Source organism: Paenibacillus radicibacter, from assembly GCF_024721995.1.
Taxonomy (GTDB): domain Bacteria; phylum Bacillota; class Bacilli; order Paenibacillales; family NBRC-103111; genus Paenibacillus_AM; species Paenibacillus_AM radicibacter.
This window is the reverse complement of record NZ_JANQBC010000013.1, coordinates 57,672-115,342: the sequence shown is the minus strand read 5'-3', so window position 1 is coordinate 115,342 and position 57,671 is coordinate 57,672. Positions and strand designations below refer to the sequence as shown.

Here is a 57,671-nt window from a genome sequence, read left to right as displayed (position 1 = left end):
TCGTGCGCACGGAACTTGTCTCTGCGGTGAATCAGTGTCACTTGCTCAGCGATTGGCTCAAGCATTAACGCCCAGTCCACTGCGGAGTCGCCGCCACCAGAGATTAATACTTTTTTACCTGCATAAGCATTCAGATCACTAATGAAGTACTGCAAGTTCTTCTTCTCATACTGCGAAGCTTCTGTAAGCTCTAGACGACGTGGTTCAAACGCGCCTACGCCACCGGATATAATAATGGAGCGGCTGAAGTGAACGCCTTTATCTGTTGTTACTTCAAATAAACGCTCTTCTTTTTTGGAAACGGAAACCACTTTTTCTTCTAAGCTAATTTGTAGATCAGGGAAAAGCTTCATTTGCTCTTTCAAGTTGTCTACCAAATTTTGCGCTGTCACCTTAGGGAAACCTGCAACATCATAGATGTATTTTTCAGGATAAAGGGCCGCAAGCTGTCCGCCTAGTTGTGGCATACTCTCGATGATTCGGACGGAAGCTTGTCTCATTCCACCATAAAACGCCGCGAACATACCAGCGGGTCCACCACCGATAATGATAATATCTACGATTTGATTGTCGTCGCTTTGAATGACTGTCAATAGAAACACCTCCGAAGGGAATAGCACATCAGTTATTCATTATAAATCTTCCGAAGAAGAAAATAAAATACAATTTCTAGATTTCATGAAAACGAATGTGAAAATAATAATTAGAATTTTTACAATACGCGCAAAAAAAGCCTTGATATTTAGAAAAGGAAATTATATGATACACTTTGGACTTTATCTAATCCATGGAATAATTTACCCTTTTCGCTTGCTTTAAAAAATTGCTATGATAAATATCACAAAGAACATATTACCTTAGGCAACAATGTGTAAATTTTCACAATAATAAAAAATACGATAAATTGGAGAGTTGTGGAACATGAGTAGAATACCTAAGATTGTTATTTTAGGAGCAGGTTACGGCGGAGTCGTAACGGCATTACGTTTGCAAAAAACGTTAAATTATAATGAAGCAGATGTGACGTTGGTTAACAAACACGACTATCACTATATTACAACATCTTTACACATTCCTGCAGCGGGTACTGGTAATCCAGAAGATTCGCGCGTAAATATTACGAAATTAATTGATGAATTCAAGATTGACTTCGTGAAGTCAACTGTTACACATATCAACTTGGAAGATAAGAAAGTAACGCTTGAAGATGGCACACTTTCCTACGACTACCTTGTAGTAGGTCTAGGTGGAGAGCCTGAAACTTTCGGTATTCCAGGTCTTAAAGAACATGCAATGAACATTCGCAGTATTAACTCGGTTCGTCACATTCGTGAGCATATCGAGTATCAATTCGCGAAGTATAAGCGTGAGCCAGAACATCCAGAACTACTAACAATCGTTGTCGGCGGTGCTGGATTTACAGGAATCGAGTTCCTTGGTGAGCTTGCTGACCGTGTTCCAGAACTTTGTAAAGAGTTCGACGTTGATCCAGGTCTTGTTCAGATCATTAACATTGAAGCAGCACCGACTGCACTTCCAGGCTTTGACCCTGAACTTGTTGAGTATGCAATGCGCGTTCTTGGCGATAAAGGCGTGACATTCAAGATTGCGACTGCGATTCAAGAATGTACACCAGAAGGCGTACTAATTGCTGGTGATGAGTTCATCAAAGCAGGTACTGTCATCTGGACAGGTGGTATCCGTGGTAATCACTTGCTAGACGAAGCAGGCTTCGAGACGATGCGTGGACGTATTAAAGTCGACGAGTTCTTGCGTGCACCAAGCTACGATAATATCTTCGTTCTAGGTGATTCTTCTCTAGTAATTAGCCCTGAGAATCGTCCTTACCCGCCAACGGCACAAATCGCTTGCCAACAAGGTGTTGTCGTTGCGCAAAACTTGATCGGTTCGATTCGTGGTTCTGAACTAAAATCATTCACGTTCGTAAATAAAGGTGTTGTTGCATCTTTAGGTAAAGGTGAAGCAGTAGGTGTAGTCGGAACTCGCAAGATCAAAGGTAACGTTGCAGCTCTTATGAAGAAGGTTATCGATAACCGTTACTTGTTCATTATTGGCGGCGTGCCACTTGTGATTAAGAAAGGTAAAATTATTTAATTATGCGCCATTGTAGTGTGCAAGTTAGAGGACTACTGACTCGAGATGAACTTGATCGATATAACGCGTTATTCGATGTAGGGCACTATCTTGAAGAGCAGAATCGTTATGATCTTGTCGCCACTGTGCAAAAAGAGATCGACATTCTTATTCTTCCCGCGATTGAACGCTTGAAGGAGAAGGGTCGGCAGCGTGATCGGGATACCGAAGAGTATCTCGCACGCAAAGCAGAGATGGAAGCTCAGCTTCGAGCGATTGCAGATGAAGACGATGAATAACCGCATACGAAGATAAAGAAAGTCTTACCGGAGGTCATGTGCCAAAGGTAAGACTTTTTTGTATCCAAGAAGTCTGTAAGAGTGTGTTCAAAAAGTTAAGCGGAAGAGAAAGATGCACTGTAGGAACGAAGTGTTCGCCTTTGAAATCGTGAAAATACAATTAAATAAATTCAAAATTCACGATTGAGACTCACAGGCTTTCCTTGGAAAGCCACTTCGTAAGCATTAAGTGCTTTTTTCTCTGTAGTGACCAAACTTTTTGAACACGCGCTTCTCAAGTTAAATGTCTAGCATCTTCGCAAGTTTCGCTTCATCTAAGCGGTTACCCACATAGAAGTCACCGAATTCACCGAAGCGCGCACTTACTTCATCGAAGCGCATTTCATACACAAGCTTCTTGAATTGAAGTGCATCGTCCGCAAATAGCGTTACGCCCCACTCCCAGTTGTCAAAACCGACAGAGCCTGTAATGATTTGTTTCACTTTACCTGCATAGTTGCGTCCGATCATGCCATGAGAGCGCATGAATTTCGAACGATCTGCCATATCAAGCATGTACCAGTTATCTTCGCCGTCACGACGCTTGTTCATTGGGTAGAAGCAGATGTGGTTGGCCTGTGGCAATGTTGGCTTTAGACGAGCCAAAATGTCTGGGTCTTGCATTGGATCTGTACCTGGTTTAGCTAGGTATGCACTAAGTTCAACGATAGACACGTAAGAATACGTTGGGATCGTGAATTGTGCGATCAATGATTTATTGAAACGTGTTTCAAGCTCATTTAATTCTTCAAGCGTTTCACGCAAATGCATGAATACGAAGTCAGCCTTTTGTCCAACGATACTGTAGAACGCTGTGGAACCAAGCTTATCATTCTCAATCGCTTTGCAATCCGCAAGGAACGAAGTTAATTCATCCGCAGCAGCTTTGCGTTCTTTTGGTGTAGCGGCATTCCAAGAGATCCAATCAATCATTCTGAAATCGTGCAGGGCATACCATCCTTCTAACGTTTGGGCAGGTTCACTCATAGGTAAAAAGCCTCCTTGTATATTGAGAGTCATTATCAATTAGTTATTAACCATTACCATTGTACCCGAAATAAGTGGGCTGTTTCAATGGACGTGCTGTGAACAAAACAATGTTCAAATTGTAGACACTTTACCTTGTTGGTGGCGTGTTTTACAATAAAGAGTAGGTCTTATTGCGGGAGGTTTTATACATATGATTCAAACCTTTATTGTTATCGTACTTATGTTTGTTTTGTTCTTCGGATTAGGTTTTATCCTGAACATGTTGATCAAGACGACTTGGCTGCCTATGTATATGTTCATTGCTCTGATTATTGGATTATTAATCTATCAAGGTTGGGGTGATTTCGCAGGGCAAATGAGTAAGTATGGTGCACCTGACTACTTAGCTGCGATTGGTGGACTTGCAGGTGCGTTTTTGAGTGGCAAAACGATAGATGTATTACGTATAAGAGGGTTCAAAATGTTCTAATTGTGTGAATAAGCTTCCGAGCAGGAAGCTTTTTTCTTTATCTTTCGGAAGGTACATATGATAGAATAAAAAGAATAGACTCGGAGTAAACAGGAGGTGTGACATGAGGATATCGAATATGTTGCAATTTACCGAGAAGCACCGATTTTGTGTGTATCGGGATTTTGCCATGAGCCCTTTGCAGCTCCGTATGCTTTCTAACGCCTACCAGCCTATCATAGGTGGGCTAGCCACAGCTCTTTTTCATACCTTATATGGACAAGTTCCGGCAGATAAAGCCGGTTATTCCGCGCTTGAGCTTCAACGAAAGTTATTCTTATATCTGGATTTGGAACAAGGTGAACGCGGACGCAAGAGCTTAATTGAATTAACATCGAAGCTTGAAGCAGTTGGGCTTCTTCAATCGGTACGTCGCTTTGATCATCCGGACGAAGATCCATTCTTCGAATATATATTAACGCCGCCACTATCACCGCAAGAGTTTTTCTATAGTGATCACTTGATGCTTGCGCTTCACGACAAAGTGGGGAAACATCTCGTACTTGCGCTTCGTGATGAGTTGCTTATGCCAAAACTCGATACGATTGGAAGTGCAGCGGGAGAAGATTTATCGGTATCGTTCTATGATCTGTTTCGTCCAAGTCCGCATGGTGTCGATGCTGAGCTGGAGAAAGCTCTGCAAGAAGCAGCGGCGACGAAATCAGTAGGTCAAGCAGCACGTAGTTTTTCCAGTGAGGTTGGGAATATTGATTATGCGGACATTATCGCATCATTCCCGTATTCGTCAGAGAACCGTGTATATGTGGAGCAATTAAACAAGCAGCCGGATCAGATGATATTAATTAATTTTGTCGCATCCAAGTACAATTTAGATATCGTCGATTTAAGGCGCTTGCTAGATAAACAGGATATTTTTAATAAACAAGGTGACTTGCAAAAAGAGATTTTGGAAGAAGAAGCGACATTATTATACTTGCAAGGTGAGAAGCGTAAGGATTCTGCTGTGATGCTAATGGGTAGGAAAGAAGAAATGAAGTCTAGTGTTGCTGCTTCCAGTTCAGGAGTGCCAACAGAGAAGACCGTTTCGTTAAATCATTGTCTGGATGTGCCAACATTCCTGCTTGATGACTGCAACGACATTCAGCAATATAATGTGTTCCTTCGTAATCAACCTTATACCAAGGTGCTGGAGACGTTTATCCCTAATGGTATTATCCCACCACAAATTCGCGAGACATTCTTGCGTATTCATAAAGTGTACGGCATGGCCGATGAAGTTCTTAATGTACTCATTCATTTTACCCATATCGACAATCGATCTTGGGAGAAATTTCGACTTGAGGACGTTGCATCTGATATGATTGGAAAAGGAGTCACGACGTTCGAAGCGGCTGTGAGCTATGTGAAAGCTCGAATTCGTACGCGCGAGCTTGCTGTTGCGAAAGCGATGGAAGCGAAGGAACGTGCGAATGCGAAGTCCAAAACAGGCGGCAGAGCAGGACGTCCAGTAGGCTCGGCGAATGCGAAATCGCAGAAGCCGCGGATTCCGATAGCAACAGGTAGTCAGTCACAGAAACCGACAGATGCCGAACTCGAAGCCATTTTGAATAAAGCACGGAAGTTAGATGCAAGAAATAAATGATCATTGAACAAATGTTAAGGGAGGTGGGACGAATTGGAATCATTGTCGCAGATTTTGAAACAATTTGCCGAAGGACCTTTCATGAAAAGCGGGGAAGAGCGCGCTCAGCAGATTTTGCAAGATCCGTTAATCTTGAAATTTCGTCAGAAACATCCTGAGCTGGACGAGCACACCTTACGTGTGAATATGAACCGCTTGTATCAATGTGTGAAAGAATATAAGAATTGTGCGAACTGTCCAGGTCTTGAACGTTGTCCGAATGATCTACAAGGGCATTATGCGGTACTTACGGTTGAACAGCAAGGTACGTATTCTTACATTCATGAGACGAAGGCAGCGTGTAAGAAGCAACTTGCTTACGCGGCTGAACAGACGCTTCGCTCTAGAATTCGTACGTATCATGTCGATGATAAAGCGATCTTGGAGAATCACTCTTTCGAGCAGATTATCGGTAAAGATCTGGAGCGTGCGAAAGCTGTTGATCAAATCCAAGACTATATCATTAAGACGATGGAAGAGGGACTCCAGAAGAAGGGTCTGTATCTGTATGGCTCATTCGGCACGGGTAAGACTTTCTTGATGTGTTACATGCTACACAAGCTGGCGAAGGAAGGCCATACAGGCGCGATTGTGTACATGCCGGACTTTGCTGAAGACTTGAAAGGGATGTTTGGAGATGCTGGTGCACTACGTGAGACGATTGAGGCGCTTAAGGATACGGACGTCCTGATCTTCGACGACATCGGTGCAGAGAACTTGAATCCGTGGCTGCGTGACCATGTACTCGGTGCGATCTTGAACTATCGGATGAATCGCAAACCGACCTTCTTTACGTCCAATTATGATCTAGATAGTCTTGAGAAGCATTTATCATTTACGAATAAAGATGGTGATGAGGAACATAAGGGACAGCGGATTATGGATCGGATTCGTCCTTTTGTCGACAAGGTTGAAGTGCTTGGAGAGAATAAGCGCGGACAATCATAAATGGGATCCATCGAAAAAAGACCTCTCTGCAATTAGCAGGAGGTCTTTTAGTTATGTAGGAAATTAACCGATCATTAATTTAATGACTACACCTACAAGGAAGATAAGGAAGAGAACACCGAAAAATCCGCCGAAACCAATCATCAAGTCCATGAAATCGTTACGAGGTTCTTCGTTAATGTGCTGCTCGGGGTTTCTTGTCTGGCTCATTGATAATCCTCCTGACACGTACATTTTGCTTTAAGTATACTCATACCAAGCAATGATTGTAAAGAAGAGGAAAGTGACAATTCTGTAAACGTCAATGACCCAAATCACAAGCCCAATTTTTAACGGGGAGCTGTTTGGTTGAAAATGAGGTGCTTTGTGGTATACTTTACATATTGACGACAAACCGTCGATTACTTTAAGTATTCATTTTTTCTTTATATTCAAGGAGGAGACATCCATGGCAATAGTAAATGTAACAGACCAAACTTTTAAAGCAGAAGTTGAATCGGAAGGTACAGTATTGGTTGATTTCTGGGCGCCTTGGTGCGGACCTTGCAAAATGATTGCTCCAATCTTGGACGAACTTTCCCAAGAAGTTAGCAACAAAATTGCAAAAGTAAACGTGGATGACAATGCAGAATCTGCTGCACGCTTTGGCGTAATGAGTATCCCGACTTTGATCGTATTTAAAGATGGTCAACCGGTTGATAAATTGGTTGGTTTGCAATCCAAAGACGCTCTTAAGAGTGTACTTGAGCGTCACGCTTAATTGCATCTTACAATAAAGTAAAACCCTTTTCCTAATCGTAGGTGAAGGGTTTTTTTTGTATGTAAAGGTTCGGATAAGTTGATATTAAGAGCATAATTGTCGTAAAATCTGTAATCTAAAGTTAAAACTATGAGATATGGAATCGAATGGATATTTAACTGTGTTAATTATTTGATTGGGAGGGTTTTAATTGCTTGGAATTGCCAGAAGAGAATTTCTTAAGTTATTCAAAAGTTTTCGTGCGATTGCTGTCATAGCCATTATGCTATTGGTCGCTTACAACGGAGCTAAATTAATGTCTAGCGTGATTTTGCTCGGTGAGTTAGGTGTTGGCAGCAGTAGTAACTCGCTGTACACGGGTATCATTTATATTCTAATGCTACTGCTTGGATTTCTGTTTGTGTTTTCGATTTCACACGATACGTTGAATAAGGAAATGGAACTGCAGACGATTCGTTATTTGGTGACCCGAACATCACGGCTATCTGTATTTCTCGGGAAGTGCATCGGAATCATTGTTTTTTGGATGTGTTGTATTTTACTTACATATGGCGTGTTATCTTATTTTGCCAAACAAATACTAGTTGTAGATTTCTTGGTACTTATGTCGTTCATTAGCTATATGATTGGGCTGAACATGCTCCTTAGCATGGTGATTCCGAAGAGTTCTCTGTCGATGTTTATCGCAATTGTGTTAGGAATCGCTATGCCTGTGCTCGGTCTAATGGCACTTGGTTCCGATAAATTATGGTTGCAAGTGACCGACTATATACTGCCTTATTATTATTTAAAGCAAGACGCAATGTGGTTTAAAAGTATTCCGTTTCTACAAGGTGTCGTTTTTGCCGGAGTAGCTTATATGCTCTTCAGAAGGAGGGATTTATAGTGCCGGTACTAACGGTTCAAGATCTACGTAAAAGTTTCGGGAAGAATGAGGTAGTTAAAGGTGTTTCGTTCCAAGTAAATGAAGGTGCTACTTTCGGTTTTCTGGGTAAGAATGGAGCGGGTAAATCAACGACGATTAATATTCTTACAGGTGTGATGTATGCGACGAGCGGCTCATTTACGATGCTCGGCAAGCCGCATACACAACTTGATGAAATTAAGCGAGAGATAGGGGTAATGCCAGACGCTGCTAACTTCTATACCGACATGACTGCGCTAGCGCATTTACGTTTTTTTGCACAAATAAAAGGAATCAAATCGAACACAGAGCAGCTGCGTAAGTTGTTAAACGAAGTTGGACTTACAGATCATGAGGGAAAGAAAGTAGCAAAGTTTTCTTTTGGCATGAAGAAAAAATTAGGCATTGCTCAGGCGCTAGTTGGAAGTCCTAAGCTGATTTTTCTAGATGAGCCAACTTCTGGTGTGGATGCAGAGTCCATTCTCAATATTCATGAGATTATATTACGATTGCGAAAGAAGGGAATTACCGTTCTCATGACATCGCACAACATGTCGGAAGTGGAGAAGTTGTGCACAGACATAGCGATTATGCAACAAGGCGTTATCGCTGCAAGTGGTACACTTAGTGAACTGCAAGCGGAATATGAATCCAGCGTAAATGTCATATTGGAAGTACCTGCATTCCCAGTGGAACTACTCGGTATACTAAAGTTTGATTTAGGGGAAACATGCATCCAAGTTTCTTATCATGAGGGATTGCTGGATTGTGAAATGACTGACAAGAGCCAGATACCCGATATTCATTATTGGCTCGCGGATCGAAGAATTGATACGTATCAAGTACGTTTGAAGCAAGCCACTTTGGAAGAGATTTTTATTAGTATCTAGTTTATATTGACGTGCTTCATAAGTGGGGCTCTTTTTGGTAATGATGCCAGGAAGAGTCTTTTTGTTGCTATTTTTAAAACGTGAGAACTGACTCTTTTTCTGTTAAAATAAAGGGAACATATGCTTGTAAGGGAGGGGACGGATTTGTCAGAGATGGATAACTCAGAAGACAATCAAATCGAGGATCAGTCCTATCAAGAAACGATTCGCCACAAATTATCACTCTTGCCAGATAAGCCTGGCTGTTATCTGATGAAGAACGAAGACGGCACCATTATCTATGTAGGAAAAGCCAAAGTGCTGAAAAATCGGGTTCGCTCCTATTTTACAGGTTCCCATAGCGCAAAGACGCAGCGGCTAGTCGTAGATATTCGTGATTTTGAATATATCGTTACTTCCAGTAATATGGAAGCTCTTATCTTGGAGTGCAACTTAATTAAGCAGCATCAACCTCGGTATAACGTACTCTTGAAAGACGACAAGACGTTTCCTTATATCAAAATAACGGGGCATACGCACCCGCGACTTGAAGTGACAAGACGTGTACTCAAGGATAAAGGGAAGTACTTCGGCCCTTATCCGAACGCTTTTGCAGCTCAGCAGACGAAGAAACTACTCGATCGCCTATATCCGCTGCGCAAATGTAATACAATGCCGGATAAAGTATGTCTATATTACCATCTGGGACAATGTCTGGCTCCATGTGAATATGAAGTGACGGCTCAGCAGAATGAGGCGATTGTTCAAGAGATCTCGCGATTCTTAAATGGCGGTTCGGATGCGGTTAAGAAGGATTTAACGGAGAAGATGATGCATGCGGCAGAAGAATTGCAATTTGAGCGGGCGAAAGAATATCGCGACTTGATTCAGAGCATTGATGCTGTTATGGAAAAGCAGAAGATTACGACACTCGATGCAACGGATCGGGACGTATTCGGTTATGTGGTGGATAAAGGCTGGATGAGTGTTCAAATTCAGTACATGCGTCAAGGTAAAATGATTGAGCGTCATGTGTCCTTATTCCCATTCTATGGGGAGGCTTACGATGACTTTATTACGTATGTGACTCAAGTGTACAGTGAGAATCCGGCTCTGCCGAAAGAAGTATTTTTGCCGCAGCCGCCAAGTGAAGAGGAGTCAGATATCAGGCAAGCTTTTGAAAGCTGGTTAAAAGTAAAAGTCATGTTCCCGCAGCGCGGACTGAAGAAGCAAATGGTGGATATGGCAACAGATAATGCGAAAGTAGCCTTAGAAGAAAAATTCCGGATGCTAGAGCGCGATGAAAAGAGAACGGTGAAGGCAGCAGCGAATCTGGGTGAATCGCTCGGTCTAAGTTCAGTGAATCGAATTGAAGCGTTCGATAACTCCAACATTGCGGGGACGAATGCGGTATCTGCAATGGTTGTATTTACGAATGGCAAACCTGACCGTAAAGAGTATCGGAAGTACAAGATCCGCACGGTAGAAGGTCCAGATGATTATGAATCCATGCGTGAAGTGATCCGTCGCCGCTATGAGCGTGTGCTCAAGGAAAATCTGACGATGCCTGATCTTATTATTGTCGATGGTGGTAAAGGTCATATGTCAGCGGCTTCTGACGTACTGGAGAATGAGCTGGGTCTTTACATCCCTGTATGTGGCTTGAAAAAAGATGACAAGCATAAGACATCAGAACTGCTTATTGGTAATCCACCAGAAGTAGTGCCACTGCCACGCGATTCGCAAGAATTCTATTTACTCCATCGGATTCAAGATGAAGTGCATCGATTCGCAATCACATTCCATCGTGAAGTGAGATCCAAGTCGATGATCGTGTCACAACTTGATTCAATTCCAGGTATTGGTGAGAAAAGACGGAAGGTTTTACTCACTCATTTTGGGTCATTGAAGAAAATAAAAGAAGCATCCGTGGAAGATTTCAAGGCCGCAGGGATCGGAGAAAAACTTGCACAAGAAATATTACAATCGTTAAATGTGAAAGAAGAAGCGCCAGAATCGTAGAGCGCTTCTTTTTTTGTGCTCATTTTCTCGTAATTGAAAGAAAAGCGGTGAAAATAGTAGATAATGAAGGGGAAATGAGGGTTTGTATCATACAATTCGACTACAAGCCTACAATTTTACCCAATTTCAGTCAAAAATGGCGTTGTGAACTGTTAGGTGAGGATATATAATTCAAATCAATTGAATACAAGCCGAATTTCTTATCGAAAACGGGGGAACCATTTTAAGGGGTGAATTTCACTGAGAATGCAAATTTTCTCAGCGAATAGGGCGAAGCTGACGTCCGAATCCGACAGCTAACTTCGTAGGCTTTGTGTCAGTTGTCTTTATGATGACACTATTGGAAGGTGTCTTTTTTTATGGATTCATATCGTTAGGCTTATTTTAGGGGGATGTATGAAGAACAAATCAAGACTCGCGAGATTATCGCCGCCGCAAGTATTATCTCTAGGATTCGCTCTGATTATCCTGATCGGTGCATCACTACTGACTCTGCCATTCGCTTCAACAAGCGGGGAGTCAATGCCATTCATTGATGCGCTATTCACAGCGACTTCAGCCACCTGCGTAACAGGTTTGGTCGTCGTGGATACAGGGAGTCATTTTACAGTGTTCGGGCAGATTGTCATTATCACGTTAATCCAGATTGGTGGACTCGGGTTTATGACTTTTGCGACATTGTATGCGTTCATGTTGCGCAAGCGAATTTCACTCAAAGAAAGATTGTTATTACAAGAAGCGTTAAACCAAGGTTCAATGGAAGGGATTGTTCGGTTGATTCGCCGAGTCATTATTTACTCACTTTCCATCGAAGCAATTGCGGCAATTATTTTTACGATTCGTTGGTCATTTGATTTTGGGTTCCAAAAAGGACTGTACTTCGGCATTTTCCATGCTATATCATTTTTCAACAATGCGGGATTTGACTTATTCGGTTCAGTTTATGGGAAATTCAGTTCCCTAACGGCATATGCAGATGATTTCGTCGTTAACTTTGTTTCCATGGCACTCATTGTGCTGGGGGGTATCGGCTTTTTCGTTATGGCAGATGTGCTGGATTTCAAACGAACGAAGAGGTTGTCTCTACACACAAAAGTCGTATTAAGTGCAACGACGGGACTGATTCTAGTAGGGGCAATCGTTATTTTCATTTTTGAATTCTCAAATGCACGTACACTAGGAACACTTGATTGGTTCGGTAAGGTGCTGTCGTCCTTCTTTCAATCGGTATCACCGCGAACAGCAGGTGCGAATACGATCGATATTGGTGCGATGAGACAAGCTTCTCAATTCTTCATCATCATCTTGATGTTTATTGGAGCTTCGCCGGGGTCAACAGGTGGAGGGATTAAGACGACGACATTCATGGTCATGGTTGGTGCAGTCATTGCGATGGTTCGGGGAAAAGAAGATATCGTACTATTTCGCTATCGCTTGGCGAAAGATCGTATCCTTAAAGCGATTACGCTTACGATCCTTGCACTAGCACTCGTCATATTCGTAGCGATGTTGTTATCCACGACTGAGGATCACTCGTTTATTATGATTTTGTTTGAGGTCACATCTGCGTTTGGTACGGTAGGACTGACGATGGGACTGACAACGGATTTGACGACCTTCGGTAAGATTCTGATCTTACTGATGATGTTTATTGGACGTCTGGGTCCGCTTACACTTGCCATTGCAGTCGGGCCAAAAGCAGAGAAAGAACTGTATCGTTACCCAGAAGGTAAAGTGACAATTGGTTAATGAACATATTTAGTAAAGATAGATAGGGGCGCACGCATACATGGAGAAACAATATGCTGTAATCGGACTTGGACGCTTTGGCTCGTCATTGTCGAAGGAGTTAATGAGACTAGGCTATGAAGTATTAGGTATCGACCGCAATGAAGAAAGAGCAGACGACATGAACGAATACCTGACGCATACCGTTGTTGCGGATTGCACGGATGAAGACGTACTTCGTTCGCTAGGCATTCGTAACTTTGACTGTGTAGTTGTAGCAATTGGTAACGATATTCAAGCTAGCATTATGACGGCAATCGTCCTCAAAGATTTCGGTGTGAAGTCGGTCGTAGCCAAGGCGATGACGGAACTGCACGGTAAAGTATTGCAAAAGATTGGTGTGGATCGCGTCATTTATCCGGAGCGGGATATGGGGATTCGTGTGGCGCATCAGCTTGCATCTCCTAACTTGCTCGATTATATCGAACTGTCCAAGGATTATACGATTGCAGAATTATCCGTACCTAAACATCTGTGTGGGCATTCACTGAGTGATCTCAATCCTCGCGGTAAATACGGCTGCTCCGTCGTTGCAATTAATAAGAAGCAGAATGAGCAAGTCATCATTGCTCCAAGTGCGCAGGACGTACTTGAAGAGGGCGATCTAATGGTTGTGATTGGAGTTAATGAGAACATTGAGCGTTTAGAGCAAGAGATGGTTAATTAGCATGAACGAACTTATTCATCATGTTCTCTTCTTAATTGTATTTATATGTGGAGTTGGAATGATATTCGGAAAGGTGGCGCGCTGGCTTCGTTTGCCGGACGTCGCCCTCTTCCTCATCGCAGGTATGATTGTTGGACAAGGGTTGCATCTTGTTAGTGAAGAAAGTGCCTCATTTACGAATCAGTTTATACTCGTACTTGGATCCGTGCTTATTCTGTTCGATGGTGGTCGCAATATTCAGTTGTCTGGACTTAAGAAAGTATGGGTAACCGTGACAATGCTCAGTATACCGGGTGTGTTCATTACATGTGCGGTTGTCGCAGTCTCTGCCCATTACTTACTCGGATTACCCTGGCTAATTGCCTTACTCTTAGGAACCGTTATTTGTTCAACAGATCCGGCTACACTCATTCCTGTATTTAAGCAAGTGAAGATTAAACCTAAAGTACGTGAGACCGTAGAGAGTGAATCCGCCTTTAATGATGCAACAGGTTCGATCCTAACGTTCTCTGTTCTTGCAATTGTGATGGGAACAGGTGATGTAACAATAGCATCTGGCGTGCTCAAGTTTCTCAAAACAGCGATAGGCGGCTTGCTTGTTGGCGGTGCAATTGGCTATGTCGTAACGTACATAACAGCACATCTGAAATTTGGTTTCTTGCGTGAATATGCAACTGTGGCAATGCTTGTAACCGCACTTGGCAGTTATTTAGTCGGTGAAACATTTGGATTTAGCGGATTTATGGCGACATTTACGGCAGGGCTTATTTGGGGGAATGCGAAGACGCTTGGTTTCCAAATGGAGGACAAGCTAACGGAGATGGGGCATTTTACAGAAAATATAACGTTCATCATGCGGATGCTCATATTCGTTCTTCTTGGCTCCCAAGTAAACTTTGGAGTAATCTTCGCTCACCTTTGGCCAAGTATTGGTGTTATTCTTGTGTTTATGTTTATCGCGCGTCCACTTACTGTGTTTATATCCGCATGGCCGGATCGTAAAGCGAAATGGACGTTTAAAGAACTTGCATTCATGAGCTGGGTAAGGGAGACCGGGGTCATTCCTGCCGCGCTATCGGGTATGGTGACGGGGATGGGTGTTCCACATGCGGACATCATCGCTTCTGTTACGTTCATTGCGATCTTGTTTACGATTGTGCTGCAAGCAAGTAGTACGGGCTACGTTGCTAAGAAGCTAGGGATTGCGTTAAAGGAGTAGCTGCTTCATTTGCAGCTACCCTTTTTTTCTTGATCCTTTCGTTGATTGTGTTTGATTTTCATAGAATGCTTTGGCTTTATTAATGAAAGGATGAACGGCTTCCTGATTGTACGCTTCCTTAGCGTAGATGAGTGAGGTCGTTCTTTTTGTTTGCAGAAGTTCGGGTAAATTTCTGACGACAAGCCCATTATTCTCCGCAAGTAGGGAGCGTACATAGGATTGGGGCAGCAGTGTCGCTGAATAGCAGGACGGAACCAGTCGAATAATCGCTTCGAATGAATCGATCTCCATCTTAATATCGGGATGAATACTGTACTGCTGGAATAGTTCATCGGTTAAGATACGATACCATGTACCACGTGAGAATAAGATCATGGATAAGCCTTCTAAGTGATTAATTGTAAGTTCCGCTTGATGCACATAGTCATGGTCAGGGGGCAGCACAAGGCAGAGGTGATCGTCGAAGAGTGGTTCGCACTGAATACCGCTAACATTGATCGTGGACGCAATAAGCCCAATATCGACTTTTTTCTCTTTGACCATGGTTACAATTTCATGCGTTTTCCCTGTGAGTACCTTAATATCGGTGTGCGGATGCTCATCAAGAAATGCAGCTAGAAGTTGTGGAAGTGTCGATTGCAAAGTCGTAAGAGAAGCGCCTACGGTAAGTGCGACATGTTTGTTTTCCACTTTAAATTGTTGCAATTGACGCATAAGCTTCACATCCATAGCATGCAACTGCTTGGCATGTTCGTAACAAATTTCACCTGCTCGTGTCAGTTCAAGTCGTTTTCCTTTACGTGTAAAAAGGGCAACGCCGAGCGTTTCCTCGAGTTTCATGATTTGTCTGGACAACGCAGGTTGCGAGAGATTGAGGTTACGTGAAGCCTGGTTTAAAGAAGAATGTTCAACAATACTTGCAAATGATCGCCAGTGTTCCATGTGAATACATCCTTTTCTATTGAAAATGTCACCTTATGCAAAAAAGGTATAAATGATTATAAAAAAACGGCACTTCCATTATAAGCTATCAAGGGTTAACATGTATATGTCATCGAAAATTCAAACTTATATGAGATTTATCGAAGGAAGCGCATTCAAATGCATTGACGCCCTATATGGGCGGGGTTACAATGAAGCGTAGTTTGTCTGAAATTGACGAAAGTAGTATGACAATGGGGAATTTTAATGAGGAGGGAATAGTAACAGATGGCAAAAAACTCGTATTTATTTCGAAAGGTGCACTCATTACTTGGAGTTATTCCAGTAGGCTTCTTTCTTATTGAGCATTTGCTAACGAACTATACGGCGACGAAAGGTCACGAGGAGTTTGTTAAGCAGATTGAATGGTTAAGCTCTCTACCACTTGTATTGTTTTTAGAAATTTTCGGTATTTGGCTTCCACTTCTTTACCATGCTGTATATGGTTTGTATGTAGCGTACACAGCAAGAAACAACGTGACGAATTATGGATACTTCCGTAATCACATGTTCTTATGGCAGCGTGTAACAGGTGTTATTACGTTCCTATTCGTAGCATGGCATTTCTTCGAAACACGTTTCCAAGTTGCAATCGGTGCTGCTGAGCATGGTGAACTCGGAACGCATATGAACGAAATCTTAACGAATCCAGTATACTTCTGGTTCTATGTAATCGGTGTACTTGCAGCGTCCTTCCATTTCTGTAATGGTATGTGGTCGTTCTTAGTATCATGGGGGATTACAGTCGGCCCTCGTGCTCAGAAATTTTCGACAGTTATTTGGTTAGTGATGTTCGTAATTATGGGAACGATGTTTATTCTATCTTTGACAGCGTTCCAAGGTTCAGAATTTCAACAGCTTCCAGTAGGGGCTAAAGGTTAGGGGAGGGTGAACGAGAATGGCAAAATCTAATGTAATTGTTGTAGGTGGCGGATTAGCAGGACTTATGGCAGCGATCAAAGCAGCAGAGGCCGGGGTTCACGTAGAACTTTTCTCATTGGTTCCGGTTAAACGTTCTCACTCTGTTTGTGCACAAGGCGGCATTAATGGAGCGGTGAATACGAAAGGGGAAGGCGATTCTCCTTGGGAGCACTTTGATGATACAGTTTATGGTGGAGACTTCTTAGCGAACCAACCACCTGTTAAAGCAATGTGTGAAGCAGCACCTGGTATTATTCACTTGATGGACCGTATGGGTGTTATGTTCAGCCGTACACCGGAAGGTTTGCTTGATTTCCGTCGTTTCGGGGGTACACAATACCATCGTACAGCGTTCGCAGGCGCAACAACAGGTCAACAGCTTCTATATGCTCTAGATGAGCAAGTACGTCGCTGGGAAACAGAAGGTCTTGTAACGAAGCACGAGCACTGGGAATTCCTTGGTGCGGTTCTTGATGATGACGGCGTATGCCGTGGTATCTCTGCTCAAGACTTGCGTACGATGCAAGTACATACCTTCCGCTCTGATGCAGTAATCTTGGCTACAGGCGGTCCTGGTATTATTTTTGGTAAAACAACGAACTCCGTTATTAATACAGGTACAGCAGCATCTGCTGTATATCAACAAGGTGTTCACTATGCGAATGGTGAGTTCATTCAAATTCACCCAACAGCGATTCCAGGTGACGATAAGCTTCGTCTAATGTCTGAATCTGCTCGTGGTGAAGGCGGACGTATCTGGACTTACAAAGATGGAAAACCTTGGTATTTCTTGGAAGAAAAATATCCGGCATACGGAAACCTTGTACCGCGTGATATCGCAACGCGTGAGATCTTCTCCGTGTGTGTGGATCAGAAGTTGGGTATTAATGGGGAGAACATGGTTTACCTTGACCTTTCCCACAAAGATCCGAAAGAGCTTGATGTTAAACTAGGCGGAATTATCGAAATCTACGAAAAGTTTATGGGCGACGATCCGCGTAAAATCCCGATGAAGATTTTCCCTGCGGTTCACTACTCCATGGGCGGTATGTGGGTCGATTACAACCAAATGACGAATGTTCCAGGTCTATTCGCTTGCGGCGAGTGCGACTATCAATACCACGGTGCGAACCGTCTTGGTGCGAACTCTTTGCTATCTGCGATCTATGGCGGTATGGTTACAGGTCCGAAAGCAATCGAGTACATCAAAGGTTTGTCCAAGCATGTGGATGATATCTCTTCTACAATCTTCGATCAAGAGAAGAAGAAGCAAGAAGATAAGTACAACCGCATTATCAAGATGGACGGCAACGAGAATGCATACGGCTTGCACCGTGAGCTTGGCGATTTGATGAATACGAACATGACAGTTGTACGTTTCAACAACAAGCTAGAGCAATCCATTGCAACGATTAAAGATATGAAAGAGCGTTACAACCGCATTAACATCAACGATTCACTTGGTTGGAACAACCAAGGTGCTGCTTTCACTCGTCAATTGTGGAACATGCTTGAACTTGCTGAAGCAATGACACTTGGTGCACTTCTCCGTAATGAGAGCCGTGGCGCGCACTACAAGCCAGAGTTCCCTGAACGTGATGATGAGAACTTCTTGAAGACAACAAAAGCAACTTGGACACCTGAGGGTCCACAAATCTCTTATGAGGATGTAGATACTTCCTTGATCGCACCTCGTAAGCGTGATTACAGTGCAGATAAGAAAAAAGGGGGTAACTAATCATGACAGAAGCTACTGCAAGTAAAACCGTTAAATTTGTAGTCACTCGTCAAGATGGTCCCGATGCTAAATCGTACACAGAGGAATTCGAAGTTCCTTACCGTCCGAATATGAACGTGATTTCTGCATTAATGGAAGTTCAACGTAATCCAGTAACAACAGAGGGCAAGAAGACAGCTCCAGTATGTTGGGAATCCAACTGCTTGGAGGAAGTATGTGGTGCGTGTTCCATGGTTATCAATGGCAAGCCACGTCAAGCTTGTTCTTCCCTTATCGATAAACTAGAGCAACCGATTCGCATTGCGCCGATGTCCACGTTCCCAGTTGTACGTGACCTTGTAATCGATCGTGATCGCATGTTTAACGCTTTGAAAAAAGTAAAAGCATGGATTCCAATCGATGGTACGTACGATCTTGGTCCTGGACCACGAATGGCTGAATCCAAGCGTCAATGGGCTTATGAGCTTGCGAAATGTATGACTTGCGGCGTGTGCCTTGAAGCTTGTCCGAACGTAAACGACAAGAACTCCTTCATCGGTCCATCTGCAATCTCACAAGTTCGTTTGTTCAACGTTCACCCAACAGGTGAAATGAACAAAGAAGAGCGTCTAGATGCACTTATGGAAGATGGCGGTATCGAGGGCTGCGGTAACTCGCAGAACTGTGTACGCTCTTGTCCAAAAGGTATTCCGCTTACGACTTCGATTGCTGCGATGAATGCGGATACGACGAAGCACTTGTTTAAGAAGTGGTTGGGCATGTAGTTTTGAGATGATGTGGGTACTCCGGTACACCGCTGCGCAGAGCAAACATTCCTCCGATCGCTGTTGTTCGCGAGTTTCTATTTATGAGGTTAGTAGGTGGAAACTTGCTCACAAAGGCGACCACTCCGTTTCTCCGGAACGTTTGCTCTGCTCCGCTCGGAGTAAAGAGTCACTCCAAACTTTCGGTATAGGCAGGAAGAATGAAGAGAGAAGAGCCATTGTGCGCCCTGGTGGGCGGCACGATGGCTCTTTTTTGTTGGTAGGTTAATAGTTTGTAAAAAGCTAGTTTAAGTAGCATTTGCGATAGCTTTGTTGAGTAGAGTTCTTACAGGTCGTTCACGAGGACGACCTTGCCGATGACGTCGCCGGATTCGAGGAGGCGGTGGGCTTCGGCGGCTTCGGTGAAGCCGAACTGGCGCGAGTCGATCAGCGGACGGATATGGCCGCTGTCGATGACGGGGGCAAGCTTAGCGAGCGCTTGCCCGATATTGTCCATGCCCTCTCCAGTCAAGAGAGGGAGAATGGTAAACACGACGTGGAGCGTTAGGCCCTTGGCATGAAGCGGCGACAAGTCGTGGGTGGAACGGGCAGCGATTGCGATGACGCTGCCGCCGGGTGCGGCTGCCTCGAAGGACGCGTCGAGGCACGATTTGCCGACGGTGTCGAAGACAACGTCGAAGCCCCTGCCGTCCGTGTACGCACGGACGTAGTCACGTACCGCGATCTCGCGGTACGCAATGGCCGCCCGCGCGCCGAGGTCGCGGGCGATGGTCTGCTTCGCCGGCGTAGACGCGGTCGCGTACACTTCAGCTCCCGCCCAAGCGGCGAGCTGAAGTGCGACGTGGCCGACCCCGCCGGCGGCGCCGTGTACAAGCACACGTTGGCCAGGGCGCAACGTGGCGCGTTCGATCAGGCCGTTCCATGCGGTAACGGCCACGCAAGGTAACGATGCGGCTTCCGCCATCGTTAGCGTCTTTGGCTTATGCGCGATGAGACGCGCATCGGCAACCATGTATTCGGCGAGGGCGCCGCCGAATCCGCGTAGGCCTCCTGCGAAGCCGTACACTTCGTCACCAGGGTGGAAGGTTGTAACCCCTTCCCCAACTTCTTCAACGACACCTGCGACGTCTCCGTGAAGCAGAGCAGGTAGCTCAGGTGCGAGTGTTGGCATCATTCCTGAACGGATTCTGGCATCAATCGGGTTCACTGACGTCGCTGCGACTTTAATCCGGACTTGTCCAGCAGCTACTTGCGGGCGATCGATATGGTGCAGCGCGAACCCGCTTGGGTCACCATAGGTTGTTAACGCCATGGCTTTCATCAATTGGCTCATCTTCTATCACTCCTAGGCTGGGTATGGATGGAATTATACGATAAAATTTAGAGGAAGAAAATAATTTTTGTAACTTTTCTGATTAATAATGCGTTTATAATGTGAATGTTCGAAATTATACATATAGGAAGTGCGTGATTAATCATGAAGAGAAGAATATGGGTGGGTGGCATACTCGCTTGCTGCATGCTTGGCATTATGTTCATGGTATTTTGGAAAAGTGAGAACAAGGCGGAGGAGCTTACGCCGAGCACTGCAGTTGCTGCCACGATGGAGCCGCTTGATGTGAAAACCGTTGCGGAAAACACACCACAAACGCAGCAAGAGCCACAAAAACAAACCCAATTAACTGTGCCACTCCAAGACAAGACTAACACAGCCGAATTTGATTATAACCAAATCCCTGCCGATAAAGGAGTCATGGTTCGTTTAGATTCGGATCCACTTCTGCGCGGAAGCTTTGTCTCAACGCTCATTGCTAAACGAGATGAGACCATTACATTCTTCTTCAAAGAACCGATGGATCGGGCTTCTGTTGAGAAGGCTCTACTTAAACCTGCTGAGAAAGAATCTGGTTATTTCACGCCACGATTAGAGATGAAGTGGGTGAGTGACCATGAATTGCAAGTAAAAGCGAAAGTTAGTGAAGCGAAAACGCAGCTGCGCCAAACATTCCGACTAAGCACACTGGATGCACAGACCCAGCATGGGGTTAAGCTGTCGAGTGGTCTCTTCCTAGGCACGATATGGGAAACATCGCAAATCTGGCAAGTTTCAGATGATGGAAGCACGAAAAAACAATTGACTTCCTTTAAAGTTCCCTACACGATCAAGTCTTTGGACCAGACAGGAACGAACTATTTATTAAATCGAATGATGGGTTATTGTGAATGCGATAGAGAGAGTTTTGACTATACACGTGTATACAATGCGGTGACGAAGAAAGAGACGGCTTATCCTGCTGAAATGCGAGTGGAGCAGTCTTATCGTGGTAGTGGTTCATTCATTGCAGATCGTCGTGGTTTCTTCTATGCCTTGGATTCCAAAATAGCAACTGAATTTCCTAAAGCAGACACCGCTGTCGTAATCAAGTTACCTGAATTTGTTCACGGCGCAACATTTTCGAAAGATGGCAGGAGTGTAATTGCGATCACGGGCAAACAAAATCAAGAAACAGATTATACACTTCGCATCATTCCACTCGATCAGAAGGGAAAAGATATCGTTCTTTCATCCCAAATAAAAGGGAAGCTGCCTAGACATGAAGGCGGTGGGTATCTTATGCCGATCGAGTTTATCGATGACGGTAAACAAGCGTACTTTATATTACGTGATGAGAATGGCAGCGAACTACGTTATGCCTATGATTGGAGTAGAAGAACAGTCGGAGCATGGAAAGCTCCAATTGATCCTAACTTCTGGGCTGGTTTCAAAGCATCCAGTGATGGAAGATTCCGTTATTACGCAAATGGCGGACTCTATGATGGTGAGAAGCAATTATCGAAGTCATCCCCTGATTACGAAGGAATTTGGGCACCGAATACACATGAGTTTGTTTTTAATAATTTGAGCAAGTTAAACGCAGAGACGATGAAGGTTACCTCGAATAACAAGGTGAAATTACCTAGTGATACCGGGCTATTAACCATCTCTAATGATGCCAAGTGGTACTTCCTGTCTACTCCAGGTCAAATCAAGTGATAAAGGCTCATTTTTTGTTACACAATTGAAATATTTCTGTTATGGTTCCATAATGTTGCTGGGGTAATATAATAAACAAGACCCCCTTTTTAATATAAAACAATTCAGGACCTGGCCCCGTTGGCTCAGGTCTCCTTTTTTTTATAAAAGCTCACTTCCCGTTCTTCGGGCAAGTGGGCTTTTTTTCGTTACAATACACCTATAAAACTTTTAGGACATATGTCCTTTATGAGTGATCCCTAGTTATTATTTAATTAAAACAAATGAATGATAAAGGGGACGGCATCATGAAGGGAATCATATTTGCGTGTTTAGGGGGATTCTTCATTACACTTCAAGGTGTAGCGAATTCTCGAATCAGCCAAGATATAGGCACGTGGCAAACAGCAGCGCTTACTCAATTAACAGGATTTGTTGCGGCGGTAATCATCCTTATGCTATTTATTCGAAATCGGGATATAAAGAAGTTAAAGCAAGTTAAGCCACTGTATCTAACAGGCGGTACGTTTGCAGCTGTCATTATATTCAGTAATGTCACAGCGATCCATCACATTGGGGTTACGCTTAGCGTTGCTGTATTATTAATTGCGCAGCTAGGTTTAACTTTCTTGATTGATTGTAACGGGTGGTTTAGCGTAGCGAAGAAGAAGATGGGGATAACCCAATTTATTGGCATCGCGCTTATGATTGCCGGTGTGATTGTATTAAAGTATTAGCATGGAGGTGCTTCGCTTGGGGAAGAAAGAGGATGAACGTGAGCAAATCCAATCCTATTTGAAAAAGTATCAGATTGAATCGATTTTCACGGAAGAGGTAATGCCTCATTTAACCCTATACAGGTTTAAGCAAGGTGAATTCATATGCACGCAAGGAGACGCTTCCAATGTGCTCTTCTTCCTTGTAGAAGGTAAGGTTAAGATTCATACGACCTCACAAGAAGGCAAGACACTCGTATTGTCATTTAAAGTCCCCCTAGATGCAATTGGGGATGTTGAATATGCACAGAAGAAAGAATTGCTCAATACGGTTGAAGCTGTATCGCCGGTGTGCATGATTGGTGTTCCTTATCGGATATTGGATCAATATTTGAAGGATAACACACCGTTCTTGCAATTCATGCTTGGCATCATCTCGAAAAAGTTCTATATCAAGTCCAAATCGATGAGTTTTAACTTGATGTATCCAGTAGAGGTGAGGTTCGCGAGTTACTTATTATCGGTTATATATGAAGATAACACGGCAGATCCGGGTGGAAAATTAAAGTTATCGACGCTTACGGATATTGCGAATTTGATTGGAACGAGTTATCGCCACCTGAATCGAGTCATCCACAAATTTAGTGAGGATGGTCTTGTTGAGCGGAGTAAGGGGTACTTACTAATCAAAAAGCGCGATAAACTGCTTGTCCTAGCGAATCACAATATTTATGAAAACAATTAAGAACTAACAAGTGAGGTGTATCAGATGTTATTGGGGCTTCTATTAGCAGGACTGGCAGGGGCACTTGTCAGTCTCCAGAACATATTTAATAGCAAAGTGAATGAACATACAAGCTCTTGGACGACGACAACGCTTGTGCTCGGACTCGGATTTATTGCTTCTTTTACAATTGGTTTTGTATTCGAAGGCATGCAAATGTTCCACTTGCCTAATATGCAGGTATGGTACGCATTTAGTGGGCTAATTGGGATTGGTGTAGTGACATGTATGGTAAGTGGGATTAAGTTGTTAGGACCAACGGTAGGGGTATCCATCTCATTAACTTCACAGCTCGTGACTGCAATGGTCTGGGATTCATTTGGTCTAATGGGGCTTGAACAAGTTCCATTCACGTTAAAAGAGCTGTTTGGTGTCTTGATCATCATAGCTGGAGTTATTCTTTTTAAATGGAACGGAAGTCGTGTTGTAGAAAGTAAGGCAGTATCAAGCACCTAAATTTGTGATTGTCCATGCAGGTCGAAGTGAAACCGCATATGATGTGGAAAAGCATCAAAGGAGGGTTTGACGTGCAAGCAAGGGACAATAGCCATGCCCGAGGAATCGACGTCTCCCACTATCAAGGAACTATTGATTGGGCAAAGGTACGTGCTTCAGGCATCTCTTTTGCTTTTATTAAAGCGACAGAAGGAACGACTTATACAGATTCGAAGCTTGCTGCGAATTTGGCAGGAGCGAAAGCGGCGGGTATTAAAGTTGGCGCTTATCATTTTTGTAGAGCGGGTATACCTGGGGATGCGGAGAAAGAAGCGAATTATTTTATCCAAGTCCTAAATTCACTAGGTGGGATTGCGAAGTGGGATTTACCGCCTGCGCTGGATATCGAGACGACGAATAATGCAACGAATTTAACGCGGACTTGCCAAGCGTGGTTAAGCCGAGTACAAGCTACATGGAATGTGCAGCCGCTCCTCTACACGTACCCGTATTTTGCAAAATCTTACTTGGATGCATCACTTGGTAATGTGCCGCTATGGTACGCGAATTATGGGGTTAATCAGCCGGCAGATGTAGCGGGGTGGACACGTTGGCAGTTTTTACAGTACAGCGACAGCGGGACGGTTCCTGGCATTGTTGGACCTGTTGACATGAATGAATTTGATGGAAGTGAGGATGAGCTTATGGGGTATGAATTGAGTGTGGATGATGCCAATAAAATAATTGCATTCCTATCTGCGGCTTACAATGCAACGTCGATTCCAGCGGCACAAGATGAATTTCATCGGTTAGCGAATGAATTGCGCAAAGCTTCCGGTCAACCTGAACAATAAGATGGATCATAATACGTGATGGATCATAAAAAATCCCCGAGCTGCGAGGTCCTCTCACGGCTGGGGATTTTGCTACGTTATGGGTTCATTAAGTCTTATATAGGGCGTGCAACACGCTGTTTATTCTTATAGTAAACCCACTCTTTAAAGCCGATTTCTTTCAGGCGACTGCGGACAAGCTCCCACTCATCACCAACACGGGACGGAATGTGCGAATCTGATCCGAATGTAATATCGACGCCGTAATGAAGTGCCAGCTCCAGCATCGCATCAGAGGGATACCATCCGCCAACTTCCTTGGTCTTGCCTGAAGTGTTCACTTCAATGGCAAGCTTATGTTCACCTATGATTCGCAGCGTCTCTTCCACAATCGGAGTCTGGATGTCTGAGAAAGCTGGATAGTAAGCCTTCATTGCATCAATGTGCCCGAGAATTTGGAATAGGCCGCTTTGGGCGGATTGTTGAATGAGCGTGTAGTATTCTTCTTTGTGAGCATGTTGCTGCGCTTCACTCAGTGTTTTCCAACGATTGCGATTGAATATACTCACTCCACCTGAGCGGTGGACAGAACCGATGATGTAATCGAATGGGTATTTCTCATATTCCGTTCGATATTGATCTAAATGTTCAGGGAAGAAATCAGATTCAACACCGAGTAGAACATCGATTCTGCCGGCATATTCTTCTTTCAGCTTCAATACCTCTTCAATATAACGAGGAAATTCGGATTTCGCCATCGCAATTTCCGGCCAAGCTTGGTCTTTCTTTTCGGCAAAATAAGGAGAATGATCCGAAATACCGATGACATCCAGACCTTCTCGAATTCCCGCCTCAATATAATCTCGTATATGACCTTTGGCATGACCACAGCGTTCATGATGGGTGTGAATATCAAATTTCATGTGCAGCCCCTCCTCTACTATCATTGTGTACGGTTTGGACTCGTTTATTCGGAGCCGAGAAAGTGGGTCTCTGGCATTCCCTTTAAGTCACGCAAAAATTGCTGCATCGCTGAACTTAAGTAACGTCCAGATTTGTATATAACACCAACTGGGTGGGTAATGTCCATCTCTTCGACTTTAATGATACGCAGCTTGCCGCTTGCATTACGCAAATCGTTCACTGCGGATAACCGCGAAATAATCGAGACACCTAGATTGAGTTCGACCATTCGCTTCACTTCTTCAGATGAGGACAATTCCATCACAACGTTAGGGATAATTTCATAAGCTTTAAAAATATCATCTACAAATTTCCGTGCGGCGGTATCGGTCGATAACATAATGAAAGGTAGACTACGGAGCTTGTCGATGGAAACATGAGTAAGTTGTGATAATGGGTGATCAACTGAGACGATTAATTCAAACGTATCATAATAGAGGACGGCTGCCTCATAGGTTGTATTCTTGTCGGTTAAATAAGCGATTCCGATATCGATGACACCATTCTCAACAGCAGTCATGATCTGCGAGGAAGTCATGGAGTGAATGGTCGTCTTGATCAGTGGATATTCTTCTTGAAAGTAGGATAGAACTCTCGGAAGAATTTGCATGGCAATGGATGCAGTCGTTCCAATATGAATATGTCCTTGTGGAATTTGACTCATGTCAGCTAAGCGTTGTTTGAGTTCCACGACGGTTTGCAATATTTTCTCAGCATGTTCTAGGAAGCATTTCCCGCTGTCCGTTAGCGTCACAGGTTGGTTGCGATCAACGAGTAAGGTGCCGAACTCATCTTCTAAGCTCTTAATTTGAGCAGAAACAGCAGGTTGTGTAAGATTGAGCAGTTCACCTGCCTTACGGAAGCTCATGGTTTTGGAAATGGTGACGAGTGTTTCTAATTGGTTAATGTTCATTTGCAACCCTCCCTGGGCGCTCTTCTTCGGCAAAGTGAAGGTAGAGGTTTTATAGATGAATTTTATCAATATTAAAAATTGTATTAATAAAATGTTATTACTTCCTCATTATACGGGAATGCCCGGTTGCATAGCAATGAATGGTGTGAAAAATTATGAATACTTTATGATTGCAAAATACTCAAATTTGAATATACTAATTTATATAAGACACAAGAAATATATGGAAACGAAGTGGAGGGGAATTCCAGACAATGAATGCGAAAAAGACTGTTATCCCATGGACGGTATTAGGTCTTATGTTGGGACTGCTTCTGGCATCACTAGATCAGACCATTGTATCAACTGCGATGCCGACGATTGTGCAAAAGTTAGGTGGATTTAATAGCTTTATCTGGGTGTTCTCTGCGTATCTGATCGCGAATGTGGTTACGATGCCAATCTTCGGGAAGTTATCTGATATGTATGGTCGTAAGCGGTTTTTCTTGCTAGGTATTGTTATCTTCATGATTGGTTCGGCGCTTTGTGGTAGTGCACAGTCGATGACACAGCTCATCATCTATCGTGCGATTCAAGGATTGGGCGGCGGTGCTTTAATGCCGATTACGTTTGCCATTATATTCGATATTTTCCCGGCCGAGAAGCGGGGGAAGATGCAAGGGCTGTTCGGAGCAGTATTTGGTATTTCCTCTGTGCTTGGACCGATTATCGGAGCTTATTTTACCGATCATGTGCAATGGGAATGGATCTTCTATGTGAACTTACCGTTAGGTGTCATCTCGCTTATCTTGATCTCCCTCTTCTATCACGACAGTCTAGCGCATAAGAAGCAAAGCGTGGATTGGGGAGGAACACTCGTATTTGCAGCCTCGATCCTCTCGTTCATGTTCGCACTTGAGTTAGGCGGAAGAGAGTATCCGTGGGGTTCGTGGCAGATTGTTACGCTCTTCGCAGGGTTTGTGATCGGGATTGCGGTATTCCTCGTCATTGAATCCAAAGTGGCGGAACCGATTGTACCACTGAAATTGTTCAAGAATCGTTTATTCTCTGCGAGCATCTCTACGAATATTTTCTATGGAGGCGTGTTAATCTCTGCTTCATCATATATTCCGCTCTTCGTACAAGGTGTATTTGACGGCAGTGCAACGAATGCAGGGCAGATTCTAACGCCAATGATGCTCGGATTAGTCGTATCAAGTGCGATGGGGGGAATGCTGCTTAGTAAGCTTGCTTATCGCAACATTCTGCTAATCTCAGTCAGTATGATGCTTGTTGCAACGTCACTGCTTGCTACATTATCTGTAAGTTCGGAGCATTGGACGGTTATTGCGTATATGATCTTACTTGGCTTGGGGACGGGGATGTCATTCCCGGTTATCTCGATGACAGCGCTGCATGAAATTGATATTCGCCAGCGCGGCAGTGTGACCTCGCTTGTGACATTCTCTCGTTCGATCGGATCAGCAATTGGCGTTACGATTCTGGGTTCGGCTCAAATGAACTATTTGTTAGACAAAATTAAAGCTATGCCTGGTGGAGCACAATTCGGCAACCTACAAGATGCCAAAATATTGCTGCAGCCTGAAGTGAAGAAGCAGATTCCCCCTGATGTCATGAACCAAATTACAGATGCCCTTGCAGGATCGATTGCGAATGTATTCTTGATTACTGTCTTTATGGTGATTCTAGCTTTCGTCTGTATCTTGTTTATGGGTAAGGCACGGCTCCAAGTGCCTGCAAAAGGTAAAGGTGAACCACAAGCAGGGGAAGCGGAAATGAATATTTAGGAAACCATTTGAACTTCATTACGTAGTGTCTAGTAATTGATTTCAAATGGTTAGGCAGGTGGACGGTTGTGTCGATGAGACTCGTCATTCTCGGTATTCTCATGGAGGGTGAGCGACATCCTTATGATATTCGGCAGACGATGAAAGAAAGAGCGATGCATTACTATATTAAGTATCAGGATGGTTCGCTCTATTATGCGATCGATCAGTTGCATAAGGCTGGCTTTGTGGAGGCACTAGAAGTTGTTCGGGATACAAGTCGTCCAGAGAAGACGATCTATGCGATCACGGATTCGGGAAAAGTGGAATTTGAGAAATTGTTAATGCAACAATTCGAGAATGATAAACCGATCTTTGATCCGATCTATGCGGCGTTATCGTTCTCCAGTTATGGCGATCCCGCGAAGATCATCGATGTACTGAGGCAGAAAGTTCGTGACCAAGAAAGTTACATGGACCGGATGAAACAGGTGTATGAAAGCCATGTCGGGATCGAGCCGCGAGCGGTGCTTTACATGATGACGGGTCGTTATGAGACAGGGATGGCGCGACTTCGTTGGTTAAGAAAGCTATTGCATGATGCAGAAGCGGGATTATTGCAAGAGGTTGGTACGCGATTACTAATTGATGAACGTGAAGAGTAGTTTGAGAAAAAGCAGTGTTCTCACCTTATAGGAGAACACTGCTTTGTTGTTTCGTGTGATTGAACGCGGTCGTAAGCAGGTCCTCGCTGAGCTATCTATTTCAACGGCGAGTTCGTAACTTGCGCATACACCTCGTCAAGATTTGCGCAGACGAGGTCGGGCTGCACGCTCGCGTGCTCGGCGTGCTCGCGCCAGTTGCTCACGGTGGCAACGCCTGTGAGCACGAGGGCAGTGCGGCAGCTGACAGCCGCACCGCCCGCTATATCGGTGATACAGTTGTCACCGATCACCCAGGTGCGCTCTGCTGCCGCACCTAGTCTTGTCATCGCATATCGCATAATGATAGGCGATGGTTTACCGATCACCACCGGCTGTTGACCGGTCGCTTTCTCTATCGACGCGGCAATCGTACCTGCGCCGGGCCATAGTCTGCCATCTGCAGGCAGCAAATGGTCGGGGTTCGTCAGCACGAAGCGTGTACCCGCTTGAATATGAATCGTTGCGGTAGCCAGCTTCTCGTAGCTAAATGAGCGATCAATGCCCTGTACGACGGCATCAGGCGCTTCATCGACAATCTCATAGCCCGCCTCTGTAAGAGCGACTCTTAAACCTTCTTCGCCAATCATATACACGCGGCGACCTATGTTTTCTTCTTGCAAATATTGAACAGTCGCTTGCGCGGAAGTGAAAATATTCGCGGTTTCCACCTCGATATTAAATTTCTTGAGATGTATAGCTACAGCTTCGGGTGTTCGAGAGGAGTTGTTCGTCACCAGTTGAAAAGGATACCCCTCTTCGTACAGCTTCGCAATAAATCGATCAGCCCCATCAATAGGCTCATTTCCCTTATATAACGTTCCATCTAAATCAATAATAAAAGCATGCATCGACTTTAACTCCATTCTCTTAACTAATTCTAGATGTAAGGACAACCTCGGCAATCGGCAGGTTGATTTCAACATTGGTACCTACTTGGAGTATGCTCGTGATCGTCATATTTCCATTATGGGCTTCAATAATTTTATACGAAACCATAAGTCCAAGACCAGTCCCTTTTTCCTTGGTGGAATAAAAAGGTTCGCCAAGTTGCGGAAGTCGTTCAGGTGCAATTCCACAGCCATTATCTTGAACACGTACGAATAATTGCTCATTGCCTTCTGCATAGCCTGCTTGAATGCGAAGTGTACCGCCAGAGGGCATCGCCTCCAAAGCATTTTTAATAATATTAATGAATACTTGTTTGAGTTGATTCTCATCACAAGAGACTAGAGGAAGATCGGGCTCCATCTCGGTAATGACTTCAATTCCGTTCATCAAGGCTTGAAGTTGGAGCAATTCAACTGTTGTTTCTAAGATTCGGCTAAGAGAACGTGGTGCAAAGTACGTCGTCTGAGGCTTAGCTACTAATAAGAATTCATTCACGATAAATTCGATGCGCTGCAATTCTTTTTCCATGATGCCCATGTAACCTTCTTCTTTAGGACTGGTAGCTGGCAATAATTTGAGGAAACCCTTCAAAGCGGTTAAAGGATTGCGAATCTCATGGGCAACACCTGCTGCGAGCTGTCCAACTGCCGATAGTTTGTCCGATTTGCGAAGCAATTCATCCGTTTTGATCTGTTCGGTTACATCTTTAAAGGTGACGACAACCCCGATATGACAACCATCTTCGGTAATTGTCGGAGAGACCATATATTCCGCTGGGAAATATGTACCATCTTTTTTCCAGAATAGGACGTCTTTCACCATTCGGACATAACCGTCTTGTAAGGATTGATACACGGCGCCTTGTTCAAAAGGTATGACAACTCCAGCCTCGTCCGTCTCATGTAAAATTTTATAAGCGTGCTGCTGTAACATTTCATCTGCCGTCCATCCTGTTAAGCCTTCAGCCGTATGGTTCCAGAACGTAATTCGTGCATCTTTATTCATACTAATAATTCCGTCTGTTACAGAGTGCAATAGCATTTGATAGTGACGATGGAGCCGTTCAATTTGTTTCTTATGCTGTCTAATTTCAGTTACATCTTTAAAAATAATATAGAGACCTTCGGTTTTGCTAGATACAACGATAGGAACAAAAGTCACGTTGGTTATAATGGGTTTGCCAGAGCGGTGGCGAAGTGTCAGGTCGAAATGACAGGCATTGCCCTGCAAGGTAGAGTTAAAGTTTTCTTTGACCATAGCAGCATCATCTAAGTTGTAAAGTAAATTGAAGGGAAAGTGTTGAATTTCTTCTCGGGTGAATCCGCACATCTGTTCAAATTGCTGATTCGTCTGCAGTAAATTGCCTAAGGAGTCGACGGAAACAATGGAGTCCACATGAAAATCGAACAAGGACCGATAGCGCTTTTCGTTAGCGGATATACGCTGGAGTAAATAAATCGTAATACAAGCATTTAAACCAATGAGGAAAATGATCAATGCAATTTCTTTGAAATGAATATGACTGAATGTAACACCACTGCTAAAAATGAGGAGTTTGGTAAGCATAGTAAGCGTTGTGATCGTGATCACAAATAGAAGAGTCGTTACGAGAAATGACCATTTACGCGTGCGCTGATCGGAACCGAACATATTATTGAAAGACTCCTTTTATCATGGTTTATTTCCATATTTTATTAAATGATAACAGGTTTCTTAGTACTTTTCGACTATTTTCTATGGACTTTTAATGATGGATTTTGTAAAAATATGCGAGTTCGCGTATACGACGCGCAAATATTCGTTTATAATGTGAGAAAATGATACATATCGAATGTTGAGGAGATCAGTTAGATGAAAGCAGAGTATATTAATCCTTTCTTAGAATCTGCAAGATTTGTCCTCGAGCAGGTTGCTAATGTTCGTCCAACTACGGGTCAATTGACTATTAAAGACATTAAACTCACTGATCATTATATCTGGATTCAAATTGGAATGACCGGACATATGCAAGGCGAAATTGTATTCGGTTTAGCAGAATCTGCTGCTCTTAAAGTTGTATCTGCCATGATGGGCGGTTTTGTACTTGATGAGATGAATGAAATTGGACAAAGTGCGATTTCGGAGCTCAGCAATATGATCTCAGGCAATGCATCAACACTTCTTTATAATCAAGGTGTGAAGGTAGATATTACCCCGCCGGTACTCATTGTTTCGGAACATTCCCACTCTTTTCATGGGAAACAAGCATTGACAGTTCCCCTCATTATGGACGGCATTGGAGAACTAGATATTCAAGTGTTAATCTCGTAGACGGCTGCTAACAAGGTCGTCTATTTTTGTTTTGGATATAGAATGGATAAGTTAAGGTAGAGCTTTTATACAGCGAAAAGAAAAGGATGAGTGTCGTTCATGCAAATTCAGAATAAAGTGATTGTCATTACAGGAGCTTCGAGTGGGATCGGGGCGGAGATGGCCGTGCAAATAGCGGCAAAAGGTGGGATTCCTGTCCTGATCGGACGTGCCGAACATAAACTTAATGAAGTTGCAGCGGGTATCTCGGGCAAACATGGTGTGTATGTGATGGATGTCCGCGATGATGCAGCAGCCCAAGAGACGATGAAACAAATCATTGTGCAATATGGTCGAATCGATATTCTGATTAATAATGCGGGATTCGGCGTATTCACTTCATTCTTGGAATCTCCGATTGAGGAATTCGAAGCGATGATGGATGTGAATTATATGGGGATTGTTCGGTGTACGAAAGCGGTGTTGCCACAGATGATCGCTCGGGGGTCTGGTCATGTAGTGAATATTGCTTCAATCGCAGGTAAGATTGGTACGGCGAAATCGACGGGTTACTCCGCTTCGAAACATGCAGTGCTTGGACTTACGAATGCACTGCGTCAAGAGCTTGCAGGTTCTGGCGTGAAAGTAACGGCAATAAATCCAGGGCCGATTGCAACACCATTCTTCGAGAAAGCCGACCCGACTGGGAATTATGTGAAGAACATTAGCAATTACATGCTAAAGCCTGAAAAAGTCGCGCAGGTTGTCCTTCAAGCGATTGAAAAAGAGCAAGATGAGCGGAACTTGCCGCACATGTTTGCCTTGGGAGCGAAGTTTGCCCAACTATTCCCACGCACGTTTAACCGTATCTCGGTCAAATTTTTAAATAAAAAATAATTCTGAACCAACACTAAGACGTATGCTAATATAGGTGTAAAGTACAAGGGAATGAGGGCCGCTGATGAAGAGAATGTCGATTATCACAATGCTAGTTGCTGTATGCTGGATGCTAATTGGACCCGGGATATCTATTGTTCTTGCCGAAGAAGCTGACATCATCGAATGGGATAAACCGAAGAATGCGATCTATAATCATCTTACTTCACCTATGTTAATGTACAAAAATGAATTGTTCGATGGTGGATTCAGTTTATCGATTAATGGAGTTACACCGAATGAGGCAGATGCTGACTTTGTCGTGTCACAAGCAGGGGAGCTTGGCGCACGAGGCATTGCGAAGGTAAACGGGACGCTTGAAGAGTCTACAAGTTTCGCCGCAATGAATCAGACGATGACTCAAATTGAACTACATAAGGTATATTTAATTGCCCTACATAATCATACATTTGCCAAAATACAGGTTCATAAATTAACGTCCTCCGCAGTTGAATTTAGTTACGTCTTGCAAAAAAATTCATCAACCACACCGATAGAACAGCCGGATAACGGTATTCTGAAGCGAAATATGCCAGAAGGGCAAGTGACGATTCGTGTGGGTGCGAAAGATGTGGATTATGGCTGGGACGTTTATCGCTCAGATAACGGACAAGATTTTGCAATGATTAACAATGGACGACTTCACAAGCCGATTTTCGATGACGAGTCAGCAGGAGCAGGACATGTATATCAATATTATTTTGAAGTGTACGATAGCAATAATGAGATGATCGGGAAGTCGGATCGCATTGAGGTGACGGTAACGGCACCAGTAAAACCGACAACAGAAGTTAAGATGCAAATTGATAACAAGGTTGCAACAGTTAATGGCCAGTCGGTATTGCTTGAAGTCCCTCCGATCATTCAGGATACGCGGACGCTGGTACCGTTTCGTTTCTTAGGGGATGCTTGGGGTGCGGCAATCGAGTGGGATCAAGAGGATCTGATGATTACGTACAAACTCGACGGCATTGTGATTGAGTTATGGATTGGCAAACAGGTTGCACTTGTGAACGGAGAAGAAGTGAAGCTTGATGTAGCACCGATGGTCATCAAAGATCGTGCACTCATTCCAATTCGATTCGTCGCTGAAAATTTAAAGCAGCGTGTGAAATATGTAAAAGAGACGAATGAAGTTATTATTCGTAAATGGTAAGATAGTAGTTAAGCCTGACGATAAGTGTCGTCAGGCTTTATTGTGCTGACGTATTTGTAGAACGAGAGTGAGTCGCTTATAATATAAGGCAAACAGATGAAAGAAATGAGGCAATAACATTGACGAATAGCAAGACATTCGAAGAGCTTGGCATTACGGATAATTGGGTACAAGCCCTTCATAAATTAGAAATTACATCACCTACACCGATTCAGCAAGAAACATTCCCAGTTATTCTAGCTGGAAAAGATATCATTGCACAGTCCCAGACTGGAACAGGAAAGACGCTTGCTTATGTGCTGCCGATATTACAACAAATAGATGCTGCGTCAAAGAATGTACAAGCTGTTGTTCTCGTGCCAACGCGTGAGCTTGGGATGCAGGTTGTTCGAGTGATTGAGCAGTTAGCACAGAAGAGTGAAAGCGGTATTCGTGTACTTGGATTAATTGGCGGCGCGGCGCTGTCCAGACAAGTGGATCGCTTGAAACAAAATCCACACGTTGTTGTGGGGACACCGGGTCGTATTCTAGAGTTGCTTAATATGCGCAAGCTCAGTGTGCATCATGTGAAGACGGCTGTCATTGATGAAGTGGATCAAGTGTTGACGCTAGGATCTGCGCGTGATGTCGATAAAATTTTGAAAAAGATGATGCGTTCGCGTCAATTGTTGTTTTTCTCAGCGACGATTACGGATGATGTGCATCGCGAAGCTGAAAGTCAATTGACTGATCCGGTTCATATTGCAATTAATCCAAGCCAACGTACGGCGGAGACAATTGAACATATGTACTTCGTAACGGATGAACGCAACAAAATGGATACCTTACGTCGCCTTGTTCATTCGTATAAACCAAATTCCGCTATTGTGTTTACGAATGTGACTTCGGATGTTGAAGACACGTTATCTAAGATGAAGTATCTTGGCCTATCCGTAGAATCCCTACATGGTGAAGCGGGTAAAAATGAGCGCGCCCAGGTCATGCAGAACTTTAGAAGCGGGAAATTTAAGTTGTTACTTGCGACAGACGTTGCTGCTCGAGGGCTCGATATTGAAGGTGTGACGCATATTTTCCATTTAGATCCTGCGCCTAATGCTGAATATTATTTGCATCGTGTCGGTCGTACAGGACGTATGGGTAGACAAGGGACGGCTATATCAATTGTAACTCCACCAGAAGTCTGGATTCTTGACAAGTTGGGTAAACAACTTGGTATTCAGATTGAGCCGAAAGAAATGTATGAGGGTAAAGCGGTAGCACCAGGTACAGGTGCGAAAATGCGTGCCACGCGTCAAAGTGCAGAGCGTAAAGTGGCTTCAACTTCGGCTACACCGACAGCTACCTCAACATCAGTGCCAAAAACAGGCGATAAAGCAGTGGTTAAAGGCCAACCTGTAGGCAATGGGAGTCCAGTTAGCGAAAGAAAACCGAAAGCGACAGTAAATCAAACGCAAGCAGCACCGATCAAGAAGAAGAATAAGAAAGAAGAAGCTCGTGAACGTAAGAACAAAGGGGCTCCAAAGTGGCTAAAAGCAAAGGATCAACAAAAGGAATAGTATGAAAAAGCTGCTCCTTGTATTCGTTGTTGTTATTGTCATTCTTCTTCTCGGAGTCTTCGGTTTCATATGGTACATTAAGCCAGCAGAGACACTGAATCTGGACGCGAAGCCGTTCACCATTCAAGATAAGATCAAAGAGGTTGTGCAGTCTCGTAAAATGGAAGTAAAGCTTACGGAGCAGGAAATTAACAGCTTGCTGAAGCAACAGCTTCAAAGCTATACGAGGCTGCCTCATGACATTCGACTTACAGGTGCGAACTTTGATCTGCAAGGTCAAGAGCTTATCATGGACGCCAACGTCATCTGGAAAGATCAGATTCCAGCGAGTGTACAAGTGTATTTCCATGTGTTATGGAACAATGGTGCAATCGTCGTTGAGCATACTTGGACAAAGCTTAAGCAGTGGCATCTGCCTAAAGACTGGATGAACCTGCAGCCGATCACGATTCCAATTGCAAATCAATTACCGAAGATGGTTGCGATTCGCGATGTTGTCTTCGAGGATGACGGGATTGTGTTTAAGTTTAAGTTAGCGTTATAAATAAAGACCGATATTCCTCATGTTAGTCACTGGGGAATATCGGTCTTATTTGTCGTTTACTTCTTCGTGCGTGGAGTGGAGCTGAGGCGATAAATTTCACCTTCTATAACATCACTCGCCTTGTCTAGAAATGCATTAATAAGAGCTAGCTCTTCATCCGTGTACGAAGCGGCAAGATTAATCATTGCTTCATGAAGGGTGTGGTAGGTCTCACTGACATCTTCCTTCTCTTCATAGATGGGTACGATGATGACTTTGCGGCGATCATTGGGATCGTTCTGCCTTTGGACATAGCCATACTTCTCCAGCCGGTCAATTAGCGTCGTGACACTGCCTGTCGCAAGTCCCGTCAATTTGGATAACTCACCTGCAGTAATTGGACCTTTATTTCGAAGAATATCGACAGCAAGAAAGTCATTGTTATATAGACCCAGGGATGAAGCTACGTTCTGCTGATAAAGTACGGTACGACTGCCGAGGCTTCGCATACTGAGCGTAAGATTTTCTTGCAGTTCAGTAGGTTGTTGCCGTTGCTTGATTGACAAAAGAAACCCCTCCTTTTAAGATAAAATATATCTTGATAATCAAGATATTAGAATATCAAGATACTAGATGATCTTATATCTAATGATTTCATTGTATCTAAAAGGTATTAACATTGCAAAAGTGTAATTACGCTTTTACTTGGGGGGAGTGAGAGAGGATGGCAAAGAGTAATAAACAAGGATTAGTCCTTACGGCGTTATTGTTATCCATTCTGATGGCCTCGATGGACAATACAATTGTTGCGACGGCAATTGGAACGATTGTTGGGGACTTAGGTGGGTTCGATCAACTGATGTGGGTGACATCTGCTTACATGGTGGCGGAGATGGCGGGGATGCCGATATTCGGCAAATTGTCTGATATGTATGGTCGTAAACGTTTTTTTGTTTTTGGTATTATCGTGTTTATGGCTGGATCTGCGTTATGTGGAACAGCGGATTCGATCTTGCAATTGAGCATTTATCGTGCGATCCAAGGAATTGGCGGCGGGGCACTCATGCCGATTGCGTTCACGATTATGTTCGACGTTGTACCTCCAGATAAACGAGGGAAAGTAGGCGGGTTGTTTGGGGCTATGTTCGGTTTGTCCAGTATATTTGGACCTCTAGCGGGAGCCTACTTAACTGATTATCTCCATTGGTCTTGGATATTCTATATTAACTTGCCAATCGGCTTGCTTGCACTTGTGTTCATCGCGTTCTTCTATAAAGAGTCCGTCGAACATACGAAGCAGAAGATCGATTACCTAGGTGCTATTACGCTGATTGGCTCCATTGTGTGCATGATGTTTGCCCTTGAGCTTGGCGGCAAAGAATATGCGTGGGATTCGGGTACGATTATCGGGTTGTTCTCGTCATTTGCTATTCTTATGGTCGCATTCGTCTTTATTGAACTCCGAGCGGAAGAACCGATCATCACGTTCAGCATGTTCAAGAATCGGCTTTACTGGACGAGTAATGTGATGGCCATCTTCAGTGGTGCTGCATTCATTACGGCTTCCATCTACATTCCAGTGTTCATTCAGGGTGTTCTTGGTGGTTCGGCAATAAAATCAGGACTCGTCCTACTTCCGATGATGCTTGGGTCAGTTGTAACGGCGGGAGGTGGAGGGGCTTTACTAACTAAATTCAAATATCGCACAATTATGATTCCAACCTTGACGCTTCTTATGATCGGCATGGCACTTCTTACTACCTTAACGACCGATTCGTCGCGATTCATCGTCACGGTATTCATGATTCTGGTCGGTCTAGGTATTGGTTCATCGTTCTCGGTATTAAGCAATGCTGCTATTCATGGGTTTGCAGTTAGACAGCGAGGGTCAGCAAGCTCGACACTGAACTTTAACAGGGAGCTTGGCATGACGCTTGGCATCACGATATTCGGTATGATTCAAAGTCAAATTTTCGCAAAAAAATTGGCTACGATCTTCGGAAGCGGGGGAGAGGCTTCGAATGGCGTTAATCTTATTGATCCGAGCAAAATGTTGACTCCAGACACTAGAAGCAGCATACCTGCTCCTGTTCTAGATAAAATTTCGGAAGCTCTAACCTCATCACTTGTGTACACGTTCGCATGGGCAATTGTACCTGCAGCGATTGCACTGGTCGCAGCATTATTCATGAGTAAGGAAAAATTTGATCCAGCAAGTGAAATGGACGCTTATTCGTCATCACACTAATCGCATAATACCTATAAATAAAAACAAGACCCGCGTAATGTGCAGGTCTTGTTTTTGCGTCTAGGATTTGAATTTATCTGCGAATTCGGCGATTCGATCTACGAAGATTCCCTTTAACTGATCTTCATCCTTGCTTGGCGCTTTGTAGGCTTTGTAGCCACCGAATGATTCCATACAGACAGCTGCAGCTTTTAGAGCATCGGGGATATTGCGTTCGAAGATTTCTTGCGTTTCCTTGGGTTTCTCGTTGCAAATAAAATAACCCATTTTTTTGTTTAGTAGTTCTGCTTGATTCTTTTTGATGAAGTCGCGAGTTAACTTGTATATTTTGCCGTCCCTAACACCGGCGCCGACAATAATACGATCGAATGAAGCAAGATCGGGTTTCTCCGTTTCTAGGTTGATCACTGTACATGAGGGTACAGCTTCGGCTAACTTATTGGCGCATTGCGTTGCTGCACCAGTTTTTGTTGCATAGAGTACGAGCAGTGCCATAGGGTATCATCCTTTTCTGTTATTTTACTAAAAACAATCTTGTTTATCGATATACTTTTTAATCTAGAATCTTGATTTACGTAATATATGTATTGTTAATAATAACGATTAAATAGTCTTTTTGCAATAAATGAAATGGATCCCCATAGCGTAAACACTTTTTTCAAGTGTCTATTCTATGGGGATCCATTTACATATCACTTATGCTTCAACTTCAATAGGGGTTATCGAAGTATCGTGGTCTTTGTGCTTTTCAGATCTATTTTTGCGGAATGGCCACCAATTCGCTTCGCCGAACATAACAGTTAGAGAAGGAATCATAAGCCCCATCACAATGGTCGTATAGATTGTAAGCCCGATGACGATTCCAGCTCCGATTTGAAGTAAAGTCGTAACGCCGGCAGGCATTAAGGCTGCGAACGTACCCGCCATGATGACTGCCGCGGATATAATGACTCCACCCGTGGATTTCATCGCTTTAAGCAAGGCAGGAACGACTTCACCAGGGCGATATTCCTCCTTGAACCTTGCGCTTAAGAATATATTGTAATCGACACCGAGCGCTACAATAATGACGAACAAGAAGAAGGATACAGTCCATGACAAGCCAGAGGCACCTAATAAATAGACGAATATAAATTCGAGAATGCCCATCGTGACAAAATAGTTGAACATGAGCGCTAATAGTAGATAGAGCGGCATGAGTAAAGAACGTAGTTGCAGGGCAAGCACGATGTAAATACCTGCAATCATGAGTGCCGCTGTCTTTAAGAAATCAGATGCAGAGATGCCTTTAAGTTCACTGTATTGTGCGGTTGTACCCGCAAGTTTAATGTCAGGGTTTGAGATGGCAGTGCCTTTTAAACTTTGTGTAACGGTATCACGCAGTACATCCATCGTTGCCATGGCTTCTTTGGAGTAGGGGTTAATTGAAAGTACGACTTCTAGCTTTGCAATTTTGCCGTCTTTGGACATATACATATCGAGCGCTTTGCTTAATTCATTGGATTCATCGAGCAGTCCTTTAGGCATATACCAACCGGCAATCTGGTTCGAGCTATTGTCCGCGATACCTTGCTGTGCATCTACGACTTGTTTAATTCCATCTGAAATTTTGGTAAGACCACTATTTCCTTCGCCAAGGCCACTAGCGAATTGCCCAAGTCCGTTCTTTAGTTCACTGACTCCAGATGCAACTTGAGTTTGCCCAGTTGCCAGCTGCCCAAGTCCATCTGTTAATTGCTTGGTTGGGGCTGTTAGCTGCGCAAGACCTTGAGTCAAACCTTGGAGTCCTCCTGAAGTTTGGGATAAACCACCAGCAACACCTTGATTCTTAGCTACGAGCGCTTGATAGGTAGGGTTATTCGCAAGATCAGGGAATGCTTGCACCAGACTTGCAAGGTCTGCATTCATGGATTGTGAAGTTTGGGAAAGTTGACTTAATGCTCCAGATAGCTGCACAGCTCCGTTATTAGATTGACTAATGCCGCTTGCGATCTGGTTTAAACCGCCTTGTGAAGCTTTGAGATTGTCTGCAATTTGATTCGCACCTTGGATAAGCTTATCAAGTTCACCAGATTTATTCGTTATTTCGGTTTGGGCTTGCTTCAAGCCATCTCCAACTTTAGTTACCCCGCTGCCTAACTCGGTTAGGGCATCGTTGGTCTTCGAAAGTTGGTTCGGAACGGTTAATTCGATTATTTGCTCACCGAGTGGTCGTGCGGCAGAACGAACTTCTTTAATATTGGCTACTTTAGCCGCGTCTGCACTTGCACGTTCTAACGCTGCTAATGCTTCAGGTGTGCGCATGGAAGTGTTGGAAGATACAGCAATGGTGACCGGCAGTACTTCGCCTGATGAGAACTTCTCTTCGACTGTACGGAAACCTTTAACCGCAGATGCACTCTGATTCATCTCACCCAGGTCATCGAAGGAACGATTACCCTGGTATAACAACATGAAGGGGGATAGGACGACGAGACAGACCAGAAGAACAATACCTGATCGCTTGGCAGCTAAGTTCCCCATTGCACCCCATAGTTTTGAATCATGATGCTTATTTTGACCTGGCTTCGTGCGAACGGGCCAGAACAAGGCAGGTCCGAAAATGAGCATGATCGCCGGTGTAAATGTAACTGCAGCAAGCAGCGTGACGGCCATTCCAACCGCAACACCAGCGGCAGATTGATACAATCCAAATTTGGCAAAACCAATTAAGAAAAAGGCAATGAACACCGTACTTCCAGCGAATAAGACGGTTTTACCAACGGTTTTAACTGTCCTTATAAGTGCTTCCACACGGTCTGTTGTGCGCGTTAATTCCTCGCGGTAACGATGGATGAGTAGAATGCAGTAATCGGTACCTGCACCGAACAAGATCGCAATGAGGAAGGTTTCTGTAAACGTGGAGACGGGCAGTCCGAGATAGGTAAGTGATGCGATGATGCCTCGGCTGAGTACAACGGCAATTCCAATCGTGATGAGTGGCACAAGAGGGGCTATAGGAGATCGGAATACGATGAGTAGAATAATGATGACGAGAGCGAGCGTGAGTAGTTCGCTTTTGGCAAGACCTGACTCTGTCGATTGGTTATAGTCGATGAAAATGGGGGCTGATCCTGTGAAATCAACTGTTGCCCCTGCTGGCGTGTCGCCAAATATACTTTTGACAAGTTTAACCGAATCTCCTGTGGTTGCGGCTTGCACTTCCCTAGGGAATTCGACGATGACAAGCTCGGTAGTACCATCTTTGGATAGAAACTTCTCAGCAACGGCAGGATCGACAGATGCTGATAGTACGCCTGTAATACCGTAAGTGGATGAATCATTGGATAGTTTGGTGACTTTATCTTGTAGCCACTTATGATCACTGTCCGTTAGTCCATCTTCACGATTAAGAACAATAACTGCATTAGATTTGGACTTGCGGTCAGGATCCATAGTTTCCAGAATTTGTGCCGATTTAGCGGAATCCGCATCCTTGGGAACGAACTTCCATTCTGTGGTACGCACAATTTGCTTCAGGTCTGGAAAGACGAATACAGAAGCAACTGCGGCGATAATCCAGACGGCTACGACGAGCCATTTGAACTTCGCCATTATCTTTAACCAAGCATCAATCATGTTGTTCCCTCCATCGATTTTATTAATCTGTTTATTTAAACTAATCTATTTATAATAAAAAAATGACTTGAGGTCAACACTTATTTTGACCGGCAGTCATTAAATGAAAAGTGTTGTAAGCGTATCACTTTTCAGGCTATAATGTTTCTAATTCAAGTATGGACAGGAGAAGCGCATGAAACGTGAAGAGAAGAAGCGTATAACGCGTGAAAAAATCATCCAATCGGCAATGTATTTATTTGCTGAGCAAGGCTATGAGGCGACAACGGTTCATCAAATTACGGAGCGAGCAGGGGTAGCAAAGGGAACTTTCTTTAACTATTTTGCTTGTAAAGAAGATATATTTTGCGATGTACAATTGATGTTTGCTGTGGAAGAAGTTCAGAAAATTAAAGACAAACCCGGACCTTTAATTCCGCATATTCGGAATATCATTGCGAATATTGATCACCAGCTTAAGTTAAGCCGGCCGCTTGTGCTGGCAGTGTGCCAAGGAAATCTGACGAATGCCAATTCCATTCAGAACATGGTTGAGCAGATTGAAGAGTTGACAGAGGCGTTGACGGAAGTGGCTGCAGTTGGGCAAGAACGTGGTGAATTGATTAAGTCTATGCCACCGGAGATGATTGCAGAGCTTGCTATTCAAACTTTTCTTGGTGCAAGACTGTTATGGAGTATCGGACGCGGAGATGAAGATCTGTCAGGGCACATGGCCATTACTTTCGAACTGTTCTTCCGTTCTATTGCCGTTCATCCTTAATTACAGAATAAAGAGGCAGTATCCTGAAGGTGGTAGAATCACCTTTGGATACTGCCTCTTTCCGTATAAGGACTTCCACTTATGTGTTGATCTTCTTATGCTCGATTATGCCTGTCTTTGGCTTTGCGGTTGGAGAAGGTGAGGGTGAAGGTTTAGTAGATGAACTTGGTGCAGGCTTTTTGGCAGGTACACGTTTCTTCGAATAGCTTGGGAACAAGATCTTGCCATCGTTAAGCTGTGCAATTTCATCCTCTGTCCATCCTGCGAGTTTATTCTCCCCTTTAACCCCTGTTAATTTGATTTGATAACGGCTTGCTAAGTATTGATGCAGCTCTGTCATGTCTTGCTCTTTCAAATCTTTGAGCTTCTTTTTACCTTTGATCTGTCCAAGAATAACACCGATGGATTCAGCAGCAATCGAGGTATTCGGTTGAATGCGTGCTGAGCCGTAGGCGATAGCAGACGAACCGACATTCTTACCAGCTGTAATGACATTGTCGTAGTTCGGCAATAGGAAGCTGCGAAGTGGCATGCCGTACTTGTCAGGTCGTCCCATCTCGATGCCGCCTTTCACATCGGTGACACCTTGAAGATCAAGCGGATAGCCGGCAATGCTGACGTTATCCCAGAACATTTTGCCACCTAACATATCAGACGCTTCAAGTACATATTCGGTTTCATAATGATTGTATTCGCGAATATACGGGTACGTTGGCTGCTCGCCAAGAGCGGCATTCTCCCAACCTGGCAGCGTCTTACGGAAATGTTCAAGGATAAGTGCGGTCTCCTTCTGACCGAGGCTGACTGCTGTTTCAATGGATTCTGGTTTAGATGGATCGATATTGTACACAAGTAGTGCGTTGATGATCACATCGCCGTTACGTTGATGCAGGGCATTAAGTCCCCGCAAACGTACGCGCTCATTACTTGGTTTGTAGCTGTCTGTTACTTTCGTAAGACCGATAGCGAACGTTTCATTGACGTAGCCGGAGCCGTACTTGGCATGACGTTCTTCGCCGGTCATTGCGCTTAAGCTCGCGTTGAATTTGTTCCAATCCACATTCTTGAACTTCATCATCATACCGGCACACATATATTCGATTTGTTTCAATGCGTACAATTTTTCAAGACCAGCAAGACGCTTCGTCTTTAATTGACTGATCAGCGCAGCATAATCGCTGTTATCAACCCAGTAATCAGCCGAGATCGTCTGTGTGCCGTTCTGCTTGGATGTGTATGTAAGATCTGTAATCTGTTCTTGTCCGTGATCTCCTGGTTTCGTGTTGATCTTCGTGATCTGAACATCTTGCTCGACAGGAATCGTGCCTTTTACTTTGTTGACATATTGCTCGAACTCATTTAATTTGCGAATTTTACCTTGCTTAAAGCCGTCAAACAAGCCTTTGACACGACCTTGAAGAAGTGTTTTCTGTGCGCCGTCGCGTGCTTCATCCAAGAACAACATTTGACCTTGAAGAAGTTGTCCACCGAATGCATCTCGTGGATCAATAATTTTGACGGATAAACCTTCATCAGCAGCAGCGCGTGCTAAGTACAAGCCTTCAATCTCGCTGCCAATCATGACCACATCATAGTGATTATTTGTATTGGACGAATCAGTTGGTGTTGATGATGGTGTTGAGGTTGGTGTTGATTTGTCTTGCTCACTTGTGTTTGGGGTTGCAGAGGGCTGCGGTGTGCTAGGTTTCTGCTCCGTTGATGTTTGATCTGGTGATGGGGAAGTGTTGTTTCCTTGTGTACCTGTAGCAGGTTGGGTAAGGCTTGAACTACGATCAGGCAGTGCAGCCCAAACAATCGTGCCAACTACAGCTAAACAAGCGATGCTAAGTAGTGCAATTAATGTTAGTTTCTTAACATGTTGCGGAATTTGCATGAACGAGGCCCCTTTTGTCGGAAGATAGGTTTAGCATAGCATGGAGCCTGTTATGTGGATATACATATTTGTAAAATTCTAATTTTATAGTCGAAAAAAGGCACACTTCGCATCGTAAGCGAAAGCGTGCCTTATTGTATTCTAACTATTAAGCTCTAACTGTCTCTAAATCTTGCACACCTTGGAAGATGAGGCTAAACAATTCGTCAAGGTTCTCTTCTTCAATACAAGAGAATGCAACACGAAGATCGGTTTCACCTAGTGCAATTGTTCCGATGCCGTATTGTTGTAACAGGTGAGTACGAAGTGTCTCTGCTTCAACTGTTTTTAATTTTAAGCACATGAAGTAGCCGGAGTTGAATGGGTAGTAGTCCCAAGCGCCATCGAACTTGCCTGTGTCAAGCAAATGCTTTACACGGTTCGCACGGCCTTTCATGATTGCGAATTTCTCTTGCTTTTGAGCTTCGAACTCAGGTGATTTAAGCGCATGAAGGACGAAAGTTTGTGTTGGGTGTGGACCTGATGAGATTGTCGCACGGATTACGCCCATTGTCTTCTGCTCAAGTGCGCTAAGAAGTGCTTCGCTCTTACCTGCATACGTGATGAAACCTACGCGGAAGCCCCATACATATTCTTCTTTCGTTGCACCATCGACTTTAATTGCAAGTACGCGTGGGTGCAAGTCAGCTAATTGACCGAATAAGGATTCTTGCAGAGAATCTTCGAAGAATAGTCCGAAGTATGCATCGTCTGTAACAACGACAACGTTAATACCTGCTTCAGCACCAGCTTGTATCGCAGCGATGATTTCTTTACCTTCAACCGCATTAGGTGTGTAACCTGTTGGGTTGTTCGGGAAGTTCAGCACGACGAAAGCTTTACCTTTGCTTTGTTGAGCAAGAATTGCATTCTTCAAGCCTTCAGCGTTGAATGTGCCTTGCTCGTTGTATAACGGGTAGTTCACGATTTCAGCACCACGACGGATACCGAAAGTTAATTCGTAATTTTCCCAATTTTTATCCGGGATAATGACTGCGTCGCCAACATCAGCGAACAAATCAGCAGCAATACTAAGACCATGTGTAAGTGCATTCGTTACGATCGGGTTACCGAACAACTTACCTTCAAGAGACGGATTCTCGACTAACATCTTCGCTCTCCAAGCTGTACGAAGTTCAGGCTTACCAGCAGGAGGTGCATATTCATAAATATCTTTAGGTGCATAAGTGGATAGTGTATCTTGGATGACTTTAAGGTGCATCGGTTGACCATTCTCAACAGCGATACCGATTGTTGCATTGTATTTATTGGCTTTCGCTTTCGCCTCAGCAGACTGACTTAGGATGCCTTCTTTTGGGAAATAAATCTTTTTTGCAAGATCAGAAAGCATTTCGTATACATGAGGGTTTTCGCGTTGCAAGGTTTCGTTAAGCGTTTGAGCTAGCTCGTTCATTCGATTCATCCTTCCAATGTTACAATACATATTTTTGCCCCAATTATAACATTTATGACATGTTACGTCACCGTTAGAAATGAGCAGGAAAGGCACAAAAGAGATGGTTTACAGTGATGTTTGATAATCTGTCATGGAATCGGTGAGGAATGAGACAAGATTAGCGTTGCATGGCCAATTCCAACTTCGCTTTAACGGCTGGCCATTCCTCGCTAATCATGCTGAACATTGCAGTATCGCGAATGAATCCGTCCTGTAGTTTCAAATGTTTGCGTAAAGTCCCTTCATGGGTTGCACCAAGACGCAAAATGGCTGTCTTGGATCGCTCATTACGTGCATCTGCCTTTAATTGCACACGGACAAGCCCCCATATTTCAAAGCAATGACGAAGTAGTAAATACTTGCACTCGGTATTCACTCTTGTACGCCATACTTTTGGGTTATACCATGTCCAGCCGATCTCTGTTGAGCGATTTTCTTGTGATAGGGTATGAAAGCGTGTCGAGCCGATGATCTCTCCATACTGGTTGTCCCAAATGACAAAGGGCATCGAGATCCCGTTCTCACGTTCTTGTAAGGCAGTGCGTACATAAGATGCTGCATCCTCTAGCGTATGGAAGCTTGCAGAATAGGGCAGTTCTAGGATTTCTGGGTGATGATTGGCATGGAATAGTGCCTCGATATGTGCCTCTTGCATGGGGAGAAGCTTAACGCGTGAGCCCTCTAATGTGATGGGGTTATGGGCATTCATACTTGTGATTAGATCAGTTGTCATGGTTGATACACCTCAAATCGAATGGTTGAATTTGATTTTATTGTAGAGTAGAAGTGGTTCGATCAGAAGGACCAATTTAAATAAGTTTCAATATACCAATTATTAAATTTCATGATAGGATGGGGAGTAATTAGAAGTGTGATCAGGTAAGAGAGTTTGTGTTTAGATAAGAGCGTCTAAAATCGTATAGGGGTGTGTGTAATGGATTTTCATCTGCCTTATTTACTTTATATGGAAAAATATACAAGTAAGACAACCGCGCTTTATTATGCGCTTCGTGATCGAATTGTTGCAGGTGAACTTGCAAGTGGAGCAAAGCTTCCATCGTCGCGTGATTTGGCAAACTCATATGGACTGGCAAGAGGAACAGTGAACACGGTCTATGAGACGTTGATTGCAGAAGGGTATTTGCGAGGAGAGCTTGGTCGAGGGACGTTCGTGGCATATTCAGACGATCGGAAAGTTGATCGTAATAATGATATGAAGGATGTTCAGGCAGGGCAGTCTGATGTGAGGACGACCATTCGATTGTCTGCTTGGGGTGAGCGTGTGGCTGAATTGTGGGTGCAACCGAATCGGGAAGAAGATGATGTAGAGCAGAATAGAAGAAGTTCGACAGGTAGTGTGAACAACAGGGGAAATAAACGTAAAGTCCACTGGGGTGACAGGTTCCAGGCTAATGGGAGCAATCTTGCTGATGTCGGGGGTTCTAGTGAGGTTGACGGTAAAGAGCGACTGAATGTGAGGTGGGCATTTCAGCAGGCATTACCTGATCTACGTTATTTTCCAGTTGTGGAGTGGAATCGTTGTGTTCATGAGGAAGTGCGGATGATGTCGCAGCAGCATGAGCGTGATCTTCATCTGACGGAAGGCAGCTTGGAACTGCGTGAAGCGATTGCACAGCATGTCCAGCGATCAAGGGGGATTGACGCGAAGGCTGAGCAGATCGTGATTGTCAACGGCTCGATGCAGGCGATCGCACTACTCGCGCAGCTGCTCGTGAGTCCGGGCGATCGCGTCGTGATCGAGAGCCCGGGCTACAGCCCGGTCGCCCGCGCTGCTCAGGCTGCGGGCGGTGAAGTGCTGCTTGCGTCGGTGGACGCAAGCGGGATTGTTCCGCAGCCGTGGGACGCGCGGCTGCTGCATGTTACACCGAGCCGCCAGTTCCCAACTGGCTCGGTGCTGCCCTTGGAGCGGCGCCAAGCGCTCCTGCGGTGGGCGGCGGAGCACGATGCTGTCATCGTCGAAGACGATTATGACAGCGAGTTCCGCCACCGCGGGCGGCCGCTTGAGCCGCTCAAGCGGCTTGATGCCGATGGACGCGTCGTCTACATCGGCACGTTCACGCTGACGATGCTGCGGACGCTGCGCATCGCCTATGCGGTGCTGCCGGAAGGGCTGACGGCAGCTTTTGTCGCCGCGAAGCGGATGTACGAACCCGTATCGACGGGGCTCGTTATGCAGCGAGCGCTCGCTGCCTTTATGCGAAGTGGCGCTTATGAGCGTCACTTGCGCCGGATGAAGCGCGTGTATGCGCGCAAATATGAATTTTTCATAGGACTGTTGCAAAATAAACTTACTCATCTATTCGACTGGGTGGAATGTGATTCGGGGCTTCATGTGTTTGGCTGGTGGAAGCATAATTCGGAGTCCTATGCGACATACAAACAGGCTTGTCGAAAGTCCGGTTTGGATTGGATCGAAGTATCGGCACGCCATCTACTGCCCGAAGGTAAGGTTGGGGCAAGTTTTAGTTTCTCGCATTTTACATTAGAAGAGTTAGAGGAAGCTGTTGAAATGATGTACGACATCTCTTGCTCGACATCGAAACTGCATCCATTATAATAGAGAAATAGTAGAGGATAGAGGAGGGTTACCTATGTTCCAAACGCAAGGTTATGAAGGTAATAAACAAGAACAATACGAACTTGTCATTAAGCAATTACGTGCACTAATAGACGGTGAGCCAAGCTGGATTGCGAATTTAGCGAATGCTTCCGCACTCCTTAATCAATTCATGGATCAGATCAATTGGGTCGGTTTTTACCTCATGGATGATAAGAATGAACTCGCACTTGGGCCATTCCAAGGATTGCCTGCATGTACGCGTATTCCACTTGGACGCGGTGTATGCGGTACTTCCGCACAAAATCGGGAAACCCTTCGTGTGGCAGATGTACATGAATTCCCGGGTCACATTGCGTGTGACGCAGCTTCTCAATCCGAAATTGTTATACCGTTAATCGTCGGTAGCGAGGTTATCGGTGTGCTTGATATTGATGCACCTATTAAAGATCGTTTTGACGAAGTCGATCAACAGATGCTCGAGAAATTCACAGCGGTGCTGATAGAAACGCACAACAAATAAGACCCTTCGGGGTCTTTTTTTGAAAAATAGAAAGAGAAAGATCGCAATTCAAATCAAAAATGAAAATAAATTTCCGTTTATCATAAGATTATGCAAGTCAGGAGGGGGTGACAGATGAATATGTATGACAGCAGTATGCTCAGGGCAATTGTTTGGATGGAGGAGCGAATCGATCAAGAGATAACGTTAGATGAAGTGGCGAAGCAGGCGACTTTCTCGAAGTTTCATTTTACCCGACTGTTCAAGGCGGTGACGAAGGAGAGCTTCAATGATTATGTTCGCAAGCGCAGGTTAACACGGGCCACCTATGCTTTAATCGATACGAAAGTATCTATACTGCAGATCGCGGTTGATGTCGGATATGCTTCACATGAAGCTTTTACAAGGGCATTCACCACCTACATGGGTCTAACTCCACTAAGATACCGCAAACAGGGGATGCATCATCGCAATTTGTATAAAGAACCTTTAACTAGCCAATGGCTTCATAAAATCAAGTTTCCAGTTCGCGAGGAAGTACAGATTGTTCATAAGCCAGAGACTATAATTGCTGGATTACACCTGACGGGAGAGTTTGATAACAACCGAATCTCGCAGCTGTGGAACCGTTTCTATGATGAGCTGTTCAAACTAGGGATAAATCCCGATCAAGTCATCGGTTATGGCTATGAATCGCTAGATGCATCGAATACACCTTATTACTTGGCAGCTATTGAGGTCGACAGCCTAGAACAATATCCTGATAGGTGGACTTGCGAGCGAATCCCTTCTCATCAATATGCTGTCTTTCAATTGGAAAATAAGATTGAGAGCATTCCCTACGCCATTGAGCACATCTATAAGCATCTATTACCCACGCATGGACTCAGACCTGCTCTGCATTACAGCTTTGAGTATTACGATAAAGACTTTATTGCAAATAACATCGAGAACTGCCTGCAATTGTACATTCCTATTGAGTAGAAGGAGATGAATGGTATGTATATTGGTAACGGATCTTATTGTTATGCAAACTCAGCAAGCATGTTATTGAAGCAAGTTGGAGAGGTTGTATCTCCGGCTTTGTTAGAGGTTCTAACTGGGGTAGGTTTAGGGGTTACGATGTACGGAAACGGCATGTTGTTCTTACATAATAATGCATTTGATCCAGATGCGGGTCTATCGAAAGCAATGAAGGCGCTTGGTTACCATTTCCAAGAGAATTGGAGTGATCCGGAGGCAGAATGTCCGTTAAATGAGTTGCGTAATGTACTAAAGATTTCACCAGCTATTCTTGGACCGATTGATATGGGCTATCTGCGTTATGCGCCGAATCATCAATATGCCAAAGGGTCAGATCATTACGTGCTGGCTTACGATATGGATGGTGAATATGTATACCTGCATGATCCAGCAAGCTTTCCGTATGTTCGTCTAGCGCTCGATCAATTGGATTTAACGTGGAAAGCGGCAGATATTCCATACGGCAGAGGGGCATACCAATACTGGCATTCCATTGAGAAAGTAAATAACCCGTCCGATGATGAAATTTATGCGAATTCCATTCGATTCTTCCAGCACATCTATGAGCAGACTGGCGTAATTGGAGCTTCAATCGGAGCGAAGACGGGACAAGATGCGATTACCGCATTTAGCGAGATAATAAAGCGAGGCGAAGTGACAGGAGCGACTAGCGGCACGCTCAAATACTTCGTATTCCAGTTAGGAGCGAAGCGGGCGAATGACTTCTCGTTATATTTTGAAAAGCGTAACCCTAAGCTTGCTCGACTGAAGCAGCAGCAATCCGAAATTCTGGGTTTATTGCACTGTCTTGCGGTGGAAGAGAACTGGACAGCACTTGCTGACAAGCTGCTCGAGTTCGGTAAGCTAGAAGAAGCGTTCGAACGTGAACTCTGTGGGTTAAGTGTACTTGTATAAATCAATGAATCATATGTTAAGAAAAACTAAAGCGGCAGCCAAAGATGATGGGCGATAGTACCCAACGTCCATGGCTGCCGCTGTTTATTATTAAGGCTATGTTAAATAGTTAACTTTACAGCATCGATTCGATTTCCTGCTGGATCGAAATGTATGAATCGCAAATGTCCATCGGGATCCGTGTGAAATTCAAGTTGTTCGTCAATGTGCGCGGTAACGCATTTTAGTGTATTCGTTTGTTGAGAAACCGAAATTAGCTCGTATTTAAACCATGCCCCTTTATTTTTTTGCATGAACAGATAGAGTCTGTTATCCTCAAAGGTCACGACTACGGTGGATCTGGGGTCAATTCCGAAATGGTAGAATGTGTCGTAAAACAACCCGACTGCAAACCGTGGCGTATCGATAATAGTCAGTTGATCTAAAGCCTCGGTCAAACGATCTGCTTGCAATGGATCTATATTTCCTTCCGCAGTACTGTATATTCCCGCATACTTTTCAAGTTTATTTGGGGCTATATCTAACGGCTGTATAGCTCCGGGCTGGGCGACCTCTTCTCCCATAACGATCTTAGCTAAACATTGGCTTATTATGTCTATAGGCGTGAGGTTGATATTGCTCAGCACGATAATAGCGATTTCCTCATCGATATAACGATTGAACTCCACATAAAACCCATTCATCGTTCCGTTATGCCAGACACGCTTTCTTGACTTATTATTAATGGATTGCTCCGTTACAACCCAGCCATAACTCCCAACAGCTGAGGTCATGCTTCCGAATAATTGATCACGCACATGATTTCCAATCAAATCAGCCCTATATAACGCCCGATCCCACAGGTAAAGATCATCGATCGTTGAGTACATCACACCTGCTCCCACATGTAAGCACATGTCGACATACTCGGTTGGAATGATTCCTTTGCATATGGAGTACCCTGACGCAAAATGTTTCAGGAGTGTTCTTCCATCTTCACACCCTGTATTCACTAAATTTAATGGTTTGCAGATGTGTTCTGAAATATATCGTTCGTAGGATATCCCCGATGTCTTCTCAATGATGAAACCAAGCAAAATATAAGGCGAACTGGTGTAACTGAATCCTTCTCCTGGGAGAAACTGCAGTTGTTTATCCTTAAACGAACCAATGGTTTGTTCTATAGTAGCATACAGCCTCATCGTTTCTTTCCAATAATTTGGGAAACTTGGGTAATCAGGTATTCCTGAAGTGTTCGTCAATAAATGGTGGATCGTAATAATGTCGCCATTCGGATAATCTGGTATGTAAATTTTGATAGGATCATCAATACGAAGCTTTCCCTGCTCTTGCAACTGCAACACAGCCATAGCGGTAAACCCTTTTGTTAGAGAGCCGATACGAAACTTGGTTTGTGGGCTGTTGGGTACGTCGTGCTCAAAATTCGCCATACCATATCCCTTTCGCAGCAATATCTTATTCCCATCAGCTACCAAGACTACCCCGTTGAAATACCCCCGGTTCGCTAGCGCGTCCATGTAATCGTTTAATTTTGTTACGGTGCGTGAGGCATTACTGGTTCTCATTTACTCTCCCCTTTGCTCTCGTGTATAATCTGCAACTGCAGTTTCAGCTTGGCAATTCCCATGCCTTGTTATGTGCGTACGAGCGAAGCAGCGCACGGCCAATTTTAAGCATAGTTTTACAATATCACAGATATAGAAGTACATTTAGGGAGAAAATATTTATAATCAAACTTATCCCTTCCTGATAAAAGAAATCTGCCAGTCTGCCAGTTTGCTTAATAAAAAGAGCAGGCTACCATAGCACCTGCTCATCAATGTGTATTATTCAACTAGTCATTGTATCAGATCGCTTCACTCACATCTTAGAGGTTAATGAATTATTTAGTAATGTTCCCCATACACCTAAATTACTCTTTGCCGTACTTTTTCTTCAAACCATCGACTTCGACTTCAATGCCGATATCTTTCGACCAACCGGATAAGCCTGTTCCATCCAACTGCTTGCCGTTAAATGTCATATTGACACCGACCTTCTGATGAGGTGGAAGCGTGACCGTCATCGGCTCGAACTTGACCTTGGTTGTACTCCTTATCAGATAAGGTCTAATCATTACATCTTTCTCCTTCCCATAGTTGATCAACGTAATGGTACAGTTCGCTTCCACATTCGCTTCTTCGGATCGATAGCTGCACTGGCTGTTATTTTTGGAGAAATCGACGGAGGTAACGGAAACGGAATTATATTTCAGAAGAATCATAGCGTTCTCGGTCACGATTGGAAACAGATAGACGAAAGCGATACAGCTTAGTACAATCCGGCTCCGTATTTTAGGAAACCGTACTTGATAAAACTTCACCGTACCGATGTAACCGGCAATAATGACAAGCAGACCGATAATAACCGAGATATGCAACCCCGAATCGTCCTCGGTATTGGTCCACGGCGGAGTTCCTACTGTTCTGAATATGCTGTCTCCGAAAGAATAACCGAGGTGTGTGTTAGATATGAGCAGCAGACCGATCAGAATAAGAACGAAAAACAAAGCTTCTTTTCTAAGCATTTTATCACCTCATATCTACTTTTGAGTAATTCCGAAAGGACCACAGCTGTAAATGAACATGCTCTAATCATATAAAGACGTCTTGGTTTATACAAAGTTGCGCTATCCCGCCTGTTAGTTGAGAAAAGGCTGCCAAATGGCAGCCTAAAACATTTGAACTATCGTGTCGCGTTAGCACAATAAGCTAAACTATTTACAGGAATTAATACTACCAGTTAATACTACAGGTCCCAGGTTTCCAGTTTTTGAGTTGGAAAAACGCACTTCTATTTTGCTATTTGCTAAATCTGCTGTTATTTCGTCAAACCTACCAGCCCAAGTAGGACTACCTTCTTCTGGTGTTGGATATAGTCTGAATCTCCAACTAATCTCATTTTGAGTAAATACAAAACCTTCGAAACTGTCATATTCTCCAATAGAGGATGGAGTAGGAAGATGGTTAGCTTGAATACTTATGCTGGTGCGTGGAAAACTTGGTGATAATTTTACTTTATAGACCAGAGCTGCTCCTTTTGCATTTACAAAGCCTGTATTTACTGGTTCTAGAATTGAACTGCAAGGCATGGATACATTAGCAATCACGTTTTTAGGATTAATCAGCGCACTACTCAAAATTAATAAAGCCACAATAATTTGCTTCACTTTGACCCCTCCGCAATTTGTTGTGGTTATTATTACCACTTCCGCTGTATCGTATTAAAATGCCCATTAGTTTAATAAGAATAAGCAGAACACCGAAGCTTTGTGTTCGTGTCGGTGACAAAGCCATTATTTAAAATAAAAATTAGTCCCATACTCGATCGAGCTGATTGGAATAGAATTGAATAGCTTTACTGTAACCGAGGATGCCCTCGTCACTTGTCGTTTCAATGAGCTTTAATAGCAGCACTTCCATCGCACGATCATGTTCTTGCAGATTGTACAGCGTCATGGCGTAGAACACGGGGAGCACTTTATTGTTAGGGAATTGCTCCATTCCTTGTTCAAAAATACGCTTGGAATTGTTGTAATCCGCTATCGTGCGGTAAGTACTGCCGAGTCCGAGGTATGCACCTTCCAAATCGGATCCACTAAGACCAAGAGCGATGGCTGCTTCATAGTATGGTACAGCTTGGGATTCTAAGCCTAATACATCAAAGCTCCATGCGCACTGGTAATTCAAGTAAGCGTCTTGCGGTGATTTAGCGACTAGCTCTAGTAGTAATGTATTAGATTCTTCTAACTTGTTCTCTTTGCGAAGCTTCACGGCATGTTCTAGCTGTTGTTCTTGTTCTAGGAATGCTTCGAACTGGGCTTTATGGTGACCATCATGATGAATGAAAATATGGAGGTAGGAGTCATAGGTGTGTGGGTGGTTATCAATTGTGAAATGTGTTGTATCGTCATATTTCTCGGTAAGAAGGTTAATGAATTGTGTTCGAGTATGAATAAGGTCATTAAGTAAGGTATGTATGGAAGTATAAGACTGGGCAAGTGCAATTGACTCTTAATTGTACGCTTCAATATCAACGAAGAATAAGCTGGCACCTTCGGCGATATTCGGAACCATCACATCAATCCCGTTGCGATCCCATTGCATGAAATGGGTAAGTAGATCGCGTATCGACCATTTGCCAGATGAGATTGGTTTAAGCCATAAGCTGCTGCCTTCTAAATCTCTTAGCTTATCAGCCCATTGTAAAAAGTCAGCGTACTGCTGGAGTTTTTCATTATGCGGGGTGATCAATTGTTTCAACTCCTCTAAATAAATGATGCGTTTATCATACCACAAACTACCAAATACGCAAACGTATGTTCTATGAAAGTTAATGTTTAATCTTCATATAAGGCCAATACATAATGCCGATTGTGGCAAGTAAAGCTAGGATGACAAATACGACATAGCCTAGCTTCGTTTTCGTAACGGATCTCCGATCATAGAAATCTTGTTTACGATTGAAAAATCCAGTCCACAGCTGGGCGACCATGCTCAGCACGACAAGCACAAAGTTTTTCATGACAGTCACAGGGATATCACCTCATATTGTATTTATATCATTATTTTACCATATGCTGGTAGCAATGAAAAAAGGTCAAGCTTCGAAGTCTTAATACGCCTCGAACTTGACCTTTTCATATACAATTTATAATCGAATTACCCCTGTGCATCCTCTGTCCACGAGGCGAGCTTGCGATCTGATGGCAGGAGGAACGTCAACATACCTAGCAGCGGCAAATAGCCCGCGAGCTTCATAATTGGTGAGATGCCGAATGTTTCAATCATATCGCCAATCGCAAGTGCCCCGACACCGCCTAGACCAAACGCTAGACCTGTAACAAGACCGGACACCATGCCGATCTTACCAGGAACAAGAGCTTGTGCATAGATGACGGTTACGGAGAAGCTAGACATCATAATCATTCCGTTTAATGCGAGAAGCACCACTAGCCATGGTCCATCTACATACGGAACCGCAATACTAAGCGGCGCAGCACCTAGCATCGAGAAGAAGATGATGTTTCGTTTGCCAAAGCGATCTGCTAGAGGGCCGCCAACGAATGTACCGACTGCTCCTGCAACGAGATAGACGAATAAGTACATTTGTGCATTCTCGATCGACACACCGAAAATTTCATTTAAATAGAAAGCATAATACGTGGATACGGCTGCACTGTACCAGGAACGGAACAAGACGAGGAATAACAATACCACCATTGCAAACACAATCGCTTGTTTTCGCTCGGGACTGATGACCCGCTTCACGGCTGCTTTCTTCTTGCGTTCACCGGCTTTTAGTACGCCACCATACCACTTGGCTACATACATTTGAATGAATATTCCGATACCTGCAATGATCGTGAACCAGATTGCTCCGATTTGTCCGAGGGGCAGTAACACCCACTTGGTAATGATCGGACCCATTGCAGCACCTGTATTTCCACCCACTTGGAAAATTGATTGTGCCATTCCTTTGCGACCGCCAGCAGCTAAATGAGCAACCCTTGATCCCTCCGGATGGAAGGCTGCCGAGCCGAGCCCAATAAAGATGACGGCGAATAGGATTAAGACATAACTTGGTGCGAACGCAAGCAAGATAATCCCAATCAGGGAGGAGATCATGCCCAGCGGCAGTAAGGCTGGGAATGGTCTCCTATCTGTAAAGATACCGACTACCGGTTGCATGATGGATGCAGTTAATTGGAAAATAAAAAAAATAAACCCAACTTGTCTATAAGACAAGTCGAGTTCCGATTTGAGAATCGGAAACATAGCAGGGATGACGGATTGCATCATATCGTTGCATAGATGGACAAGCGATACGGCAAACAAGATTCTAAAGGTAGTTGAACTCGCTATTTGAGATGGTGCTTTTGGTTTATCCGCGATGATATTATTAGTACCTGCTTGCATAAAGCAGCTCCTCTCCCTGTGAGCGGTCTTAAGCTTCTTTAAGTACGCCGAGC

56 protein-coding genes and 1 riboswitch (2 of these 57 cut by a window edge) are annotated in these 57,671 nt (G+C 44.0%); of the genes, 33 read left to right on the top strand and 23 right to left on the bottom strand.

The genetic code is table 11. From position 1 onward, the window contains the following. Positions 1-593, bottom strand: partial view of an NAD(P)/FAD-dependent oxidoreductase gene (locus NV379_RS21640; protein ID WP_308860318.1) — the 5' portion only. The gene continues 415 nt to the left of window position 1, outside the view; 593 of the gene's 1,008 nt are visible here — the first part of the coding sequence; the start codon lies at positions 591-593; the stop codon falls past the left edge of the window. A 328-nt stretch (positions 594-921) separates the two neighbouring features. Between NV379_RS21640 and NV379_RS21635 the strand changes: the two genes are divergently transcribed. After that, complete coding sequence (locus tag NV379_RS21635) at positions 922-2,115, top strand: NAD(P)/FAD-dependent oxidoreductase (RefSeq protein ID WP_258209426.1); 1,194 nt, start codon at positions 922-924, stop codon at positions 2,113-2,115. Between the two features lie 2 nt (positions 2,116-2,117). Continuing rightward, on the top strand, positions 2,118-2,393 hold the full coding sequence (locus NV379_RS21630) for a hypothetical protein (RefSeq protein WP_258209425.1): 276 nt from the start codon (positions 2,118-2,120) through the stop codon (positions 2,391-2,393). 279 nt (positions 2,394-2,672) lie between these two features. Here NV379_RS21630 and hemQ read toward each other — a convergent pair whose 3' ends face one another. Continuing rightward, positions 2,673-3,419, bottom strand: a complete 747-nt coding sequence (hemQ, locus tag NV379_RS21625; protein WP_258209424.1) for a hydrogen peroxide-dependent heme synthase — start codon at positions 3,417-3,419, stop codon at positions 2,673-2,675. Positions 3,420-3,612: 193 nt separating this feature from the next. On the opposite strand from hemQ, the gene NV379_RS21620 reads away from it, so the two are divergent. From NV379_RS21620 to dnaI, 3 genes are all read left to right on the top strand, one after another. Further along, on the top strand, positions 3,613-3,891 hold the full coding sequence (locus NV379_RS21620) for a YuiB family protein (RefSeq protein ID WP_258209423.1): 279 nt from the start codon (positions 3,613-3,615) through the stop codon (positions 3,889-3,891). Positions 3,892-3,994: 103 nt separating this feature from the next. Beyond that, entirely contained in the window at positions 3,995-5,533 is a 1,539-nt protein-coding gene (locus tag NV379_RS21615) for a replication initiation and membrane attachment family protein (RefSeq protein WP_258209422.1), read from the top strand. A gap of 33 nt (positions 5,534-5,566) precedes the next feature. Then, positions 5,567-6,520: a primosomal protein DnaI gene (dnaI, locus tag NV379_RS21610; RefSeq protein ID WP_258209421.1), complete on the top strand. Its 954-nt coding sequence runs from the start codon at positions 5,567-5,569 to the stop codon at positions 6,518-6,520. Positions 6,521-6,583: 63 nt separating this feature from the next. Here dnaI and NV379_RS21605 read toward each other — a convergent pair whose 3' ends face one another. Further along, positions 6,584-6,730: a YqzM family protein gene (locus tag NV379_RS21605; RefSeq protein WP_258209420.1), complete on the bottom strand. Its 147-nt coding sequence runs from the start codon at positions 6,728-6,730 to the stop codon at positions 6,584-6,586. Between the two features lie 238 nt (positions 6,731-6,968). On the opposite strand from NV379_RS21605, the gene trxA reads away from it, so the two are divergent. The 7 genes from trxA to NV379_RS21570 all read left to right on the top strand — a co-directional run bounded on the left by trxA (position 6,969) and on the right by NV379_RS21570 (position 14,749). Then, a complete protein-coding gene (gene trxA / locus NV379_RS21600) occupies positions 6,969-7,280 on the top strand; it encodes a thioredoxin (protein ID WP_258209419.1) in 312 nt (103 codons plus the stop codon). Between the two features lie 190 nt (positions 7,281-7,470). Further along, entirely contained in the window at positions 7,471-8,166 is a 696-nt protein-coding gene (locus tag NV379_RS21595) for an ABC transporter permease (protein ID WP_258209418.1), read from the top strand. Continuing rightward, entirely contained in the window at positions 8,166-9,074 is a 909-nt protein-coding gene (locus tag NV379_RS21590; protein ID WP_258209417.1) for an ABC transporter ATP-binding protein, read from the top strand. The genes NV379_RS21595 and NV379_RS21590 overlap by 1 nt, the downstream gene beginning before the upstream one ends. A 153-nt stretch (positions 9,075-9,227) precedes the next feature. After that, on the top strand, positions 9,228-11,075 hold the full coding sequence (uvrC, locus tag NV379_RS21585; protein ID WP_258209528.1) for an excinuclease ABC subunit UvrC: 1,848 nt from the start codon (positions 9,228-9,230) through the stop codon (positions 11,073-11,075). Positions 11,076-11,254: 179 nt separating this feature from the next. Next, a riboswitch (cyclic di-AMP (ydaO/yuaA leader) is annotated at positions 11,255-11,400 on the top strand. A gap of 71 nt (positions 11,401-11,471) precedes the next feature. Beyond that, positions 11,472-12,824 carry a TrkH family potassium uptake protein gene (locus NV379_RS21580; RefSeq protein ID WP_258209416.1) on the top strand — a complete coding sequence of 451 codons (1,353 nt, stop codon included), beginning with the start codon at positions 11,472-11,474 and terminating at the stop codon, positions 12,822-12,824. Between the two features lie 40 nt (positions 12,825-12,864). Beyond that, complete coding sequence (locus NV379_RS21575; protein WP_258209415.1) at positions 12,865-13,530, top strand: potassium channel family protein; 666 nt, start codon at positions 12,865-12,867, stop codon at positions 13,528-13,530. Between the two features lies 1 nt (position 13,531). After that, on the top strand, positions 13,532-14,749 hold the full coding sequence (locus NV379_RS21570; RefSeq protein WP_258209414.1) for a cation:proton antiporter: 1,218 nt from the start codon (positions 13,532-13,534) through the stop codon (positions 14,747-14,749). 15 nt (positions 14,750-14,764) lie between these two features. On the opposite strand, the gene NV379_RS21565 is transcribed toward NV379_RS21570, so the two are convergent. Beyond that, positions 14,765-15,691, bottom strand: coding sequence for a LysR family transcriptional regulator (locus tag NV379_RS21565; protein WP_258209413.1), 927 nt, complete (start codon positions 15,689-15,691; stop codon positions 14,765-14,767). A gap of 267 nt (positions 15,692-15,958) precedes the next feature. Here NV379_RS21565 and NV379_RS21560 point away from each other — a divergent pair, with 267 nt between their 5' ends. Genes NV379_RS21560 through sdhB form a run of 3 tightly spaced genes read left to right on the top strand, consistent with a single transcriptional unit; the run spans position 15,959 to position 19,153 of the window. After that, complete coding sequence (locus NV379_RS21560) at positions 15,959-16,612, top strand: succinate dehydrogenase cytochrome b558 subunit (protein ID WP_258209412.1); 654 nt, start codon at positions 15,959-15,961, stop codon at positions 16,610-16,612. Between the two features lie 16 nt (positions 16,613-16,628). Next, positions 16,629-18,389 carry a succinate dehydrogenase flavoprotein subunit gene (gene sdhA, locus NV379_RS21555; protein ID WP_258209411.1) on the top strand — a complete coding sequence of 587 codons (1,761 nt, stop codon included), beginning with the start codon at positions 16,629-16,631 and terminating at the stop codon, positions 18,387-18,389. Between the two features lie 2 nt (positions 18,390-18,391). Further along, the gene (gene sdhB / locus NV379_RS21550; protein ID WP_258209410.1) at positions 18,392-19,153 is read left to right on the top strand and encodes a succinate dehydrogenase iron-sulfur subunit; all 762 of its coding nucleotides are present in this window, start codon (positions 18,392-18,394) and stop codon (positions 19,151-19,153) included. 325 nt (positions 19,154-19,478) lie between these two features. Here the strand turns inward: sdhB and NV379_RS21545 are convergent, their stop codons facing one another. Further along, positions 19,479-20,474, bottom strand: coding sequence for a zinc-dependent alcohol dehydrogenase family protein (locus tag NV379_RS21545; RefSeq protein WP_258209527.1), 996 nt, complete (start codon positions 20,472-20,474; stop codon positions 19,479-19,481). A gap of 156 nt (positions 20,475-20,630) precedes the next feature. Between NV379_RS21545 and NV379_RS21540 the strand changes: the two genes are divergently transcribed. The 5 genes from NV379_RS21540 to NV379_RS21520 all read left to right on the top strand — a co-directional run bounded on the left by NV379_RS21540 (position 20,631) and on the right by NV379_RS21520 (position 24,955). Further along, positions 20,631-22,187: a hypothetical protein gene (locus NV379_RS21540; protein ID WP_258209409.1), complete on the top strand. Its 1,557-nt coding sequence runs from the start codon at positions 20,631-20,633 to the stop codon at positions 22,185-22,187. Between the two features lie 287 nt (positions 22,188-22,474). After that, positions 22,475-22,903: a DMT family transporter gene (locus tag NV379_RS21535; protein WP_258209526.1), complete on the top strand. Its 429-nt coding sequence runs from the start codon at positions 22,475-22,477 to the stop codon at positions 22,901-22,903. 16 nt (positions 22,904-22,919) lie between these two features. Next, a complete protein-coding gene (locus NV379_RS21530) occupies positions 22,920-23,627 on the top strand; it encodes a Crp/Fnr family transcriptional regulator (protein ID WP_258209408.1) in 708 nt (235 codons plus the stop codon). A gap of 24 nt (positions 23,628-23,651) precedes the next feature. Next, the gene (locus tag NV379_RS21525) at positions 23,652-24,122 is read left to right on the top strand and encodes a DMT family transporter (RefSeq protein ID WP_258209407.1); all 471 of its coding nucleotides are present in this window, start codon (positions 23,652-23,654) and stop codon (positions 24,120-24,122) included. A gap of 71 nt (positions 24,123-24,193) precedes the next feature. Then, on the top strand, positions 24,194-24,955 hold the full coding sequence (locus tag NV379_RS21520) for a glycoside hydrolase family 25 protein (protein ID WP_258209406.1): 762 nt from the start codon (positions 24,194-24,196) through the stop codon (positions 24,953-24,955). 95 nt (positions 24,956-25,050) lie between these two features. Here NV379_RS21520 and NV379_RS21515 read toward each other — a convergent pair whose 3' ends face one another. Both NV379_RS21515 and NV379_RS21510 read right to left on the bottom strand, forming a co-directional pair. Further along, entirely contained in the window at positions 25,051-25,857 is an 807-nt protein-coding gene (locus NV379_RS21515) for a histidinol-phosphatase (protein WP_258209405.1), read from the bottom strand. A 44-nt stretch (positions 25,858-25,901) separates the two neighbouring features. Next, complete coding sequence (locus tag NV379_RS21510; RefSeq protein ID WP_258209404.1) at positions 25,902-26,810, bottom strand: LysR family transcriptional regulator; 909 nt, start codon at positions 26,808-26,810, stop codon at positions 25,902-25,904. Positions 26,811-27,064: 254 nt separating this feature from the next. On the opposite strand from NV379_RS21510, the gene NV379_RS21505 reads away from it, so the two are divergent. After that, positions 27,065-28,597: an MDR family MFS transporter gene (locus tag NV379_RS21505; protein WP_258209403.1), complete on the top strand. Its 1,533-nt coding sequence runs from the start codon at positions 27,065-27,067 to the stop codon at positions 28,595-28,597. 74 nt (positions 28,598-28,671) lie between these two features. After that, on the top strand, positions 28,672-29,241 hold the full coding sequence (locus NV379_RS21500; protein WP_258209525.1) for a PadR family transcriptional regulator: 570 nt from the start codon (positions 28,672-28,674) through the stop codon (positions 29,239-29,241). Between the two features lie 95 nt (positions 29,242-29,336). Here the strand turns inward: NV379_RS21500 and NV379_RS21495 are convergent, their stop codons facing one another. Beyond that, complete coding sequence (locus NV379_RS21495) at positions 29,337-30,203, bottom strand: TIGR01457 family HAD-type hydrolase (RefSeq protein ID WP_308860317.1); 867 nt, start codon at positions 30,201-30,203, stop codon at positions 29,337-29,339. Then, on the bottom strand, positions 30,148-31,818 hold the full coding sequence (locus tag NV379_RS21490) for a PAS domain-containing sensor histidine kinase (RefSeq protein ID WP_258209402.1): 1,671 nt from the start codon (positions 31,816-31,818) through the stop codon (positions 30,148-30,150). The genes NV379_RS21495 and NV379_RS21490 overlap by 56 nt, the downstream gene beginning before the upstream one ends. Before the next feature lie 201 nt (positions 31,819-32,019). On the opposite strand from NV379_RS21490, the gene NV379_RS21485 reads away from it, so the two are divergent. From NV379_RS21485 to NV379_RS21465, 5 genes are all read left to right on the top strand, one after another. Beyond that, positions 32,020-32,478 carry a chemotaxis protein CheX gene (locus NV379_RS21485; protein WP_258209401.1) on the top strand — a complete coding sequence of 153 codons (459 nt, stop codon included), beginning with the start codon at positions 32,020-32,022 and terminating at the stop codon, positions 32,476-32,478. Positions 32,479-32,577: 99 nt separating this feature from the next. Further along, complete coding sequence (locus NV379_RS21480) at positions 32,578-33,354, top strand: SDR family NAD(P)-dependent oxidoreductase (protein ID WP_258209400.1); 777 nt, start codon at positions 32,578-32,580, stop codon at positions 33,352-33,354. A gap of 64 nt (positions 33,355-33,418) precedes the next feature. Continuing rightward, entirely contained in the window at positions 33,419-34,549 is a 1,131-nt protein-coding gene (locus tag NV379_RS21475; protein WP_258209399.1) for a copper amine oxidase N-terminal domain-containing protein, read from the top strand. Positions 34,550-34,668: 119 nt separating this feature from the next. Next, positions 34,669-36,105 (top strand): DEAD/DEAH box helicase, encoded by a 1,437-nt coding sequence (locus NV379_RS21470; RefSeq protein ID WP_258209398.1) that lies wholly within the window; start codon positions 34,669-34,671, stop codon positions 36,103-36,105. A 1-nt stretch (position 36,106) separates the two neighbouring features. Then, a complete protein-coding gene (locus NV379_RS21465; RefSeq protein WP_258209397.1) occupies positions 36,107-36,649 on the top strand; it encodes a hypothetical protein in 543 nt (180 codons plus the stop codon). A 56-nt stretch (positions 36,650-36,705) separates the two neighbouring features. On the opposite strand, the gene NV379_RS21460 is transcribed toward NV379_RS21465, so the two are convergent. Further along, entirely contained in the window at positions 36,706-37,194 is a 489-nt protein-coding gene (locus tag NV379_RS21460; RefSeq protein ID WP_373426145.1) for a MarR family winged helix-turn-helix transcriptional regulator, read from the bottom strand. A 158-nt stretch (positions 37,195-37,352) separates the two neighbouring features. On the opposite strand from NV379_RS21460, the gene NV379_RS21455 reads away from it, so the two are divergent. Next, positions 37,353-38,876 (top strand): MDR family MFS transporter, encoded by a 1,524-nt coding sequence (locus NV379_RS21455; RefSeq protein ID WP_258209396.1) that lies wholly within the window; start codon positions 37,353-37,355, stop codon positions 38,874-38,876. Between the two features lie 60 nt (positions 38,877-38,936). Here NV379_RS21455 and NV379_RS21450 read toward each other — a convergent pair whose 3' ends face one another. Together NV379_RS21450 and NV379_RS21445 are read right to left on the bottom strand one after the other, a co-directional pair. Continuing rightward, the gene (locus NV379_RS21450) at positions 38,937-39,371 is read right to left on the bottom strand and encodes a flavodoxin domain-containing protein (protein WP_258209395.1); all 435 of its coding nucleotides are present in this window, start codon (positions 39,369-39,371) and stop codon (positions 38,937-38,939) included. 201 nt (positions 39,372-39,572) lie between these two features. Beyond that, entirely contained in the window at positions 39,573-42,494 is a 2,922-nt protein-coding gene (locus tag NV379_RS21445) for an MMPL family transporter (RefSeq protein ID WP_258209394.1), read from the bottom strand. A gap of 175 nt (positions 42,495-42,669) precedes the next feature. Here NV379_RS21445 and NV379_RS21440 point away from each other — a divergent pair, with 175 nt between their 5' ends. Then, positions 42,670-43,254, top strand: a complete 585-nt coding sequence (locus tag NV379_RS21440) for a TetR/AcrR family transcriptional regulator (protein WP_258209393.1) — start codon at positions 42,670-42,672, stop codon at positions 43,252-43,254. Between the two features lie 79 nt (positions 43,255-43,333). Here the strand turns inward: NV379_RS21440 and NV379_RS21435 are convergent, their stop codons facing one another. The 3 genes from NV379_RS21435 to NV379_RS21425 all read right to left on the bottom strand — a co-directional run bounded on the left by NV379_RS21435 (position 43,334) and on the right by NV379_RS21425 (position 47,376). Continuing rightward, positions 43,334-45,148 (bottom strand): FAD-dependent oxidoreductase, encoded by a 1,815-nt coding sequence (locus NV379_RS21435; protein WP_258209392.1) that lies wholly within the window; start codon positions 45,146-45,148, stop codon positions 43,334-43,336. A gap of 148 nt (positions 45,149-45,296) precedes the next feature. Further along, positions 45,297-46,601 (bottom strand): aminotransferase class I/II-fold pyridoxal phosphate-dependent enzyme, encoded by a 1,305-nt coding sequence (locus NV379_RS21430; protein ID WP_258209391.1) that lies wholly within the window; start codon positions 46,599-46,601, stop codon positions 45,297-45,299. A gap of 160 nt (positions 46,602-46,761) precedes the next feature. After that, on the bottom strand, positions 46,762-47,376 hold the full coding sequence (locus tag NV379_RS21425) for a GNAT family N-acetyltransferase (RefSeq protein WP_258209390.1): 615 nt from the start codon (positions 47,374-47,376) through the stop codon (positions 46,762-46,764). Between the two features lie 201 nt (positions 47,377-47,577). Between NV379_RS21425 and NV379_RS21420 the strand changes: the two genes are divergently transcribed. The 4 genes from NV379_RS21420 (at position 47,578) to NV379_RS21405 (ending at position 51,661) form a co-directional block, all read left to right on the top strand. Continuing rightward, positions 47,578-49,221 carry an aminotransferase-like domain-containing protein gene (locus NV379_RS21420; RefSeq protein ID WP_258209389.1) on the top strand — a complete coding sequence of 548 codons (1,644 nt, stop codon included), beginning with the start codon at positions 47,578-47,580 and terminating at the stop codon, positions 49,219-49,221. 34 nt (positions 49,222-49,255) lie between these two features. Continuing rightward, positions 49,256-49,744, top strand: a complete 489-nt coding sequence (gene msrC, locus NV379_RS21415; protein WP_258209388.1) for a free L-methionine (R)-S-oxide reductase MsrC — start codon at positions 49,256-49,258, stop codon at positions 49,742-49,744. A 114-nt stretch (positions 49,745-49,858) separates the two neighbouring features. Further along, positions 49,859-50,707 carry an AraC family transcriptional regulator gene (locus tag NV379_RS21410; protein ID WP_258209387.1) on the top strand — a complete coding sequence of 283 codons (849 nt, stop codon included), beginning with the start codon at positions 49,859-49,861 and terminating at the stop codon, positions 50,705-50,707. A 15-nt stretch (positions 50,708-50,722) separates the two neighbouring features. Further along, entirely contained in the window at positions 50,723-51,661 is a 939-nt protein-coding gene (locus tag NV379_RS21405; RefSeq protein WP_258209386.1) for a YobF C-terminal domain-containing protein, read from the top strand. 101 nt (positions 51,662-51,762) lie between these two features. Here NV379_RS21405 and NV379_RS21400 read toward each other — a convergent pair whose 3' ends face one another. The 8 genes from NV379_RS21400 to asd form a co-directional block, all read right to left on the bottom strand. Next, positions 51,763-53,226, bottom strand: a complete 1,464-nt coding sequence (locus tag NV379_RS21400) for a serine hydrolase domain-containing protein (RefSeq protein WP_258209385.1) — start codon at positions 53,224-53,226, stop codon at positions 51,763-51,765. Positions 53,227-53,573: 347 nt separating this feature from the next. Then, on the bottom strand, positions 53,574-54,227 hold the full coding sequence (locus NV379_RS21395; protein WP_258209384.1) for a hypothetical protein: 654 nt from the start codon (positions 54,225-54,227) through the stop codon (positions 53,574-53,576). 189 nt (positions 54,228-54,416) lie between these two features. After that, the gene (locus tag NV379_RS21390) at positions 54,417-54,869 is read right to left on the bottom strand and encodes a YoqH family protein (protein WP_373426144.1); all 453 of its coding nucleotides are present in this window, start codon (positions 54,867-54,869) and stop codon (positions 54,417-54,419) included. Between the two features lie 142 nt (positions 54,870-55,011). Further along, positions 55,012-55,473 carry a tetratricopeptide repeat protein gene (locus tag NV379_RS21385; protein WP_258209383.1) on the bottom strand — a complete coding sequence of 154 codons (462 nt, stop codon included), beginning with the start codon at positions 55,471-55,473 and terminating at the stop codon, positions 55,012-55,014. 240 nt (positions 55,474-55,713) lie between these two features. Further along, a complete protein-coding gene (locus tag NV379_RS21380; protein ID WP_258209382.1) occupies positions 55,714-55,953 on the bottom strand; it encodes a hypothetical protein in 240 nt (79 codons plus the stop codon). 79 nt (positions 55,954-56,032) lie between these two features. Beyond that, positions 56,033-56,233: a hypothetical protein gene (locus NV379_RS21375; protein WP_258209381.1), complete on the bottom strand. Its 201-nt coding sequence runs from the start codon at positions 56,231-56,233 to the stop codon at positions 56,033-56,035. 128 nt (positions 56,234-56,361) lie between these two features. Beyond that, the gene (locus NV379_RS21370) at positions 56,362-57,618 is read right to left on the bottom strand and encodes an MFS transporter (protein ID WP_258209380.1); all 1,257 of its coding nucleotides are present in this window, start codon (positions 57,616-57,618) and stop codon (positions 56,362-56,364) included. A 28-nt stretch (positions 57,619-57,646) separates the two neighbouring features. Next, positions 57,647-57,671, bottom strand: the 3' end of a protein-coding gene (asd, locus tag NV379_RS21365; RefSeq protein ID WP_258209379.1) for an archaetidylserine decarboxylase. The gene runs 764 nt beyond the window's last position; only the last 25 of its 789 coding nucleotides appear in the window; its start codon lies beyond the right edge, outside the window — the gene reads right to left on this strand; the stop codon is at positions 57,647-57,649.

What these genes read in the sequence shown, in the direction of transcription:
- NV379_RS21635 (WP_258209426.1), top strand. Translation starts at nt 922, where the DNA reads ATGAGTAGAATACCTAAGATTGTTATTTTAGGAGCAGGTTACGGCGGA.
- NV379_RS21630 (WP_258209425.1), top strand. Translation starts at nt 2,118, where the DNA reads ATGCGCCATTGTAGTGTGCAAGTTAGAGGACTACTGACTCGAGATGAA.
- hemQ (WP_258209424.1), bottom strand. Translation starts at nt 3,419, where the DNA reads ATGAGTGAACCTGCCCAAACGTTAGAAGGATGGTATGCCCTGCACGAT.
- NV379_RS21620 (WP_258209423.1), top strand. Translation starts at nt 3,613, where the DNA reads ATGATTCAAACCTTTATTGTTATCGTACTTATGTTTGTTTTGTTCTTC.
- NV379_RS21615 (WP_258209422.1), top strand. Translation starts at nt 3,995, where the DNA reads ATGAGGATATCGAATATGTTGCAATTTACCGAGAAGCACCGATTTTGT.
- NV379_RS21605 (WP_258209420.1), bottom strand. Translation starts at nt 6,730, where the DNA reads ATGAGCCAGACAAGAAACCCCGAGCAGCACATTAACGAAGAACCTCGT.
- trxA (WP_258209419.1), top strand. Translation starts at nt 6,969, where the DNA reads ATGGCAATAGTAAATGTAACAGACCAAACTTTTAAAGCAGAAGTTGAA.
- uvrC (WP_258209528.1), top strand. Translation starts at nt 9,228, where the DNA reads ATGGATAACTCAGAAGACAATCAAATCGAGGATCAGTCCTATCAAGAA.
- NV379_RS21580 (WP_258209416.1), top strand. Translation starts at nt 11,472, where the DNA reads ATGAAGAACAAATCAAGACTCGCGAGATTATCGCCGCCGCAAGTATTA.
- NV379_RS21575 (WP_258209415.1), top strand. Translation starts at nt 12,865, where the DNA reads ATGGAGAAACAATATGCTGTAATCGGACTTGGACGCTTTGGCTCGTCA.
- NV379_RS21570 (WP_258209414.1), top strand. Translation starts at nt 13,532, where the DNA reads ATGAACGAACTTATTCATCATGTTCTCTTCTTAATTGTATTTATATGT.
- NV379_RS21565 (WP_258209413.1), bottom strand. Translation starts at nt 15,691, where the DNA reads ATGGAACACTGGCGATCATTTGCAAGTATTGTTGAACATTCTTCTTTA.
- NV379_RS21560 (WP_258209412.1), top strand. Translation starts at nt 15,959, where the DNA reads ATGGCAAAAAACTCGTATTTATTTCGAAAGGTGCACTCATTACTTGGA.
- sdhA (WP_258209411.1), top strand. Translation starts at nt 16,629, where the DNA reads ATGGCAAAATCTAATGTAATTGTTGTAGGTGGCGGATTAGCAGGACTT.
- sdhB (WP_258209410.1), top strand. Translation starts at nt 18,392, where the DNA reads ATGACAGAAGCTACTGCAAGTAAAACCGTTAAATTTGTAGTCACTCGT.
- NV379_RS21545 (WP_258209527.1), bottom strand. Translation starts at nt 20,474, where the DNA reads ATGAAAGCCATGGCGTTAACAACCTATGGTGACCCAAGCGGGTTCGCG.
- NV379_RS21540 (WP_258209409.1), top strand. Translation starts at nt 20,631, where the DNA reads ATGAAGAGAAGAATATGGGTGGGTGGCATACTCGCTTGCTGCATGCTT.
- NV379_RS21535 (WP_258209526.1), top strand. Translation starts at nt 22,475, where the DNA reads ATGAAGGGAATCATATTTGCGTGTTTAGGGGGATTCTTCATTACACTT.
- NV379_RS21525 (WP_258209407.1), top strand. Translation starts at nt 23,652, where the DNA reads ATGTTATTGGGGCTTCTATTAGCAGGACTGGCAGGGGCACTTGTCAGT.
- NV379_RS21515 (WP_258209405.1), bottom strand. Translation starts at nt 25,857, where the DNA reads ATGAAATTTGATATTCACACCCATCATGAACGCTGTGGTCATGCCAAA.
- NV379_RS21510 (WP_258209404.1), bottom strand. Translation starts at nt 26,810, where the DNA reads ATGAACATTAACCAATTAGAAACACTCGTCACCATTTCCAAAACCATG.
- NV379_RS21505 (WP_258209403.1), top strand. Translation starts at nt 27,065, where the DNA reads ATGAATGCGAAAAAGACTGTTATCCCATGGACGGTATTAGGTCTTATG.
- NV379_RS21500 (WP_258209525.1), top strand. Translation starts at nt 28,672, where the DNA reads ATGAGACTCGTCATTCTCGGTATTCTCATGGAGGGTGAGCGACATCCT.
- NV379_RS21495 (WP_308860317.1), bottom strand. Translation starts at nt 30,203, where the DNA reads ATGTTGAAATCAACCTGCCGATTGCCGAGGTTGTCCTTACATCTAGAA.
- NV379_RS21490 (WP_258209402.1), bottom strand. Translation starts at nt 31,818, where the DNA reads ATGTTCGGTTCCGATCAGCGCACGCGTAAATGGTCATTTCTCGTAACG.
- NV379_RS21485 (WP_258209401.1), top strand. Translation starts at nt 32,020, where the DNA reads ATGAAAGCAGAGTATATTAATCCTTTCTTAGAATCTGCAAGATTTGTC.
- NV379_RS21480 (WP_258209400.1), top strand. Translation starts at nt 32,578, where the DNA reads ATGCAAATTCAGAATAAAGTGATTGTCATTACAGGAGCTTCGAGTGGG.
- NV379_RS21475 (WP_258209399.1), top strand. Translation starts at nt 33,419, where the DNA reads ATGAAGAGAATGTCGATTATCACAATGCTAGTTGCTGTATGCTGGATG.
- NV379_RS21465 (WP_258209397.1), top strand. Translation starts at nt 36,107, where the DNA reads ATGAAAAAGCTGCTCCTTGTATTCGTTGTTGTTATTGTCATTCTTCTT.
- NV379_RS21455 (WP_258209396.1), top strand. Translation starts at nt 37,353, where the DNA reads ATGGCAAAGAGTAATAAACAAGGATTAGTCCTTACGGCGTTATTGTTA.
- NV379_RS21450 (WP_258209395.1), bottom strand. Translation starts at nt 39,371, where the DNA reads ATGGCACTGCTCGTACTCTATGCAACAAAAACTGGTGCAGCAACGCAA.
- NV379_RS21445 (WP_258209394.1), bottom strand. Translation starts at nt 42,494, where the DNA reads ATGATTGATGCTTGGTTAAAGATAATGGCGAAGTTCAAATGGCTCGTC.
- NV379_RS21440 (WP_258209393.1), top strand. Translation starts at nt 42,670, where the DNA reads ATGAAACGTGAAGAGAAGAAGCGTATAACGCGTGAAAAAATCATCCAA.
- NV379_RS21435 (WP_258209392.1), bottom strand. Translation starts at nt 45,148, where the DNA reads ATGCAAATTCCGCAACATGTTAAGAAACTAACATTAATTGCACTACTT.
- NV379_RS21430 (WP_258209391.1), bottom strand. Translation starts at nt 46,601, where the DNA reads ATGAACGAGCTAGCTCAAACGCTTAACGAAACCTTGCAACGCGAAAAC.
- NV379_RS21425 (WP_258209390.1), bottom strand. Translation starts at nt 47,376, where the DNA reads ATGACAACTGATCTAATCACAAGTATGAATGCCCATAACCCCATCACA.
- NV379_RS21420 (WP_258209389.1), top strand. Translation starts at nt 47,578, where the DNA reads ATGGATTTTCATCTGCCTTATTTACTTTATATGGAAAAATATACAAGT.
- msrC (WP_258209388.1), top strand. Translation starts at nt 49,256, where the DNA reads ATGTTCCAAACGCAAGGTTATGAAGGTAATAAACAAGAACAATACGAA.
- NV379_RS21410 (WP_258209387.1), top strand. Translation starts at nt 49,859, where the DNA reads ATGAATATGTATGACAGCAGTATGCTCAGGGCAATTGTTTGGATGGAG.
- NV379_RS21405 (WP_258209386.1), top strand. Translation starts at nt 50,723, where the DNA reads ATGTATATTGGTAACGGATCTTATTGTTATGCAAACTCAGCAAGCATG.
- NV379_RS21400 (WP_258209385.1), bottom strand. Translation starts at nt 53,226, where the DNA reads ATGAGAACCAGTAATGCCTCACGCACCGTAACAAAATTAAACGATTAC.
- NV379_RS21395 (WP_258209384.1), bottom strand. Translation starts at nt 54,227, where the DNA reads ATGCTTAGAAAAGAAGCTTTGTTTTTCGTTCTTATTCTGATCGGTCTG.
- NV379_RS21370 (WP_258209380.1), bottom strand. Translation starts at nt 57,618, where the DNA reads ATGCAAGCAGGTACTAATAATATCATCGCGGATAAACCAAAAGCACCA.